The following is a 54,573-nucleotide window of genomic DNA, read 5'->3' on the forward strand; positions in this document are numbered from 1 at the left end:
TCGTACCACGTCGCGATGCGCTTCAGCATCTGGTCGACGGCGCCGGACTCCTCGCCGGAGGCGATCATCTGCACCACCATCGGGGGAAAGACCGGGTGCTTGGTCAGCGGTCCGGCGATCGTCTCGCCGGTGGCGACCGACTGGCGCACGTCGTGCAGCGCGTGCTCGATCACCTTGGAGCCGGTCGTGGACGAGACGATGTCCAGCGCGCCGAGGATCGGGACGCCCGACGAGAGCAGTGTGCCGAGGTTGCGGGAGAAGCGAGTCAGCGCGATCTTGGTGAACAACGAGCCGAAGACCGGCAGCTTGAGCTTGAGCGGGTCGATGAACTCGCGGACGTTGTCGTCCTTGCCGTGCTTGCGCCACCAGAACAGGAAGACCACACCGACCACCGCGAACGTCGGCACCAGATACTTCATCAGTCCGGACAGCGTCACCAGGAACTGCGTGGGCAGCGGCAGCTCGCCGCCGAGGTCCACGAACATCTTCTCGAAGATGGGAACGACGAAGAGCAGCATGCCGATGCACATCAGGATCGCCATGCAGAACACGACGACCGGGTAGGTCATCGCGGCCTTGATCTTGGCGCGCAGCTTGACCTCAGCCTCGAACGTCTCCGCGACCTGGCGCAGCGCGACGTCGAGGAAGCCGCCGACCTCGCCGGCCCGGGTCATGCTCACCAGGAACGGCGGGAAGGCGTGCTTGTCCTCCGCGAACGCCCCGGACAGGCTGTACCCACCCTCGACCTGGCGCTTCACCTCGTGCAGCGACTTGCGGAGCTCGGGGTTCTCCACCTGCTCCGACAGGATCGTCAGGCCGCGCATCAGCGTCAGGCCGGCGTCGACCATGGTGGCGAGCTGGCGCGAGAAGACCGCGAGGTCCTTCATCGTGACGCGCTTGCGCCCGAAGCTGATCTCCCGGCTCAGGCCGACACCGCTGGGCTTGACCTCGAGGGGCACGTAGCCCATCGAGAGCAGCTGCTCGGCGACCGCGGCCTCGGAGTCGGCCGAGACCTTCCCCTCCCGGAAGCGTCCGGAGGCGTCGCGGACCTTGTAGGCGTACTGGGTGCTCATCGATGGATCGCTTCCTGCTCGGGTCCGGTCAGGACCAGCCTGAGGACGGGGAGGTGGCGGGCGCCGCGGTCGTGGTGGCGTAGCCGGTGCCGTGCTGGAGGTTGGCGCCGGACCCGACGAGCGTCATGAAATCCGCCCGGTTGGCAGAGTGCTCCAGCCCGACCTCGCGGGTGATGAGGCCGTTGCGCACGTGCGCGGCGAGGTGTGCGTCCAGGGTCTGCATGCCTTCCCGCCCACCCGACTGCAACGCACCCGGGATCTGGGGCAGCTTGTCGTCGCGGATCATCGCGCGGATGCCGGACGTGCAGACCATGACCTCGGCCGCGGGGACCCGCCCGGTCCCGTCCACGGTCGGCACCAGCGTCTGGCAGACGACGCCCTGGAGTGTCGCCGCGAGCTGGGTGCGGATCTGCTGCTGCTGGTTCGCGGGGAAGACGTCGACGACCCGGCTGATCGTGTCCTGGGCGGACTGGGTGTGCAGGGTCGCCAGCACCAGGTGGCCGGTCTCCGCGGCAGTCAGGGCCACCGAGATCGTGTCGAGGTCCCGGAGCTCGCCGACCAAAATGACGTCGGGGTCCTGGCGGAGCACGTGCTTGAGCGCTCCGCGGAAGTCGTGGGTGTCGGCGCCGACCTCGCGCTGGTTGATCAGGCAGCCGCGGTGGGAGTGCAGGAACTCGATCGGGTCCTCGATCGTCATGATGTGCCCCCGACGGGTGCGATTGACCAGGTCGATCACCGACGCCAGGGTCGTCGACTTGCCGGAGCCGGTCGGGCCGGTGACGAGCACGAGGCCGCGCTTGAGGCGGGCGAAGCTCTCGACCACCGGCGGCAGGCCGAGGTCGGCCAGCGGCTTGATCTCCCACGGGATCAGCCGCATCACGGCGCCGATGCTCTCCCGCTGCCAGAACACGTTGACCCGGTAGCGGGCGTGGCCGGGCAGCGTGTAGGCGAAATCGAGCTCGCGGGTGTCCTCGAGCGTCTGCCGCTGCCGCTCGGTCATGATCGCGTAGAGACCCGTCCGCAGGTCATCCCGATTGAGGACCTCGCGGCCCGGGACGGCCGTCATCTCGCCGCGCACCCGGATCGTCGGCGGAGCGCCTGCCGTCAGGTGCAGGTCCGAGCCACCGAGCTCGCTGACCTTCATCAACAGCTCGTCGAGCGCGAGCTCGGGACGGGGGATCGCGAATGCCTGCCCGACGGGATCAGCCCACGACACGGAGTACCTCCTCGATGGATGTCTTGCCTTGCTGCACCTTCAGCCAGCCGTCCTCGCGGAGGCTCGCCATCCCCTGGGCCCGGGCCCTCTGGTTGATGTCGTCCGTCGACGCCCGCGCCACCGTCAGGCGCTCGATCTCCTCGGTCACCGACATCACCTCGTGCAGCGCGAGCCTGCCGCGGTAGCCGGTGCCGGCACACGACGTGCAGCCGACCGGCCGGTACAGGTGGTCGACGGCCGGGTCCAGGTCGAAGCGAAGGGCGGCGAGCTCCGCAGCCGACGGCTGGTAGGCCTCGCGGCAGCGCTCGCACAGCGAGCGGCAGAGCCGCTGGGCGACGACCGCGTCGAGCGCCGAGCCCACCAGGAACGGCTCGATCCCCATCTCCACGAGCCGCGTGACCGCAGACGGCGCGTCGTTGGTGTGGAGCGTGGAGAGGACCAGGTGTCCGGTGAGCGATGCCTCGACCGCGATGTTGGCGGTCTCGTGGTCGCGGATCTCGCCGATCAGCACGATGTCAGGGTCGGACCGGAGGATGGAGCGCAATGCCGAGGCGAACGTCAGCCCGGCCTTGTTGTTCGTCTGCACCTGGTTGATGCCCGGGAGGCGGTACTCGACCGGGTCCTCGACCGTGATGACGTTGACCTGCGGCTGGCTCAGGATGTTCAGCGTGGCGTAGAGCGTCGTGGACTTGCCCGACCCGGTGGGGCCGGTCACGAGAATCATTCCGTAGGGCTTCGAGTACGACGCGGAGAACCGCGCGAAGTTGTCGGGACTGAAGCCGAGGTCGCCCAGGCCCAGTCGCGTGTTGCTGTTGTCGAGGACCCGGGCGACGATCTTCTCGCCCCAGACGGTGGGCAGCGTCGCGATGCGCAGGTCCATCTTCTTGCCGTGGTGGTTGACGGTGAGCCGGCCGTCCTGAGGGATGCGCCGCTCGGCGATGTCCATCTCCGCCATGATCTTGAGGCGGGACACGACGCCGGAGTGGATGGTGCGCGGCGCCCGGTGGGCGTCCTGGAGCACGCCGTCGATGCGGTAGCGGACGCGGACGTCGCGCTCGGTCGGCTCGATGTGGATGTCGGACGCGCGGTCGGAGATCGCCTGCGAGATCAGCAGGTTCACGAACCGCACGACGGGTGCGTCGCCCGCGACCTCCGTGAACGAGTCGAGGTCCGGCTGCTCCTCCTGGTCGACCGCCAGGTCGGAGGTCAGGTCGGCGAGCTCTCCCTCGGCGCGGTAGACCTGGTTGATCCGAGCGTCGATCTCCTCGCGGTGCGCCAGCACGAACCGCACGCGCCGACCCGACAGCCGGGCCAGGTCGTCCTTGAGATCGAGGTCGGAGACGGCCCGCAGCGGGACGGCAACGAGCAGGTCGTTCCCGGCCCAGGCATAGGGCAGCGCGGACGCGCGCCGCGCGAACTCACCCGGGACCAGGGCGGCGGCGCCGGCGTCGACCGGGTGATCGGTGAGGTCGACGTGGTCGAGCCCGGCCGCGAGGGCCGCCATCCGGAGCAGGGCGCGGCGGTCGACGACCCCGTCGGCGATCAGCACGTCGAGCACGGATCGGTGCTCGGACTCCGCGCGGGCGCGCGCTCGCTCCACGTCGGCGGGCGTGACCTCGTCGAGGGCCAGCAGCGCCTCGACCGTCGCCCCCTGGTTCGTCTGCGTCATGACCACCTCGTTACCCCCGATCGGACCGCCGGCCCGTGACATGGCGGCCCGTGACAGGGAGAGTGTCGGCAGCGGAAGGCCCCGACTTGACGGACCAGCCCGGAGCGTGGCCTTCCGCTCAGGCCCCGAGCACCGAGAGCGCGCTGGACGGGTCCCGTCGGTAACGGACGATGAGCTCCGCTGTCGCTTCGTCGATGCGCCGGTGCAGGGCTGCCCGGTAGCCGGTCAGCTGGGTCTCGGCGTCGCGCAGTCGGCGGACGGCCTCGACCCGGCCAGCGTCGTCCGTGGGCATCACCCAGACCTCCGCGAGGGCGGGGAGGTCGGGGAGCGGCTCGGCGGCGCGGACTCGGTGCAGGGCATGCCGGCCCTGGCCGTTGCCCGTGTCGCCGAGCACCCGGACCAGGTCGGTCAGCGAGAGCGACCCGTCGGCGGTCCCGGTGGCCTCGAGCAGGTCGATCCGCGCGTGCACGAGACGACGCCAGTACGACGTCCGCTCCTCCTCGGTGCGCAGCCGCTCCCGGTAGACGCGGAGCTCGGCGAGCGTGAGGGTCTCGAGGTACGGCGACGGCTCGGGCATCGTCAGCCGGCCGGAACCCTTCGCAACGCTCACCGCTCGGCTCCCTGCGCGGCCAGCTGCGGGTCACCGGCCGCCCGCCATCCGGATCGTCGCAGCGCCACCGAGAAGTCGTGGGGGTTGCTGGCGGCGGCCATGGCGTCCTGCACGTCCACGGCGCCGGAGGTCACGCAGTCGAGGAGGTGCTGGTCGAAGGTGTGCATGCCGGAGTACTCACCTGTCGCCAGGATGTCCGGGATCGTCCCCGTCTTCTCCGGATCGGCGATCGCGTCGGCCAACCGTGCGTCACGCACGGCGATCTCCGTGACGCACATCCGGCCGCGGCCGTCGGCACGGGGCACGAGGCGCTGGCACACCACTCCCTCGAGCGTCGTCGAGAGCGCCATCCGCACGCGCGCCTGCTCGTGCGGCGGGAAGAAGTCGATGAGACGCTGCACGGTCTCGCGGGCGTCCGTGGTGTGCATCGACGCGAACACCGCATGGCCCGTCTCGGCGGCCGAGAGCGCCGAGTGGACCGTGTCCGGGTCGCGCAGCTCGCCGATCAGGATGACGTCCGGGTCCTGGCGCATCGCGGCCCGCAGCGCCGATCCCCAGTCCCGCGTGTCACTGCCGAGCTCGCGCTGGGTGATCGTCGCGGCCTTGCTCGGGTGAAGGATCTCGATGGGATCCTCGAGGGTCAGCACGTGCACGGACCGGTTCTCGTTGACGACGTCGATCATCCCGGCCAGGGTCGTGGTCTTGCCCGACCCCGTCGGCCCGGTCACCAGCACGAGCCCTCGTGGGCGCAGCGCCAGCTTCGCGATCACCTCGGGCAGGCCGAGCTCGGCGAGCGTGGCCGGGGCACCGCTGACCCGCCGCATGACGCAACCGGCCTCCCCCATGGTGCGGAAGGCGTTGACCCGGAACCGGCCGAGACCAGGCACGGAGATCGCGTAGTCCGCCTCGAAGCGCTCCTCGAACGTCGCCAGGATGTCCGTCGACATCGTCGCTCGGACCAGGTCCTCGACCTCGGTGGCACCGTAGGCGCGCTCACCCACCGGGACGAGCGAACCGGAGATGCGCACCTTGGGAGTCGCGCGCGGGCGCAGGTGCAGGTCGGATGCATCGTGTCTCACCGCGGTCTCCAGCAGCACCACCAGCTCGTCCGGGATCGTGCTCATCGGGTCTCCTCGTGGTCCAGCCGCCGTGCGGGCACGATCTGTCGTCGTCACCCGATCACACATCGGCCCACGGCGGGGCCGACTTGAGGAGATCGGGATCGCTCGCCGGGGGGTCAAGTCCTCCTCCGCCAGCGCCGATGCTTCCGCGACAGGGGGACCCAGGGCAGCGGAACGTCCCGGGACCCGAGGCGCGGAACGTCGGGAGTAGGCATGGCCGGGAACGTCGTCGGGCTCGACATCGGGGGGTCGGGGGTCCGGGCCGCGGAGCTGTCCGGGGGGCGGACGCCGGCGCTCGTCAATGCCGGCGTCGTCCCGCTCGCGCCCGGAGCCGTCGAGAGCGGCGCCGTGCGGAACCCGGTGGTCGTCTCGGACGCCATCAGGAAGCTCTGGCACGACCAGCGGATCAAGACCAGGGACGTCCGGTTGGGCGTCGGGAGCGGCTCGCTGCTGGTGCGGCAGCTCGAGCTGGACTGGATGCCCCAGGGCGACCTGAAGAAGGCGTTGCGCTACCAGGTGGCCGACCTGCTGCCCGTGTCGGTCGACGACGCGAACCTCGACCACATCCTCCTCGACGAGTACGAGCGCCACGACCCCGAGCTCGGCCAGTCGCGGCGGCTGATGCGGATCCTGCTGGTCGCGACCGCACGTGGCGCCGTCGACGAGATGGTGCGCTGCGTCCAGGCCGCCGGGCTCCGGCCGCGGGTCGCGGACCTGTCGGCCTTCGGCCTGGTCCGCGCCGCATCCCGCGCCGGCAGCCTCACCGGAGACGGGGCTCAGGGCACCGAGGCCGTGATCGACATCGGTGCCGACACCGTCGCGGTCGCCGTGCACACGAACGGTCAGCCGCACTTCGTGCGCGTCATCGGCGGTGTGGGTGGCGCGATGCTCACCCGCCTGCTCGTCGACCGCACCGGCCGGAGCTGGGAGGAGGCCGAGGCGACCAAGCGCGCCTGCGCGCTCCCCCTGCTCACTCATGCCGTGCCCGCGATGGGTCAGCAGTCCGCAGGACCAAGCGACGCACTGGCCGTCAGCCGCGGCCCCGCGCAGGACGAGGTCTCCGCACACGTGCTGCTGGACGGTGCGCGCATGCTGGTCCGCGAGTTCAAGGCGACCCTGGACTTCCACACCTCGGCCGACCCGGAGCACCCACCCCAGCGCATCCTCCTCACCGGGGGCGGCGCCGCTCTCCAGGGCCTCACCGAGCTGACCCGCCTGACCCTGGAGCTGCCCACCCGGCGCTTCGAGCCCGCCGACCTGCTGCCGAAGCTCGTCCCCCGGCGTGGCGAACGTCATCCGATCGCCGACGACCCCGCGATGGTGGTGCCGATCGGCCTGGCCCTGGGAGCATCGGCATGAGCACGACGACGACCACGCCACCTCGCAACGTCGAGCCTGAGGGTCGTGGGAAGCCGTCGCGCCGGCGGGCCGCGCCCAAGTCGAGTGGTGCGCGCAGCAGCAAGGCCCCTCGGCCGGCCGCGGCCTCCGTCAACCTGCTGTCGCCGTGGGTGTTCGAAGAGCTGCGGGTCCACCAGCTGCGGCGCCGCTTCCTGCTCGGCGGCATCGTGCTGGTCGTGGCGATCGCCCTCCTGTGGTCCATCCTGCGGTTCAACCTGCACCAGGCGAACGAGGACCTGCGCGGCGAGGAAGCCGTCACAGAGGGGCTGAGCCAGCAGCTGAAGGAGCTGGCTCCCGTGAAGACCTACGTCGACAGTGTGACCCGTCGGGTCGTGACCGTGGTGGGGGCGACGTACGACGACGTCGCGTTCTCCCGGGTGCTCGGCGCGCTCGACGCAGCCACCCCGGCGGGCGCAACCCTCGACGAGATCTCCGTAGAGCTCGCGGCGGCCGAGACGGGCACTGCTCCGGATGACGCACCGTCGGTCACGGACCCCGCCCGCGGCCTGGTCGGCAGCACCTGCCCCGGACCCGACCCGTTCGGCACCAGGGTCGTGGTCGGTTGCGTGACCATCTCCGGCACCGCGGCGTCCCGGGACGCCGTCGGCAGCCTGGTGATCGCGCTCGGCGGCGACAAGCTCTTCGTCGAGCCGTTCGTGGACACCACCACCACGGAGGGCAGCGACGCCGTCACCTTCTCGGGCTCCGTCGGCCTCTCCCCCGCTGTCTTCAGCGGCCGCTACGACGCGCTCGGCGACGAACTCACCAAGGGAGCGAAGAAGTGAACCTCCGTTCCGTCTCCGGGACCCTGACGGTCGGCATCCTCGCGATCGCCCTCGTGCTCGTCGCGAGCTGGATGCTGCTGATCAGCCCCCTCCTCGACGAGACGTCCGATGCCAAGGACGCGGTCAGCGCGGCCCAGGACCGCAACCAGGTCATGACGACGCAGGTCGCCGCGATCCAGGCCCAGCAGCGGGACCTGGATCGCTACAAGGACGCGGCCGACCAGCTCGAGGCTCTGTTCCCACCCACGGCGGACCAGCCCGGGTTCTTCGCGGCCGTCACCCAGGCTGCCGCCGAAGCCGGCATCCCGGCGGACAAGGTGACCACGCTGAGTCCCTCAGCGCCCCAGCTGCTCGACGCGAACGGCCAGCCGATCACCGGTGAGACGGGAGCGGAGACGCCCACCGACGCCGACGTCGCCGCGCAGACGGTGTCGGTCACGGCCGAAGGGACCTACGGACAGATCCAGCAGCTTCTCGCCAACCTCGAGGGCATGGAGCGCGCGTTCGCGGTCACCTCGCTGGGCGTCACCGGCAGCAGCAGTACCGACGAGGGCCCGACAGGTACGCTCACGGTGTCGATCACCGGGAGCACCTACGTCGCTTCGCCGCTGGCCATGGCGGATCCGAAGGACAAGAGCTCCACGAGCGCCGCGGGATGAGATGGCCGGACCTGTTGCCCCCCTTCTCGGGTGGGACTTCGGGGCGGTCCTCACAGTCGGCCTGGTGGCGTTGGTGCTCGGCGCCTTCCTCGCCGGGAGGCGGTCGCGACCGATGACGTCTGGACACTCCACGTCGACGCCGCCGCGCGACACCGCGTTGCGACGCTTGCTCGCCCGGCGCTCTCTGACCAAGGCCGGGCCCTTGGACCCTACGGTCGACAGCCTCACCGGCCTCGGGCACCGTGTCGTGCTCGAGGAGCGCGCCCCCGACCTGCTCTCCGCCGCGAAGCGCCGAGGTCAGGTCGCCGCGGTCCTGCTGCTCGACGCCGACGGCTTCAAGGCGCTCAACGACGGCCTCGGACACCACGCGGGCGACCGGATCCTCGCCGAGACCGGGTCGCGCATCCGGGCCTGCCTCCGGCCCGGCGAGATCGGCGTTCGCCTCGGAGGCGACGAGTTCGCGATGATGCTCGGCCCGCTGGAGGACGACAACGCGCTCGACGACCGGGTCCACGAGCTGCTCGGGTACCTCGCCACGCCGGTGCTGGTCGACGACCTGCGGGTCTCGGTCGGCATCTCGGTCGGCTCCGCGATCTCCGGGCCCGACGGCCGCACGCTCGAGGAGCTCCTCCGCGCCGCCGACCAGGCGATGTACGCCGCGAAAGCCGCCGGCACCGGGCAGTGGCGACGCAGCGAAGGTCCCGACGCACACACCGACCAGCAGCGGCTCAGCGAGCAGCTGCGCGGCGCGCTGGACCGTTCCGAGCTCGTCCTCCACTACCAGCCCCAGGTCCAAGGCTGGACCGGCGCGGTGACGGGCTTCGAGGCCCTGATCCGCTGGGACCACCCGGATCTCGGCCTGCTGCTACCCGCCCAGTTCCTGCCACTGGCCGAGCGCACCGGCCTGATCGGCCCGATCACGCTCTTCGCACTCGACCACGCGCTGGAGGACCACGCGCGGCTCGCCCGGATGGTGCCCAACTGCACGGTGTCGGTGAACGTCTCGGCCCGCAGCATGATGGGCGAAGGGCTGCTCCGCGACCTCGAGCGCCTGCTGTCGCGGCGTGGCGTCCCACCCGGCGACCTCGTCCTGGAGATCACCGAGCCGACCCCGCGTCCGACGCCCGAGGTGGTGGCGCTGCTCGACGGCATCCGCAGACTGGGCTGCCGGGTGAGCGTCCACGGCTTCGGCTCGGCGTCCTCGTCGCTGACCGGGCTGTGGCAGTACCCAGCGCTCGGCGAGATCAAGATCGACCCCTCGATCATCCACTCGCTCAGCACCGACCCGGAGACCGAGCGACTCGTGCGCGCGATGATCTCCGGCGCCCACAGCCTCGGCATGCGCGTGGTCGCGGAGGGTGTCGAGACGCTGGCGGTGGCGCAACGGCTGCGGCGCCTCGGCTGCGACGGCCTCCAGGGCCACTGGATCGGGGAGCCGGCGTCGCTCACGGCCCTGCAGCGCTGGCTGGAGGCCTGGCCGTCCTTGAGGGCGCACCGGCTCGGCACCTGACCGCCCTCAAGTCCGCAGGTCAGCGCTCCGACAACCCGGTGAGACCACTGCAGGAGGCCCCACCGTGTCCGTCGCGCTGTCCAGCGTCCCGCCCGCGCTCTGGGCGGGCTTCACCGGAGTGCTGGGCCTGCTGATCGGCTCCTTCCTCAACGTCGTCGCGTATCGCGTCCCCGCCGGCCTCTCCGTCGTGCGACCGGGCTCCGCCTGCCCCGCGTGCCGGCACGCCGTCCGAGGTCGCGACAACGTGCCCGTGCTGTCGTGGGTGCTGCTGCGGGGGCGGTGCCGCGACTGTGCGGCGCCGATCTCCGCCCGCTACCCGCTCGTGGAGGCCGGTACCGGCCTGCTCTTCGTCCTGGTCTCGGCGCGCCTCGCCGCCGCGGGCGAGCTGTCGGTGCTCGCAGCGTGCCTGGTCGTGACCGCTGCTGGCGTGGCCCTCGCGCTCATCGACCTCGAGCACGGCCGTCTGCCGTTCTCGATCACCGGCGTCGCCAGCCTGCTCGCCGCGGCGGCGCTCGCGATCGCCTGGTGGGCCGGGGCGGTGTCGCCAGCCGCGGTGCTCGTCTCCGCGGCCGTGTGGTTCGCCGTGTACGGCGGCATCTGGTTCCTCACCGCCGGACGCGGCATGGGGCTCGGTGACGTCGCGCTGGCGCCGCTCCTCGGCGCCGTGCTGGGCTCCCTCGGCCTGGCAGAGGGCGTGGTCGGCCTCGTCGCCGGCTTCGTCCTCGGCGCGGTCGTGGGCATCGCCCTGATGCTGAGCGGGCGCGCCGCTCGCGGGAGCAGGATCGCGTTCGGCCCGTTCATGCTTCTCGGCGCGGCGGTCGGGCTCTTCGTCGGCGCGCCGCTGGGGTCCGCGTACCTCGGACTCACCGGCCTCGCGTAAGCGGCGATCGACCCGCGACACGCTTCTTTCGGACAAATCTTGTCTAGACAAGTTACCCAAAATGGGTCTAGCGCCCGCGAGTTCCTGTCATTCTCACCACGCATTCACATGACATGCCTCACCTCCTCGGACTGACGCGGGCAACCAATGGACACATCGAACTCACCGAAGCTTCCCCCGGTGCTGGTCGTGGACCACGACACGGCGCACACGCGCCTGCTCCGGCAAGCACTGACGCGAGCACGCATGGTCAACCCCGTCGTCGGCTTCGCCCGTGCGGATCGCGCTCTCAGCTACCTGCACGGCACCGGCCGCTACGCCGACCGTTCCCAGTACCGACTGCCCGCCGTCGTCGTGACCGCGTTCGGCATCGACAACCCCGACGGTCCCCGCATCCTCGACGCCGTGCGCACCAGCATCCCGCTCCGGAAGACCCCGGTCGTCGCGATCGGCACGCTCGCGGACGAGGACGAGGTGCACGAGGCGCACCGCCTGGGTGCCACGGCGTACCTCGCGCGTCCGCTCGCCTGCCGGGCGATCGTCCAGGTCATCACCAGCCTCAACATGCCCTGGTCGGTCTCCGAGACCGGGAGCTGACGCAGGTGACGGCGCTGCAGGTGCCCGAGGTCGCCGGCGACGTCCCGCGCGACCCCGAGGTGGGCGTCGCGATCCCCCGGGTGGCCACGATCCGCGCACGAGCACGGCGCCGCCGGCAGGAGGTCGTGGTCGTCGTGGTCTCGGTCGACAACGCCGACGAGGTGGTCGCGGCCCGCGGGTGGGAGACCTTGTCGGACGTCGTGTCGACCCTCGTCTCGCGCGGCGCGGGCGTGCCTGGCGCCGACGTGCTCGGGACCACCGAGCGGGGACTGACCATCGCCGTGTCCGCGCCCGCCGCCGAGATCGAGGACGCGACGCGCCGGCTCGCTCACCTGCTCGACGACCTCATCGACACGCCCGCCGGCCCGATCTGGGCCTCCCTGCGGGTCGCGGCGCATCACTGCCGGACGGGCGAGCGCTCCGCCGACTGCGTGAGCGCCGCCCGGGCGGCGCTGGCAGCGGGCCGGCCGAGCGGAACGCTCCGCTGGTCGTCACCGACTCCGGGCCCGACCCTGAAGAGCGAGCTGGTCACCGAGCTCGCGCTCGCGCTCACCGGCCGGCCCGAGGAGGTGCGGGTGGCCTACCAGCCGGTGGTCGACCTCTCCAGCTCACGACCGGTCGGCGCCGAGGCCCTGGTCCGCTGGACCCACCCGCAGCTGGGTGAGATCCCCGCGCTGACCATGGTGCATCTCGCCGAGACCCATGGGCTCATCTCGCGTCTCGGCCGCGCGGTGCTCGAGCGGGCCCTCGCGACCGCCTCCGCCGCGTCCCTCCACCCCGACTTCCGCCTGCACGTCAACGTCTCGCCGTACGAGCTGCGCGAGACCGGCTACGTCGAGGGCGTGCTGGGCCTGCTCGACCGCTACCGGCTGTCGCCATCGCTGCTGCTCCTCGAGCTGACCGAGACGGCGCTGATGGCGGACGAGGGCGAGATCCGGCCCGTCCTGGAGCGGCTCTGCGCGGCCGGCGTCGGGATCGGGATCGACGACTTCGGCACCGGCTACTCCTCCATCGCTCGTCTCATGGACCTTCCGGCGCACACGATCAAGCTCGACCGATCGCTGAGTCGCGACATCGCCTCCTCACCGGAGGCGTTCGACCTCGCAGGCTCGGTGCTGCGGATGCTCCGCACCACCGAACGACGGGTGATCGCCGAGGGCATCGAGAGCGCGGTCCAGGTCGCGCACCTGCGGGCGCTCGGCTGCGAGCTCGGCCAGGGCTACGCGTTGGGCCGCCCCGGGGAGTGGCCGTTCGGCGGCGCTCAGTCCGGCGGCGCGGGCTCCGTCTCGGACTCCAGCCAGCCGCGGAACGCCTCGAGGTTGGCGGTCGGCTCGCCGCGCAGGCGGCGCCACTCCCACTCCTTGCGGATCGAGGACGCGAACCCGAGCTCGAGGATCGAGTTGAACGACTCGTCGGCGTAGGTGAGCACCGACCCGAGCAGCCGGTCGAGCTCCTCGGTCGTCACCGCGGCGAGCGGCAGCCGGCCGTCGAGGTAGATGTCGCCCAGACGGTCGACGGCGAACCCGACGCCGTACATCCGCAGGTTGCGCTCGAGGAGCCAGCGGTAGACCCGCTCGTGGTTCTCGTCGGGGGCGCGGCAGACGAAGGCGTGGACGCCGAGCGCGTGCGGGCCGACGTCGAGGCGCACTGCGGTCTGGAGCTTGCGCTCGCCGGGCAGCGAGAACGAGAACACGCCGTCCTCGACCTCGTCGTACTCGATCTCCGCGGCGGTCAGGTGCTGGCGGACGACGTCGCGGGGGTCCGTCACACCGCCTCCCGCAGCTCTGCCTGGGCGCGGGCGTAGACGTCGAGCGTGCGCTCGGCCGTGCGCTCCCACGAGAACGACCGGGCCTGCTCCAGCGCGCCCGCCTCGAGCCGTAGCCGCAGGTCGTCGTCGGTGACGACGCGGCGCAGCGCGGCCGCCCAATCGCGGGGGTCGTGGGTGTCGACGAGGAGCCCGCTGCGGCCGTCGGCCACGACGGTGGTCAGCCCGCCGACGGCCGCGGCGACCACGGGCGTGCCCGTGGCCTGCGCCTCGGCCGCGACGAGGCCGAACGACTCGTTGTAGGACGGGACGGCCACCAGCGTCGCCGCGGCGTACCACCGGGCGAGCTCGGCCTGACCGACCGGCGGCACGAACCGCACCACCCCGTCGGGTCCGTCCAGCCCGAGCTCGGCGGCCAGCTGGGCCAGCGACTCCGGGTGCTCCAGGCCGCTGCCGGAGGGGCCGCCGACGATCGGGACCACCAGCCGCGAGCGGAGGTCGGGGGACGTCGCCAGCAGCTCGGCGACCGCACGGAGCAGGACGTCGGGCGCCTTCAGCGGCTGGATCCGGCCGGCGAAGAGCAGCACCGAGGCGTCCGCCGGCAGCCCGAGCTCGGCCCGGGTCGCGGCCCGGTCGTGGGGCCGGAAGACGTCGAGATCCACGCCCGGGTGCACGACCTCGACCCGCGCCGGGTCGGCGTCGTAGAGGCCGATCAGCTGCTTGGCCTCGAGCTCGGTGTTGGCGATCAGCATGTCGGCGGCCTCGACGACCTGCTCCTCGCCGATGATCCGCGCGATCGGCTCGGGGGTGTCGCCGTCGGCGAGGAACTCGTTCTTGACCTTGGCCATCGTGTGCATCGAGTGCACGAGCGGCACGCCCCAGCGGTCCCGCGCGAGCGCGCCGACCTGGCCGGAGAGCCAGTAGTGGGAGTGCACGACGTCGTAGTGGCCGAGCGGCTGGGAGGCCTCGGCGCGCAGCACCTCGCGGGCGAACGCACAGAGCTGGGCGGGCAGCTGCTCCTTGCTCAGCCCCTCGAACGGCCCGGCGTGGATGTGCCGGACCTGGACGCCGTCGAACGCGGGCACCACGGGGTCCAGCCGGGAGCTGGTCGCCCGGGTGAAGACGTCGACCTCGATGCCCCGCGCCGCCATCCGGCGGGCGAGCTCGACGACGTAGACGTTCATGCCACCCGCGTCGCCCGTGCCGGGCTGGTCGAGCGGGGAGGTGTGGAGACTGATCATCGCCACGCGGCAGATGGAGTCCACAGGCACCTCGGGGATCGCTCGCTGATCTGGTCCAACGTCGCACAACACCTCGACGGCCCGAATGATTCCCGGACCTCGGTCAGCGAGCGTGCGCGCCACCCGCCCGGTGCCCACGCTGGGCCACCGGCACCGGCCGCTGGCGCACCAGCACGACGAGGGCGACCACTGCGCCCGCCGTACCGACGGCGGCGTAGGCGGCCGCGCCGACCGCGTCGACGAGCACGGAGAGCACCGAGCCGGCCAGCAGCGCGAAGCAGACCGCGACCAGGATCCGCAGGGCGGGGACCGAGCGGCTCACCAGCCCGGCGCCGGCGCCCAGTGCGGCGACCGCGAGCAGCGCGAGGCCCGCCCACCGCAGCGCATCACCAGCGACGAAGCAGGCGAGCACCAGGAGGGCGCCGCCGATCAGTCCTGCGAGGGCCGTGGTCAGGCGCACACCATCACTCCTTCCGGGCGAGATCCGGGAACGACGGGTCAGTGTGCCACCGCCCGACGCCGCCGACCAGAATGAGGTCATGACCACTCCCTCCCGGACCGCCGTCGTCACCGGCGCCAGCAGCGGCATCGGTGCGGCCACCGCCCGCGCGCTCGCGGCCGCCGGATTCCACGTCTACTGCGCCGCCCGGCGCCGGGACCGGATCGAGGCGCTGGCCGCCGAGATCGGTGGCACCGCGGTCGAGTGCGACGTCACCTCGGAGGACGCGGTCGCCGCGCTGGCCGACGCGGTCGGCGAGCGGCTCGACGTACTCGTCAACAACGCGGGCGGCGCCTTCGGCGGCGCGCCGGTCGCCCAGGCCGACAGCGACGAGTGGCGCCGCATGTACGAGGTCAACGTGATCGGCCTGATGCAGGTGACCCGGGCGCTGCTGCCCGCCCTGCTCGCGTCGGGAGCCGGCGCGATCCTCAACGTCGGCTCGACGGCGGGGCGGATCGCCTACGAGGGCGGCGGCGGCTACACGGCCGCCAAGCACGGCACGCAGGTCGTCACCGAGACGCTGCGGCTCGAGCTGTTCGACCAGCCGGTGCGGGTCATGGAGATCGCGCCGGGGATGGTGAAGACCGACGAGTTCGCGCTCGTGCGCTTCGACGGCGACCAGGAGAAGGCCGACGCGGTGTACGCCGGCGTCGCCGAGCCGCTCGTCGCCGAGGACATCGCCGACGCGATCGCCTGGATGGTCACCCGGCCGCCGCACGTGAACATCGACGAGCTGGTGATCCGCCCCCGGGCCCAGGCGGCGCAGCACAAGGTGCACCGCGTCTGACAGAGTGCCTGCATGCAGACGATCGGGCTCGTCGGAGGACTGAGCTGGGAGAGCAGCGCGGTCTACTACCAGCAGCTCAACCAGGGCGTCGAGGAACGGCTCGGCGGGCTCTCGTCGGCCCGCACCGTGATGGCGTCGGTCGACTTCGCCGAGGTCACGGCGCTGCAGCAGCAGGAGCGCTGGGACGACGTCGCGGAGATCCTGTCCGCCGCCGCCCGCGGGGTCGAGGCGGGCGGCGCGGACTTCCTGCTGCTGTGCACGACGACGTTCCACCTGGTCGCCGACCGGGTGGCGGAGGCCGTCGGCATCCCCGTGCTGCACCTCGCCGACGTGGTCGCCGACGCCTGCAAGGCGCAGGGCCTCGACACGGTGGGCTTCCTCGGCACGACGTTCGCGATGTCGCGGTCGTTCTTCACCGACCGGCTCGCCGCCCACGGCCTCACCGTGCACGTGCCGGACGCGCGGCACCACGACACCCTCAACGCCGTGATCTACGACGAGCTCGTGCACGGCAAGGTCCTCGACACCTCCCGCCGCACCGTCGTCTCGATGATCGACGACCTCTGGGACGCCGGCGCCGGCGGCGTCATCCTCGGCTGCACCGAGCTCGAGCTCCTCGTCCACCAGGCCGACGCCGACATCCCCGTCTTCCCCTGCACCCAGCTGCACGTCGCCGCCGCCCTCGACCGCGCCCTGGGGTAGGGCCCGGCGGGGATAGCCAGCGTCGTTCGGGTCGTTCCCACCGGCCGGGAGCGACCAGAACGTCTGTGGCTATCGCCCCTCGGCCAATCGGCCCACGCCGGGATAGCCAGCGACGTTCCGGTCGTTTCGACCGACCTGGACCAACCAGAACGTCTGTGGCTATCGCCCATCCGCCCACGCGCGGATAGCCAGCGACGTTCGGGTGGTTCCCAACGACCGGGACCAACCAGAACGTCTGTGGCTATCGCCAATCAGCGCCACGAGGATCGGTGCGCGGCTGCTCGAGGACCAGGTCGGCGAGCCGGCGGAGGTCGGGGCTGAGGTGCTGCTCGGGGACGGTCGCGCGGTCGCCGCAGAGGTCGAAGGCGTAGAGGAACCGGTCGGGCTGGTGGGGTCCGTCGGTGACGGCGTGCAGGTCCACCCGCTCGATCAGGGCGGCGACCTCCGGGCCTCGCGGGTCGTCGCCGTCGAGGTCCACCTCGCCGCCGAGGTGCAGCCCGGCGAAGCCGCCGGTACGCCGGACCGCGACCCGCCGGGATGCCGTGCCGGCGGGCGGCGCGGTGGTGGTGGGCTCCGCGTCCGGCGTGACGCCAACCGCGTCCCAGGCCGAGCCGACCGCGTCGGCGTGCGCACCGGCCGCGGCGATCGTGGCGGCGGCGAAGCCCGCGAAGCCGGTGTCGGGACCGACCCGGCCGCCGGTGAGCGCGTCGTACCAGATCCGCCCGGCGCCCTCCCACGTCGCGCCGCCGATCGCGACGGCCGCGAGCTGGAAGGCGCGGTTGGGGATGCCGGAGTTGAGGTGCACGCCGCCGTTGTCGTCGGTGGTCTCGACGTAGTCGTCGAAGTGGCCGACCTGCGGGTCCTTGCCCAGCACCGGGTCGTCGTACGCCGTGCCTGGCGCGGCCATGTCGCGCAGGGCCCGCGCGTCGACACCCGGCAGGAAGATCCCCGCGCCGATGAGCCACGACGCGTCCGCTACGGTCTGCCCCAGCAACCGCTGCTCGAGGCACGCGGCGAAGACGTCGGAGACCGACTCGTTGAGCGCGCCGGACTGGTCCTGGTAGCGCAGCCCCGCGGAGTGCTCGGTCACGGCGTGGGTGAGCTCGTGCCCGAGCACACCGACGTCGGCGGTGAAGCGCGCGAACACCCGGCCGTCACCGTCACCGAAGACCAGCTGGACCCCGTCCCAGAAGGCGTTGTCGTAGTCGCGGCCGTAGTGGACGGTGAGGCTGACGGGGGCACCCTTGCCGTCGTAGGAGCGGCGGCCGTAGACCTCGTCGAAGAGCGCCAGCGCACCGGTGATGCCGGCTGCGGCCTCGTCGACGGCGACGTCGCCCGACTCGGGGTCGCCGGCCGAGCGGACGGCGCGACCGGGCAGCGTCGTGGTGTTGTCCGCGGTGTGGACCGTCCAGGCCGCGGCCGTGGGCAGCAGGGTGGTGCGATCCGGGTAGGGCACCGTCCGCCCAGCGCGCAGGGCATCGTCGACGACGATGCTCTCCGGGGCGATCCGAGCGAGCAGGTAGGGAGGCACGAACCGGCAGCGGACCATGCCTCCAGAGTGCCCCGCGCCCGGCCCCGCGAACCCCGCCAGGACGGGACTCAGTCCGGCGCGCGGTCGGGTGGGAAGCCGCCGGTGGCGATCGGCCCCCACCGGTCCACGGTGACCCGGATCAGCGACTTGCCCTGACGGCGCATCGCCTGGCGGTACTCCTCCCAGTCCGGGTGCTCGCCGGCGATGCAGCGGAAGTACTCGACCAGGCCGTCCTCGGCCGCCGGGTCCGGCATGTCGAGCACCTCGGCGCGACCGTCGACCTGCACCCAGGCGTCGTCCCAGTCGTCGGAGACCACCAGGACCGAGGCCTCGGGGCGCTGCCGCAGGTTCCTCGCCTTGGCCCGGTCGGGGTAGGTCGAGACGACGATTCGGCCCTCGGCGTCGACGCCGCCGGTCACCGGCGACAGCTGCGGACGGCCGTCGGCCCGGGTGGTCACCAGCACCACGTGGTGCCGGGTGCGGACGAAGTCCAGCAGCTGCTCACGGTCGACGTGGTCGGTGGTGGCGATGCGAGGCATGGCGCCAACGTACGCCGGTGCCCCCACGGGCCGAGGGTGGGGCGACGGCGCGATGCGGGCGGGAGCGCCTCGCGCCATTAGACTCGATCCTCGTGCCTACCACTCGCTCTGATCTCCGCAACGTCGCGATCGTCGCCCACGTCGACCACGGCAAGACCACGCTCGTCGACGCAATGCTGAAGCAGGCGGGAGCGTTCACCGAGCACCAGGCCGAGGGCGTCGCCGACCGGGTCATGGACTCCGGCGACCTCGAGCGCGAGAAGGGCATCACGATCCTCGCGAAGAACACCGCCGTCCACTACGCCGGTCCGGCGGCCGAGGGCAAGCCGATGACGATCAACATCATCGACACCCCGGGCCACGCCGACTTCGGCGGCGAGGTCGAGCGCGGCCTGTCGATGGTCGACGGCATCGTGCTGCTGGTCGACGCCTCCGAGGGCCCGCTGCCGCAGACCCGGTTCGTGCTGCGCAAGGCGCTCAACGCCGACATGCCGGTGATCCTGGTCGTCAACAAGACCGACCGCAGCGACGCCCGCATCTCCGAGGTCGTCGACGAGACCTACGAGCTGTTCATGGACCTGCTCGACGACCACCACAGCCAGGACGCGCTCGACTTCCCGGTCGTGTACGCGTCGGGCCGCGCCGGCGTCGCCGCCCTCGAGGCGCCCGAGAACGGCGAGCTGCCGGACTCCCCCGACCTCGAGCCGCTGTTCAAGACGATCCTCGAGACCATCCCGGCCCCGACGTACGACGAGGGCGCGCCGCTCCAGGCCCACGTCACGAACCTCGACTCCTCGCCGTTCCTCGGCCGCCTGGCGCTGCTGCGCATCAAGCAGGGCAACCTGAAGAAGGGCCAGACGGTCGCCTGGATCCGCCGCGACGGCGAGATCAAGAACGTCCGCATCACCGAGCTCCTCGTCACCGAGGGCCTGGAGCGCAAGCCGGGCGAGTCCGCCGGGCCGGGCGACATCGTCGCGGTCGCCGGAATCCCCGAGATCACCATCGGCGAGACGCTGGCCGACGCCGAGAACCCGATCGCGCTGCCGCTCATCCACGTCGACGAGCCGGCCATCTCGATGACGATCGGCACCAACACCTCGCCGCTGGTCGGCAAGGTCAAGGGCTCCAAGGTCACCGCCCGCCTGGTGAAGGACCGGCTCGACTCCGAGCTGGTCGGCAACGTCTCGCTCCGGGTGCTCCCGACCGACCGTCCCGACGCGTGGGAGGTGCAGGGTCGCGGTGAGCTGGCGCTCGCGATCCTCGTCGAGCAGATGCGCCGCGAGGGCTTCGAGCTGACCGTCGGCAAGCCGCAGGTGGTCACCAAGGAGATCGACGGCAAGGTCCACGAGCCCGTCGAGCGCCTCACGATCGACGCGCCGGAGGAGTACCTCGGCGCGATCACCGAGCTCCTCGCCACCCGCAAGGGCCGCATGGAGCAGATGACCAACCACGGCACCGGCTGGGTGCGGATGGAGTTCCTCGTCCCGGCGCGCGGCCTGATCGGCTTCCGCACCGAGTTCCTCACCGACACCCGCGGCACCGGCATCGCGCACCACATCTCCGAGGGCTACGAGCCGTGGGCCGGCGAGATCCGCTCGCGCAACAGCGGCTCGCTGGTCGCGGACCGCAAGGGCGCGGCCACGGCGTACGCGATGACCTCGCTGCAGGAGCGCGGCGTGATGTTCGTGGAGCCGACCACCGAGGTCTACGAGGGCATGATCGTCGGCGAGAACTCCCGCGCCGACGACATGGACGTCAACATCACCAAGGAGAAGCAGCAGACCAACATCCGGTCCGCCACCTCCGACAACTTCGAGAAGCTCGTGCCGCCCCGCAAGCTCTCGCTCGAGCAGTGCCTGGAGTTCTGCCGCGACGACGAGTGCGTCGAGGTCACCCCGGAGACCGTCCGGATCCGCAAGGTCATCCTCGACGCCAACGAGCGGGCGAAGATCGCGAGCCGAGCGCGCAAGGCGAACAAGTAGCCGCTGCCGGCCGGGGTTTGCCCGCCGCCGGGCGACGTCATGATGAGAGCGTGAAGACCACTCGAGTCCTGTCGTCCACCGTCACTCTCGTCGCGCTCGTCGCGCTGGCCGGGTGCGGTGGCACGCCGACCGTCGACAAGGACAAGCTCGAGGAAGGCATCGCCGACGACCTGGAGCGCGAGGTCGGCGCCCGTCCCGACAAGATCACCTGCCCCGGCGACCTCACCGGCAAGGTGGGCGAGACCATGCGCTGCGAGCTGACCGCCGGCGAGGACACGCTCGGCCTGACCGTCGAGGTCACCGAGGTCGACGGCTCCGACGTGGCCTACACCGTCGAGGTCGACGAGATGGACGAGAGCGCGTCCTGAGGTTTGGTCGCCGGCGCACCGAGCCATCATCTGGGCGTGAAGACGTCTCGGACCCTCGTCGTCGTCGCCGTGACCGCACTCGCGACGCTCGCGGCATGCGGCGACTCCACGCTCGAGGTCGAGCAGACCGACGTCGAAGAGCAGATCAGCTCCGGCGTCGCCGAGAAGGCCGGTACGACGCCCGAGGTGAGCTGTCCTGGGGACCTGACCGGTGAGGTCGGTGAGGAGATGCGGTGCTCCGCCACCGTCGGCTCCGACGCCTATGGCGTCTCCGTCAAGGTGACGGACGTGGACGGCAAGGACGTCGACTTCTCCTGGCTGGTCGACGAGGAGCCGGGGGACGCGCCGTCATGACGATGCCGCCGGAGGGCTACGAGCTGTTCCGCCGTGTGCAGCAGGCCGCGGAGGGGACGCCCTACCTCGTCACCGAGACCGAGAAGGGCTTCGACGTCACCCTCGACGTCGTCGACGCGCAGTGGTTCGGCCTGTTCAACAAGGCGGGGCTGCAGAAGGTCTACATCCACCACGTCTCGTTCCCCCGGTCCGGCACCTACACGATCACCGACGACTCCCGCAGCGTCGAGTGGGTCGCCGGCGTGCCCGAGCTGAAGGCGTCGGCGGAGCGGCAGTACGGCCGCGTGATCGAGTTCGGCGCCCAGAAGGTGTGGGCCTTCGACGAGCGCGGCCACTTCGGCGTCCGGGCCGACTACCGCTTCAACTCCGAGGAGGGCCGCGACCTGGTCACCGGCGTCGCCGAGCAGCTCGGGCTCGCGCAGCGGCGCGGCGCCGCGGAGAAGACCGGCATCACGATGGCGGCGATCACCCTCATCGGGCTGGCCATCGGGGGCGTCGTGGCGCTCGTGCTGTGGCTGACCACCGACTACTTCGGCTGACCCGCGTTCCTTCAGAGCTCGTCCGTCTGCTCCGGGGCCACCTCGACGCTGGCCATGAACGCCTGGAACTCCGGCACCATCTGCTCCCACTGCGCGAAGGTGCAGGTCATCGTGTAGATCACCACGACGCGCTTGTCGGGGTCGTGGACGTCGACCAGGCCCTGCACGACCTGCGCCTGGCGCAGGTCGTAGACCCGGCCCTCGACGGCCACCATCGCGCCGATCGCCTGGGTGACGGCCGGTGCGTGCTCGGACTCGGTGACCCGGCGCTTGACCAGCTCCACCTCGGTCGCACCCTCGAGGCGCAGCTTCGCGACCGACTCGTCGGCGATCTGCTCCAGCGTCGCGCCGTCCTCCCGCCAGCCGCCGGAGATCGTCAAGGTCGGGTCGTAGGACCCGGGGAGCCCGCGGCGGGCCGCCATGAACGCGGCGTTCGAGACGCCGACGGCCTCCGGGCGCACCGGCACCCAGCCGTCGTTCGGCAGCGCGAAGCGCACCGGCACGGGCAGTGTCGCGGTCATGACACGAAGTCTCCGATCCCGTCGATGATGTCGCCACCGGTGTCGATGACCTGGCGGGGGTCGATCGTGATGTGGCCACTCAGCTTGCCGCCGAGTCCGAGCGCCAGGCCACCGGACCCGCCGACCTCGAACTTGCCGTCGCGGAAGCCGAAGTCCACGTCACCGCTCGCGCCGACGCCGGCCCAGCCCTCGGCGCCGCCCTCGGCCCCGACTCCACCGATGTCGCCGGACAGCTTGCCCTCGACCTTGCCGCCCGCGAAGACCTCGCCGCCGGCGTGCACGCCCTGGGGGCCGATCGCGACGTCGCCCTCGGCGGTCGCCTCGGCCGAAGCCTCTCCCTTGGCCTCGACCTCGACGATGCCCCACTCGCCACTGGCGGAGCCCTCGAGCTTGACCAGGGTCACGCCGGCGTGGGCCTGCCCGACGACCCCGTTGGCGTCGATCTTGCCGCTGGCGCCCGCCTCGGCACCCAGCACGGTGATCTTGCCGTCGGCGTGCACCTTCACGCCGCCCCAGTAGTCGTCGACGGCCCCTTCGGCGCCCCAGAGGTGCGCCTCGGCCTCGGCCTTGCCGAAGTTGATCGCGAACGGGCTCGGCCCGAGCCCGTGCTTGTACTTGCCGTCGGCGCCACTGGCCGGGTCGCGGCCGTACTTCTTCTCCCAGTCACCCCAGTCGATGCTCGGGCCCTCGGCCTCGGCGGAGGCGCCGGGACCGGACGACGTCTCGACCTTCGCCCCGGGCAGGCCGCCCAGGTCCTCGACGGCCGCGACACCCGCCTCGTCGAGGGCCTGGCGGGCGTCCTCGAGGATCTGCTCGGCCTCCTTGCGGAGCGCCTTCCCGGGATCGACGAACGGGCCTGGCCGGGCCGGACCGATCGACGGGGCGACCGGACCGCCGTAGGACGGGACGCACGCCCGGCGGTCGAGGTAGCTGTTGTAGGCGTCCACGGACGCGTTGTAGTCGGCCTTCGCCTGGGCGGTGGCGTCCTCGCCGTCCTGCCACTTCGCGATGGCGTCGGCAGCGCGGCTCTGCGCGGTGGTGAGCGCACCGGCGTAGGTCGACAGCGCGGACGCCGTCTTCTCGAGGACGTCGGCGTACGCCTTCCACTTGTCCTGCTCGGCGGACCGGGCGCTGGCGTACGCCGGCTCGCCGAACCCGCCCGACCAGCCGGCGACGCTGATCGCGTCGACGTCGCCCGCGAGTCGGGAGACCCGCCGGGCCTCGTCGGAGAGGTGGGTGGCGTTGGCGCGGACCTGGGTCGGCTCACCCTTGATGAGCGCTTTCGGGTCGGTGGTGGAGCCGAGCTCGGCGCCCTCCGGCAGGCTCACGGCGTCGGTCCTGACGCGAAGGGCGACGTGGGGTCGAGCAGACCGCCCGAGAACGGGCTCTGGAAGGTCCGGCCGACGCTGACGTCGGTGGTCTCGTAGTGGTGGGCGGCGCTCTCGAGGCCCTCGGCGAGCGAGACAGCCCCGTCGTGCAGGGCCTTCGTGGCGGCGTCGCACTGCTCGGCGATCGCCTTGACCCACGCAGCCAGCTCGATGTGGCCGAACGACGTGGGATCCACGTGGGTGATCTTGACGCCGTCGGCGCCGAGACTGCTCGCGACCGCGCGGTACCGAACCGCGGCGGCACGCAGGTTGTCGACCAGTACTTCGTAGCTCATCAGCTGTCCCCCGAGTTCGCTGCCCGGCCCTTACCCGACCGCCGGCGGCACAAACCTCTCGACGTGCTCGACGAAGGCGACGGCCCGGGCGCGGAAGGAGTCCTCGGCGATGACCCGCCGGGCCACGGCGAGCCGCGGCCCCGGATCGGCGTCGCGTGCCGCGTCGTACGCCGCGCGCAGGTCGTCCGCGGTGCGGCAGACGGCCACGGCCGCGCCGAAGTGCTCCTCGATCCCCGCGACCGGGTCGCTGGCCACCAGAGCGCCGGCGGCGACGGCGTCGAAGACGCGGTTGGCGACGAAGCCCTGCTGCGCCATGGCCGTCCAGTGGTCCGCGACGACCAGGCAGTGCCGGCCGTAGAGCTCGGGCAGCCGGTCGTTGGGCACGTGGTGCGAGCGCCACGTGCCGGGCGGCAGGTGGTCCCACCCGTGGCCGTGGACGGCGAGCGGGATCCCCGCCTCGAGCGCGAGCTCGACCATCGGCCGGTGCCGGGAGGCGCCGCCCACGAAGACCGCCTCGGGCAGCCGGGGACCTTCCGACCAGGACCGCTCGTCGACGTCGGTGGCCTGGAGCAGCGGCAGGACCTCTCGGCCGAGCCGGGTCGTGGCCTCGCGCGCCCAGACCTCCGAGGCGGCGAACACGAGGTCGTACGCCGCCACCTCCTCGGGCGTCACCTTCTCGGGGTGGCTGATCACCCAGAGGACGTTGACGGCGCCCGGGACGGGCGCGGTCGGCGTGAGGCCGCGGATCGCGAGCGACACCTCGTCGCTCAGCGCGACCGGCGTGTCGTGCGCGCCCGCGCGGTGGGTGACCACGTGCGGCCCGAGTCGGCGCAGCGCTGCGGCCAGGGACTCCCCGAAGTGGGTGTCGCCCCAGTCGTCGCCCCAGATGCCGGGCGTCGACGGCAGCCGGACGCCCCATCGCGGGCGGGCGTCGGGGACCGGGGCCGCCACCGGCCGAGGGGACGGCGCGTCGTCGGGCGGGTAGTGGCTGACCAGCGCGGTCGGCGCCAGCCGGAAGCCACCGGCCCCGCGCGGGGAGTCGGCACGCACCGCGACCGCGACCTCGCCCACGGCCCTCCAGGTACGGCCGGCCAGCTCCAGCGCGTCCTCCTTCGGGTGCCCGGCGAGCAGGCCGTCCGGCCCCGCTGACTCGATGGTGTCGTCCGGGCCGAGCACCAGCGGGGCGACGCCGGCCACCTCGGGGTCGGCGAGCACGGCGCGCAGCGGCCCGAGCCAGCCGCGGCGCAGCCGGGTCTGGTGGTCGAGGAGGAGCACGACGTCGCCGGTCGCGGCCTCGAGACCGGCAGCCACGCCGGCGGCACGGTCGCCGGCCTCCGGCAGCCGGACGAGTCGCGCCATCCCCACCAGCGCCGACGCGAGCGCGTGGGCGGCCGGTGCGCGCGAGCCCTGGTCGACGACCACGACCTCCAAGCCACGCTCCGCCAGGTCGCCGGTGGGCTCCCCGGTGGAGTCCCAGACCGAGCGCACCGCACGCTGCGCCGCGCGCCAGTCCTGCGCGCCCGGGATCACGACGGTGGTGCGCCCCGGCACCCGGGGCCCGCCGTCCGGTGCCGACCGTCCGGCCGTCGCGACGACCCGGGCCGCCGCCAGCAGGGCCTCCCGAGCCGCGGCACGCGTCGGCGCCGGCCCCCGGTGGTCGTCGGGCACCGGCAGCGCCGCGTCGTCGGAGGCGTGGGCCAGGAAGTCGAGGAGCGGCACGGCCGCGGGGTCGGATGGCCGGTGGACCCGGGGGTCGAACAGCTGACCGATCCGGCGCGCGCGGCCGTCGTCGCCCGCGAGGTGGTCGAGCACCGCGCCGACCCGACCCGCCCGCCAGGCACGGCGTACCGGGACCGGCATGGCGAGGAAGTCGAGGAAGGGGTTCGGGGTGAGCCGCTCGGGCATCCCGACGGCCACGGCGTGGTCGGCCGCCTCGGCCGGGTCGGCGAAGGTCCGCCCCGCCTGGGCGGCGTAGAACTCGACGTCGAGGAGTCCCGACCGCAGCAGCAGGTCCCCGGCGCTCACGCCGGTCATCGTAGGAGATCGCCCGCGGCGTCGAGCGGCCCCTAGGATGCGAGGCCATGCCCTCGACTGCCCGCCAGAGCCGCTGGTCGCTGCTGCGCCGCCGCCGGGTGCCGTCGATCGGCGTCGCCGACCCGGGTGGCGCCGGGCCCGTCCCCCCGAGCGCCGACATCCGCGTGCACCGGCGGGTCCGGCACGCCGAGCGGGCCGGCCTGCTGCGCGGCGAGCGGCTGGCGCTGCCGGAGCAGGACGGTCCGGGCGACCGCGACGTGCTGCTCGTCGTGCGCACCGGGCTGCCGCCGGCGACCGCGCTGGCCACCCTCGCCGACGCCCGCAGCCGCGGTCAGCGGGTCGTGCTCGACCTCGACGACGACCTGGTGAGCGAGCAGGCCGTCGAGCGGCTGGTGCCGCAGGGATGGGACCCGGCGGTCCTCCGCACGATCCGCGAGGTCGTGGCCGCCGCCGACCAGGTGCTGGTGAGCACGCCGTCCCTCGAGGACCTGGTCGCCCCGATCAACTCGCGCACGGCGGTCGTCGACAACGCGCTCGACCCCGACCTGTGGCTGGCACCGGTGGCCGCGCGTACGCCGAAGGTCGACCCCGAGGAGCTGCGCGTCCTCTACATGGGCTCGACGACCCACGGCTCCGACCTCGCCCTGCTCGAGGGCGTGGCGGCCGCGGTGTCGGCGCGGCTCGGCCGGCCCGTCGTGCTCGAGGCGGTCGGCGTCGTGGTCGGCCCGGGGCTCGAGGGCATGCGCCGGGTCAAGATCCGCAACGGCGACTACCCGGACTTCGTGCCCTGGCTGCGCTCGATCGCGTCGCGCTGGCACGCGGCCGTCGCCCCGCTGGCCGACGCCGAGTTCAACCGCCGCAAGAGCGACCTGAAGCTCCTCGAGTACTCCCTCCTCGACCTGCCCACGGTCGCCTCCCGCGTCGGGCCCTACCTCGATCGCGACGAGTGGGCCGTCCTCTGCGACAACGACGCGGAGGCCTGGGTCGAGGCGCTGAGCGGCGTGCTCTCCGACCGCGACGCCGCCGCCGGGCGAGCCGCCACCGCGCGTGCCGCGACGGAGCGCAGCCGGGTGCTCGACGAGACATCGGTGCGGAAGTGGGCCCAGCTGGTGCTCGGTACCTCCACAATGTGACCCGTGCAGCTCGACGTGCAGCTCGACGCCCGCCCCGACCGCGCCGCCGCCCGAGCCCGCGAGCTCGCCGCGACGGGGATCGCCGGCCTCTTCACCTTCGAGGGTCCCCACGACGTGTTCCTGCCGCTGGCGGCCACCGCCGCCGCGGGCGTCGAGACCGACCTGATGACCAACGTCGCGATCGCGATGCCGCGCAGCCCGATGCACCTCGCGCACACGGCGTACGACCTGCAGCTGATGTCGGGCGGCCGCTTCCGGCTCGGGCTGGGCTCGCAGATCAAGCCGCACATCGAGAAGCGGTACGGCGCGACGTGGGACCGCCCCGCGGCCCGGATGCGCGAGACGGTGCTGGCGGTGCGCACGATCCTGACCGCGTGGCAGGAGGGGACCCGGCTCGACTTCCGGGGCGAGTTCACGCAGCACACGCTGATGCCGCCCACCTTCGTGCCCGGGCCGAACCCGTACGGCGTCCCGCCCGTGCTGCTCGGCGCGCTCGGTCCGATCATGACGCGCACCGCCGCGGAGGTCGCCGACGGGCTGCTGGTGATGCCGTTCCACAGCCACCGCCACGTCCGCGACCGCACGCTCCCGGCCGTCGATGAGGGACTGGCGCTCGCCGGCCGGACCCGCGCGGACCTGGCGATCCTGCCGCAGGCGATCGTGGCGATGGGCCGCACCGACGAGGAGCTCGCGGCGGCGTCCGTCGGCGTGCGCGGGCTGCTGGCGTTCTACGGCTCCACGCCGGCGTACCGCCCGGTGCTCGACGTCGAGGGCTGGGGCGAGGTGCAGCCGGAGCTCAACCGCCTGTCGAAGACCGGCGACCTGGCCGCGATGTTCGGACTGGTGACCGACGAGATGCTGGAGACCCTCGCGGTGCGCGGCACGCCGGAGGAGTGCGCGGCCGAGCTCGGCCGGCGCTTCGGCGACCTGGCCGACCGGGTGTGCTGCTACTTCCCCGGGTACGACGTGCCGCTCGACCAGGTCGCGGACCTGGCCTCGGCACTGCGGTCTCAGTAGCTCCAGCGCTGGTTCGGCGGCGCCGCGGTCGCGGTGATCGCGATGCCCGCCATGCCGGCGACGAAGAGCAGGATCGTGGCCTTGCCGACCGGGTCCGGCAGCAGCGTCGAGACCACGACCGCGACGACGTGCAGGATCAGCACCAGCGGCACCCACCGGGGCACGGTCCGGGCGCGGAGCAGCGCCAGCCCGAGCAGCAGCTCACCCAGCACGAACCCGGCGATCCAGGCGACGAGGAAGACCCGCAGCCCGGCGTCCTGCGCCACGTCGTCGATCGCCTGCCCGACGATCGTGTGGGTCCGCACCAGCGCCCGGAAGAAGACCATGAGCATCGCGTAGCCGGCGGTGCCGATGAACCCGAACTCCAGCACGACCGCGCTGACGAGCCCGAGGGTGCGGCCCCGGCCCTGGAGGAGCACGAGCGTCGTCGGAAGGCCGAGGGTCAAGAACACCGAGGCGACCAGGTAGATCGCCGCCGCCGCCATCCACTGGCCGCCCTGGTCCTCGACGATCCGCATGGTGTCCGTGCCGCCGTCGCTGGACGGGATCAGCAGGCTGCCGAGCGCCAGCGCCAGCGCGCCGGTGAGCAGCAGCGCGGCCGAGAACGGCACCCAGTCGGTCTTCACCCGCACACCGTAGGGGTCGGGGACGGTCCGCGCCCGCAGACGCGGCGGCGATCAGACCAGTGCGTCGGCGAGCCGGTGGACCTGGTCGACCGACGAGCCGGTCGGGATCAGCTGCACCTCGTCGCAGCCGAGGTCGGCGATCCGCTTCAGCTGGTCGCGCAGCCCGGCCGGCGTCCCGGCGAAGCCGGCGGTGGCGGCGAGCGCGTCGACGTACTGCTCGGGGATCCAGTTCATGTAGTGGCGCAGGTGCCGCCGGACCTGCGCCCGCGCAGCGTCGGGCTCGCCGAGCGCGTACCAGAACGACGTCGTCACGCGCGGCGCCGGCCGCCCCGCCTCGGCCCAGGCGTCGCGGGTGAGGGCGAAGACGCGGTCCATCTCAGCGAGGTCGAGGTCGAGGGACATGCCGGCCAGCCCGTCGGCCCAGGCCGCGGCGCTGCGGATCGTCTTCGGGCCGAGGGTGCCGACCAGCAGCTCGGGGCCGCCCTCCTGCAGCGGCGCCGGGCCGACCGGGCGCGCCGAATCGGTGACCTGCTCACCGGCCCACACGCGGCGCATCACCGCGACCCGGTCGGCCAGCTGACGGATCGTCTTGGTCGCGGGGTCGGCGCCGGCCGCGCGGTAGTCCTCGTCGCGGCCGCCCACGCCCAGCCCGACGCTCAGCCGGCCGCCCGCGAGCCGGTCGCCGGTCGCGAGCGCCTTCGCGAGCGACACCGGGTCGTGCAGCTGCGGCACGACGACCGTCGTGGTCAGCCGCACCCGGCTCGTCCACGCCGCCGCCGCGCCCAGCAGGGTCAGCGAGTACGGGTTGTCGAAGGCCATCCGCTCGCCCCAGCACAGCGACGACCACGGCCCCTCGTCGACGGCCCGCGCCCAGGACTCGAGCGTGTCGTCGGCGTCCCAGAGGTCCGGCTCCATCACCGGCAGCGTCATGCCCACCTGCATCCCCTGCTGCATGGCGGTCACCCTCCCACGAACCAGCGCGCGAGCAGCGTCCCTTCCTGCTCCAGCAGGGTGTCGAGCCGCAGGGGTACGTCGACGGGCGGTCCGACCACGATCCGCGGGCCGTCCCCGGCGACCACGCGCGGCACCGTCGTCGTGCACAGCTCGTCGACCACGCCACCGGCGAGCAGGTCGCGCAGCAGCGACGGGCCGCCCTCGCAGAGGATCGTCGCCCGGCCGCGGTCGACCAGCGACTGCCGGAAAGCGACCGGGTCGTCGAGCGGCTCGACCGAGACGTCTGCGGCGGACCGCAGCCCCTCCGGCAGGTCGCCGCTGCGGCTCACCACGACCATCGGCCGTCCGGCCGGGCCGTAGCCCTCGGTCCGCGCGGTGCCGGCGCCGACCACGATCACGTCCGCCGTCGCGCGCAGGTGGTCGAAGACGACCTTGTCGACCGCGTTGTTGATCGAGCCGCTCCTGCCGGACTCGCCGGTGGCCGCGCCGTCGACGGTCGACACCATGTTGACCCGCAGCCACGGCGTCCGCGGCGCGGCGTAGAGCACCCCGAGGTCGTCGGTGTCGGGGCCGACGAGGACCCTCACCACGACCACCGCATGACCCAGTACTGCACGCCGTAGGGGTCGTCGTCGTAGTCCACGACCGACTCGTACGCCGGGGGCAGCAGCTCGCGCAGCCGGTCGATCCCGTCGAGTGACGCCAACAGGTCCTTCCCGAGCCCGAAGGAGGGCCAGCTCGCGTCACTCGACGACAGAGCGGCGCCCAGCGCGGCGTCGAAGGCGTGCGACCGCTCGTCGAGGTGCCCGGGCGCCTTCTCGGTGCGCGTGGCCGAGCCGTTGCCGACCACGAGGTAGGACGGCTCGTCGCCCGCGCGATGGGTGGCGTCGAGCAGGTGGGCCGCGACCCGCGGGTTCCCAAGCACCTGGACGTCGCGGGCCAGCCAGGACACGGCGGACAGGCACGCGGCGCGCAGCTCGGCGACCGGGTCCTCCAGGGAGGCGTAGGCCGGCAACAGCGCGAGCACGCCCGGCACCAGCACGACCCGGGTCACTGGAGCCCCCGGATCGCGCGACGGGGCAGGCGGCGGCCCGCGATCGACCAGACCATGTCGACGGTCTGCCGGGTCTCGACCACCTCGTGGACCCGGTAGATCCGCGCCCCGGCGAGCGCGCAGACCGCCGTCGCGGCGAGGGTGCCGCTGAGCCGGGAGCCGACAGGCAGGTCGAGCGTCTCCCCGACGAAGTCCTTGTTGGACAGCGAGACCAGCACCGGATAGCCGGTGGCGACCATCTCGCCGAGCCGCCGGGTGAGCTCGAGGGAGTGGAAGGTGTTCTTGCCGAAGTCGTGCGCGGGGTCGATGACGACCGACTCACGCGGGACCCCGGCCGCCTCTGCGCGCGCGGCGTACGCGAGCGTGTCGTCGATCGCGGCGGCGACCACGTCGTCGTACTCGATCCGGTAGGGCCTGGTCCGTGGTGTCACGCCGCCGGTGTGGGTGCAGATGATCGCGGCGCCGCCCTCGGCCGCGGCGTCGACGAGCTCGGGGTCGGCGCCGCCCCAGGCGTCGTTGAGCACGTCGGCGCCCGCGGCGCACACGGCGGCCCCGACCGACGCGCGCCAGGTGTCGACCGAGATGACCAGGGAGGGGTACGCCGCGCGCACCCGCGCCACGAAGTCGACGACCCGCGCCTTCTCCTCGGCCTCGGAGATCTCGACCCCGGGCGCGGCCTTGATGCCGCCGATGTCCACGATCTCGGCGCCCTGCTCGACGACCAGCGCGACCCGCTCGAACGCCTTGTCCTCGGCCCAGGTCGCGCCCTGGTCGTAGAAGGAGTCCGGGGTCCGGTTGACGATCGCCATCATCAGCGTGGCGTCGTCGGTGAAGGTGTGGCGGCCCAGGCGCAGCGTCATACGGTCACCGCCGGCGGCCGCTCGTCGACCGCGGGGCCGGCGCCGACCCGGGCGAGCGCGGCGGCGAGGATCTGCGTCGCCATCCCGGTGAGGTCGCGCAGCGACTGGTGCCGGTGGGCGCGGACGCCGAGGTCCACCTGCGCGATCGCGTCGAGGCCGCGCGAGCGGACGGTGTCGACGAGCGCGGCCAGCTCCACGGCGTACTCGTGCGGCACCGACAGCGACTCGAAGAGGGAGCGCCGCACGGCCCACTCCCCCGCCAGCGGCTGGTGCAGCCCGGCGAGCTCGGGGAAGAGCAGGGCGATCAGCGGCCGCGCGACGAGCTCGGTGACCCGACCGCCCTCGAACGGCACGGCGCTCCCGTCGGCGACCATCGGCCGCTCGTAGAAGCCCTTCACGAGCTCGACGCCGGGGTCGGTGAGCAGCGGGCCTAGCAGGCCGGGCACGAAGTGGGTGTCCCAGTCCACGAGGTCGGCGTCCATGAAGACGACCAGCTCCCCGGTCGTGACGAAGAGCGACTTCCACATCGCCTCGCCCTTGCCGGGCCGGCTGCCGAGGTCGGGGCGGATCTCCGCCGAGCGGTGCACGGTCGCGCCGGCGTCGGTGGCGACGGCGTAGGTGTCGTCGGTGGAGTCGGAGTCGATGACGACGACCTCGTCGAGGAGGGCGACCGTGTCGACGAGCGCGGAGCGCACCTCGGCCACCACGTCACCCACCGTCGCCGCCTCGTTGCGCGCCGGGACGACCAGGCTCACCCGACGGTCCGACTTGGCGGCGACCAGGTCGGTCAGCGACCAGTCGTCCCAGTGGTGCGTGTGCCGCTCCGCCCAGGTCGAGAGGTCTGGACCTGCGCTGTCACCGGGCACGCGCAGAGCCTAGACGACGTACATTTCACCCGTGATTTCACCAATCGAGCCATATCCGACACCACCCGTCGGTGATTGACTTCACACATGGCAACGGGGGCGGGAGGGCCTCGGGGGCGTGGGCGACCACGCACCCCGGGAGCCGAGGACAAGATTCTGGCAGCGGCGCTCGAGGAGTACGGCGAGCACGGCTGGTCCGGGTTCACGATGGACGCCGTCGCCCGGCGGGCGGGCGTGGGCAAGTCGACGGTCTACCTGCGCTGGCACGACAAGGACGCGCTGCTCACCGAGGCGGTGACCAGGCACGGCATCGAGCTGACCACCGTCGACACCGGCACCCTGCGTGGCGACCTGCTCGCCCTGGCCGGCAACCTCCTGCGCCACTTCCACAGCCCGGCGGGCTGGGCGACGATCCGCGTCACGTTCGACGTCGCGAGCGCGCACGAGCGGCTCGGCGGCTTCTCGCGGGCGGTGAGCCAGGTGCACGGCCGCCAGGTCGAGCTGATCTGCCAGCGCGCCAAGGACCGCGGCGAGATGGACCCCGGCATCTGGCCGGGCGTCGTGACCGAGGCGATCTACGGCGCCGCGATGATCAACTCGCTCTCCGAGCGCCTCGAGGGCCGCGAGGACGACGAGGCGTACCTCGACGAGCGCGCGGCGTGGCTCGTCGACCTGGTGCTGCTCGACATCACGAGGTGAGGTAGCGGCGGACCGCTGCGGCGAGCGCCGCGGCGTACGCCGAACGGCCGCCTGGCGTCGTCATCCGGTGCGCGTCCTGCCGGTCGCGCATGTTGCCGAGCTCGACGAGCACGGTCGGCACCCGCGAGAAGTTGAGCGTGGCCAGGTCGGTGCGCGCCGAGAGGCCGGTGCCGCCGCCGATGTAGGTCGAGACCGGGACTCGCCGGCTCAGTGCGTCGCGGGTGACGCGGGCCAGCCCGAGGTCACCGCGGCCCGGGACGTAGGCGACGTGGAAGCCGCGGGCGCCCGGGGCGAGGTTGCCGTCGGCGTGGATGCTCACGAAGACGTCGGCGTCGGCTCGGTTGCCGGCGCGCCCACGCGCGTCCACGCACGGTCCCCAGCGGTGGTCGCTGTTGACCTGCCGGGTCATCCGGACCGTCGCACCCAGCCGCTCGAGCCGCGCCCGCAGCGCCCGGGCGGTCTGCCAGGTGAACGTGGCCTCCGGGTAGCCGCCGTCGGTCGCCGTGCCGGTCGTGTTGCAGGCCTTGCGGCCGCCTCGGCCGTCCGGCACCAGGGCGTTGACGCGACGGGGGAAGTTGCGGTTGCCCAGCTGGTGGCCGGGGTCGATCGTGACGACGCGGCCCGAGAGCGGGCCCCGCGGCTCGTCGTACGACGCCGGCGTCGCCGGCGCGAGCGACATCACCGTCAGCAGGATCCCGAGAAGATGCATCACTCGTAGCCCAGGATCTCCTGGCGCTTCTCGCCCCAGGCCAGGGCGGAGGCGATCGCGTCCTCGAGCGACAGCTCGGTGCGCCAGTCGAGCAGCTCGCGGGAGCGGTCGACGTTGGCGAAGGCACCGACGGCGTCACCGGGGCGCGGCTCGGCCTCGCGCACCGGCACGTCCTTGCCGAAGACGCGCTCGAAGGCGGCGACCAGCTCGCGCACGGTCACGCCCTCTCCGGTGCCGACGTTGATGATCACGCTGGGCGCGTCGACCGTGGCGAGCACGTCGTCGAAGCGCTCGAGCGCGCGCACGTGCGCCCGCGCGAGGTCCCAGACGTGGATGTAGTCGCGGATGCCGGTCCCGTCGCGGGTCGGCAGGTCGGTGCCGGTGATCGTGAACGCGTCCTTCTGGCCACGAGCCGCCATCACCAGCTGGCCGAGCACGTGGGAGGGCTCGCGCGCGTAGATGCCGGACTCGAGGTCGGGGTCGGACCCGATCGGGTTGAAGTAGCGCAGGATGATCGCGCGCAGGTCGGTGGCGGCCGCCATGTCCTGGAGGACCTCCTCCATCATCCGCTTGGTGCGGGCATAGGGGGAGTTCGGTGCCAGCGCGTCGGTCTCGGTCACCTCGAAGTCGTCCTTGAGCGCGTAGAGCGACGCCGACGAGGAGAAGAGCACGCGCGGCTTGCCCAGCGCGTCGAGCTCGTCGAAGAGCTCCAGGGACTTGGCGACGTTGTCCTTGTAGTACTCGTAGGGCTGCTCGACGGACTCCGGCACCACGATCCGGGCCGCCATGTGGATGGTCGCGTCGAGGTCGGGGTGCTCCGCGACGATCCGGCGCAGCAGTGCCCGGTCACCGATGTCGCCCTCGTAGAAGGCGCGGTCGCGGACGAAGGCCTTCGGCCCGGTCAGCAGCGAGTCCAAGACGACGGGCGTGTGCCCGGCCGCCTCGAGCGCCTTCGCAGTGATCGAACCGATGTAGCCGGCGCCGCCGGTGACCAGGACCTTCATGGCTCTCACCCTACGGGCGACTCCAGTCGGGATCCCTACCGATGAAGGCGACCAGGCGTCGCTGCACGTCGGCGGTGTCGTCGATCTCCACGCGGGGGCCGTACTGCCCGCTCGAGCGCAGCAGCTCCTCGATCGGCTCCATCCCCGCGAGCAGCTCGGTGCAGGTCGCGGGGTCCAGCCGGTCGTCCTGCTCGGTCGCGACGGCCAGGTCCCAGGTGTGCATGAAGACGTCGGAGGTGTAGAAGCTGTCGACGGCCTGCGGGAGCGGCACCTCGCCGATGTGCGGGTCGCTCAGCACCCGGCCGGCGGTGGCCGGGTCGTCGAGCAGGCCCTGGACCGCGTCGGCGTGCGCGTGCCATGCGCCCACGGGGTCATCGTCCACCGACGGCCCCTCGGGGAGCCGGATGCCGGTGCCGGCCTCCAGGAAGCCCGGGAACCAGTCGACGAGGTGGCGTACGACGTCGCGCGCGGTCCAGCCGTCGACCGGCGCCGGCGCGTCCCAGTCCCGGGCGCCGTCGACGCGCTCGCTGAACCCCTCCGCGATCCAGCGGTGCCGCTCGGCGGGGCTCACGCGTCCTCCGCCAGCAGCTCGTCGAGCTTCTCGTAGCCCTCGACCACGCCGGTCTCCATGCCGCTCGCGACGATCTGGTCGCGGATCTCGAAGGACTCCACCACCGAGGTCGCGACGACTCGGGTCCGTCCATCCGGCAGCTCCTCGAAGACCATGGTCTCGAGGCTCACACCGTCGGGCTCGCCCTCGAACGTGAACGTCTGCACGAGCCGCTCGGGCTCGCGCACCTGGTGGAAGCAGCCCCAGAACGCCATCCGGAAGTCCGTGCCGCGACTGGCGGTGTAGCGCCACTCGCCGCCGCTGCGGGCGTCCCAGACATCGACGGTGGTGTCGATGCTGCGCGGGCCGACCCAGCGCACGAAGAGCTCGGGGTCGACCCAGGCGCGGAACACCCGCTCCCGAGGGGCGTCGAACTCGCGGACCAGCCGGATGACCGGCACGTCGGCCGGCGCCTCGATCTGGGTCGCGTTGCGGGTCGTGGTCATGATGCTTCCTCTCCGTCTGATCCCTGTGATCCCTCTGAGTGCTCCATGTCGGCCAGCACCGCGTCGAGGCGGCCGAACCGCTCCTCGGCCCGGCGCCGGTAGCGCTCGATCCAGCCGGTCATCAGGTCCAGCACCTCGGCCTCGAGGTGGACCGGCCGGCGCTGGGCGTCGCGGCTGCGGCTGACCAGCCCGGCCTCCTCGAGCACCTTCAGGTGCTTGGAGACCGCCTGCAGGCTCACGTCGTACGGCGCCGCGAGCTCGCCGACCGTCGCGTCGCCGTCGGCGGCGAGCCGCGCGACCAGGTCGCGTCGCGTGGGGTCCGCCAGCGCCTGGAACGCCCGCGAGAGCTGATCGGTCACCGCACATCCTCCTGGGGGCGTATTCAACCGTTTGATTGATAACGTACGCCCGATGCGGGATACGGTCAAGAGATCGCTCAGGTCCGGCCAGGAGGGGCCGATCGGAGCGACGTCCACCCACAGAAGGCGATCTCGGATGATGTTGAGCGACGACACGGAGCCGGTGGCCACGCCGTTCGAGGAGTGGTGCGCCGCCCGGAACCTCCACCCCGACGACTCACGGGCCTGGCCGCTCTACGAGGCCAGCGTCGCCCCCGCGGCTCAGACGCCGGCCGCGTCGTAGTCGCGGACGATCTCGGCGAACCGGGCATCGGTCTGGCTCACCTGGCCGGCGCGGAGCGCGCGGCCGACGGCGATCGCCAGAGGGATGGACAAGACGCTCCAGCTGACGATCACGAGGATCGAGATCAGCAGAACGGTCATACCGCCAGGTTGTCCGCCACCGATGTGGCTCAAACCTGACGCCGTCAGCGCCGTGCCTCAAGAAAGCCGAAAGATCGCGCGATCTTCCGCAGAACGCCTGCGCGACTCCGGTCGCGCGGAGAACAATCGGCTCGTTGTACTAGCGGCCGTGATCGGCCAGGGCGCGCTCGGGGGAGCGACCGCACGTGGGGGCAGGCATTGACGCAACTCTCTGAACGTCGGACTCCGACGTTCGCCCAGTCGAGCCGGTACCTCCATTACCTGCCCACGACCGCGCTGTGCGTGGACATCGGTGCGATCGCTGCCGCCGTGATGCTCGCCGTGTCGGTTCGCAAGAGGCTCGACGTCTTCGATGGCCCTGCCGACATCACCACCTCGCTGATGATGGTCGGCCCGCTGCTCGTGCTGGGCTGGCTGGTGGCCATCGCACTGTTCGGCGGCTACCGCGAGGACGTCTTCGGCGTCGGCACGGACGAGTACAAGCGGGTCTTCAACGCGAGCCTCGTGACCGCCGGAATGCTCGGCATCGGCTGCTACCTCGCGAAGTTCCAGCTCTCCCGCGGCTTCTTCCTGCTGGCCTTCGTCGTCGGCATCCCCTTGCTGCTGATGGGACGCCTGCTGCTCCGGAGCGCCATCCACCGAGCCCGCCGTCAGGGCCGACTCCAGTACCGGGTGCTGATCGCGGGTTCCCCGGCACACGTGGACGAGGTGGCTGCCGTGCTCCGGCGCGAGCCGTGGCTGGGCTACCACGTCGCCGGGGCCCTCGTCCCCGCCGCTCACCTCGCCGAGGAGACCGCGAGCGGCATCCCGATCGTCGGCACGACCGAGCACTCGACCGCGCTGGTCTCGACCGAGGACGCCGATGTCATCTTCTTCGCCGGCGGCGCGCTGAGCTCGGCCAGCCAGCTGCGCACCATCGTCTGGGAGCTCGAGAAGGCCGAGGTCCAGGTCGTCGTCGCGCCGAGCGTCACCGACGTCTCCGGGGAGCGCATCAAGGTGCGCCCGGTGGGCGGGCTCCCACTGATGCACATCGACCCGCCGCGCGCGACCGACGCCGCCCGCTGGGGCAAGCGGCTCTTCGACATCGTGGCTGCGGCGTTCCTGATCGTCGCGTTCACGCCCCTGATGGCGTACGCCGCGCTGCGGGTCAGGCTCCACGACGGCGGTCCGGTGTTCTTCAACCAGGTGCGCACCGGCCGCGACGGCGAGCACTTCGGGTGCCTGAAGTTCCGCACGATGGTCGTGGACGCCGAGGCCCGGCTCGCCGAGCTGCACGCTCAGATCGGCTTCGAGGCCGGCCTGTTCAAGATGAAGGAAGACCCGCGCATCACGCCTCCCGGCCGATGGCTGCGGCGCTTCTCCCTCGACGAGCTGCCCCAGCTGTTCAACGTGCTCCGCGGCGACATGAGCCTGGTCGGGCCCCGCCCGCCGTTGCCGCGCGAGGTCGCGGGCTACGAGAGCGACATGATGCGTCGACTCCGCGTCCGCCCCGGCATGACCGGTCTGTGGCAGGTGTCCGGTCGCTCCGACCTGTCCTGGTCGGAGGCCGTCCGCCTGGACCTCTACTACGTCGACAACTGGTCGATGCTCCAGGACCTCTCGATCCTCGGCCGCACCTTCGGAGCCGTGTTCGGCTCCCGGGGCGCCTACTGACGGCCGCGGACCGCCACTCAGTCGTCCAGCAGCCCCAGCAGGTAGCGCCCGTACCCGCTCTTCACGAGCGGCTCGGCCCGGGTGGCGAGCTCCTCGTCGCTGAGGAAGCCCATCCGCCAGGCAGCCTCCTCGGGCGCGCCGATCTTCGTGTCCTGCCGGTGCTCGATCGCGCGGACGTAGTTGCCTGCGTCGTTGAGGTCGTCGATCGTGCCGGTGTCGAGCCAGGCGACCCCGCGGGGCAGCACCTCGACCTGGAGGGTGCCCTCGTCGAGATAGGTCCGGTTGAGGTCGGTGATCTCGAGCTCGCCGCGCGCCGACGGCCGCAGCGCCTTCGCCCGGTCGGCCACGGTCTCGTCGTAGAAGTAGAGGCCGGGCACGGCGAAGCTGCTCTTCGGCTTCTCGGGCTTCTCCTCCAGCGACACCGCGCGCATCTGGTCGTCGAACTCGACGACGCCGTACGCCGTCGGATCGGCCACCCGGTAGCCGAAGACTGCGGCGCCCCGGAGGTCCGTGAAGCGCTGGAGCTGCGTGCCGAGGCCCGGGCCGTAGAAGAGGTTGTCACCCAGCACGAGACCGGAGACGCCGCCGCGCACGTGCTCCTCGCCGATGATGAAGGCCTGCGCGAGCCCGTCGGGGCTGGGCTGCACGGCGTACGTGATGGAGATCCCGAACTGGCTGCCGTCGCCCAGCAGGCGCACGAACTGCTCGGCCTCGTGTGGCGTCGTGATGACCAGGACGTCGCGGATGCCGGCGAGCATCAGCGTCGACAGCGGGTAGTAGATCATCGGCTTGTCGTAGACCGGCATGAGCTGCTTGCTCACCGCGAAGGTGATCGGGTGCAGCCGCGAGCCGGTGCCGCCGGCCAGGATGATTCCGCGCATGGACGGGAGTCTAGGAGGCGCACCGGTCCGGGGCTCGTCCGGACCACTGGTCCGCCTGGTCCCGGATCGACGTCAGTGGGTCGTCAGCTCGTCTGCGGCCTGCAGCATCCGCCACAGGGACCGCCGGGGGTGCGCCAGCACCCTGATCCACGTCCTCATGCCTGCCATGCAAGCGTCAGACGCCCGCGGGCGTCGGGGACGTTCGCCCACTTACCCGATCTGCGGTAGGACGACCGCTGCTCATAGGATCAGCCCCATGGATCGCATCCTCGTGACCGGCGGAGCCGGCTTCATCGGCTCCAACTTCGTGCACCACGTCGTCGCCCACACGGACGCCCACGTGACCGTGCTCGACAAGCTGACCTACGCCTCCACCGAGGAGTCGCTGGCCGGGCTGCCCGAGGACCGAGTCACGCTCGTCGTCGGTGACATCGCCGAGCCCGAGGTCGTCGAGCCGCTGGTGGCCGGCGTCGACGCAGTCGTTCACTACGCGGCCGAGTCCCACAACGACAACAGCCTCGAGGACCCCGGACCGTTCATCCGGACCAACGTGGTCGGCACGTTCACGCTGCTCGAGGCGGCCCGCAAGCACGACAAGCGCTTCCACCACGTCTCGACCGACGAGGTCTACGGCGACCTCGAGCTCGACGACCCGAAGCGGTTCACCGAGGACACGCCCTACAACCCGTCCTCGCCGTACTCCGCCTCGAAGGCGGGCTCCGACCACCTCGTGCGCGCCTGGGTGCGGTCGTTCGGCGTGCGCGCGACGATCTCGAACTGCTCGAACAACTACGGGCCGTGGCAGCACATCGAGAAGTTCATCCCCCGCCAGATCACCGAGGTGATCGACGGCCGCAGGCCGCGCCTCTACGGCGACGGCCTCAACGTCCGCGACTGGATCCACACCGAGGACCACTCCTCGGCGGTCCTCGCGATCCTCGAGCGTGGCCAGATCGGCGAGACCTACCTCATCGGCGCCGACGGCGAGAAGAACAACCTCGAGGTCGTGCAGGCGATCCTGCGCCACTTCGGCCGCAGCGAGGACGAGATCGAGTTCGTGCGCGACCGCGCGGGCCACGACCGCCGCTACGCGATCGAGTCCGGCAAGCTCCGCAACCAGCTCGGCTGGCAGCCGCAGTACGCCGACTTCGACGCCGGGCTCCAGGCAACGATCGACTGGTACGCCGCCAACGAGGCCTGGTGGCGCCCGCACAAGGACGCCGTGGAGGCCTCCTACGCCGCCAAGGGGCAGTGAGCGTGGCCGAGCTGAGGCTGGAGACCACGGCCATCCCGGGCCTGGTCGTCCTGCACCTCCCGGTGCACGAGGACTCCCGCGGCTGGTTCAAGGAGAACTGGCAGCGCGAGAAGATGGTCGGACTCGGCCTCCCGGACTTCGGGCCGGTGCAGAACAACATGTCCTTCAACGCCCACCGCGGCGCGACCCGGGGCATCCACACGGAGCCGTGGGACAAGTTCGTCTCGGTCGCCACCGGCCGGGTCTTCGCCGCGTGGGTCGACATGCGCGAGGGGGAGACCTTCGGGGCGACGCACCACGTCGAGGTCGGCCCCGACGTCGCTGTCTTCGTGCCGCGCGGTGTCGGCAACTCCTACCAGGCGCTGGAGGACGGCACCGTCTACTCCTACCTGGTCAACGACCACTGGCGGCCGGGCCAGGCCTACCCGGCGCTCAACCTGGCGGACGAGTCGGCGGCGATCCCGTGGCCGATCCCGCTCGCCGAGGCCGAGATCTCCGAGAAGGACCTCGCCAACCCCGTGCTCGCCGACGTCACGCCGATGGCACCCAAGAAGACGTTGATCATCGGCTGCCGCGGCCAGCTGGGCCGCGCGCTCCAGGCCGACTTCCCGGGCTCGGACCTCGTCGACCTCGACGAGCTGGACGTGACCGACGCCGACGCCGTGGCCGCCTGGCCGTGGCACGAGTACGCGCTCGTCCTCAATGCCGCCGCCTACACCGCTGTCGACGCCGCGGAGACCGCCGACGGACGGCGTACGGCGTGGGCGGCGAACGCCGGCGCCCCGGCGACCCTGGCCCGGCTCTCGCGCGAGCACGGCTTCACCCTCGTCCACTACTCCTCGGAGTACGTCTTCGACGGCACCGCCGCGGAGCACACCGAGGACGAGCCGCTGTCCCCGCTGGGCGTCTACGCCCAGACCAAGGCGGCGGGCGACATCGCGGTCGGCACCGCGCCGCGCCACTACCTGCTGCGCACGTCGTGGGTCATCGGCGACGGCCACAACTTCGTGCGCACGATGAAGTCGCTGGCGGAGAAGGGCGTCGCCCCGTCGGTCGTCGACGACCAGCGCGGCCGCCTGACCTTCACGTCCGAGCTCTCGCGAGCGACGCGGCACCTCGTCGACAGCGGCGCGGCGTACGGCACCTACAACCTCAGCAACGGCGGCCCGGTCATGTCCTGGGCGGAGATCGCCCGGGCGGTGTTCGGGCTGGCCGGGCGAGACGAGGCGGACGTGACGCCGGTGACCACCGACGAGTACTTCGCCGGCAAGACCGACTACTCGCCGCGGCCGCTGCAGAGCGCGATGAACCTGGCGAAGATCGAGGCCACCGGCTTCGTGCCGGAGGACGCGCGGGTCGCCCTGAAGCGCTACCTCAGCGCCGACGCGTGAGGCTCGCGAGCGCCGGGCGCACGTCGGCCAGGTAGACGAGCGCCGCGATCGTGAAGACCAGGTTGAGCAGGTTGATGATGCCCGGCAGCAGGATCTGCACGACCAGCCCGAGACCGAGGATGATCGTCCACGTCGGCTTGGTCAGCTTGCCCGCCGCCGTGTAGTGCTCGCCCGACCAGAGCAGAGAGTTCACGAACGCGAACCCCTTCACCGCGAGCAGCACCAGGTAGACGATGAGCATCACGTTCATCTGGAGGTCCAGCACGGTGTTCATCACGGCTCCAGGGTACGCCGACCGATGCCGCACGCGGACGTCGCCGCGGCGAGCGGAGATCCCCGGACAAGGATGTTCGCGACCCCTACGCTCGGCGGGTGATGCAGCGGTTGGCGGCCCTGACCGGCGCGGGTTTGGTGACGATCTGGAGCGTGCTCGCCCCCGTTGCCGCCGCGACACCGCATGCGCCTGAAGTCGAGCGACCCAGGCTGATCGACGCGCCCCGATCCAGCGTCGACGCAGCGATCCCGGGAGAACGGTACGTGCTCGCGGGACGCCTCCCGCCGTCGGCGGCCGACCGCGTCGTCCAGCTGCAGAGGCTCGGCAACCATGGTCGATGGGTCTTGCGCTGGTGGAAGCGGGCGGACTCGCGCGGGCGCTACCAGTTCGACGTCTGGGCCGACCGGCGCGAAGGGACCTGGCGGGCCGTCGTACCAGCGGTGGAGACGAAGGGGGTTCGCCGCCGGGCCATCCGGACGCGGGTCGTCAGAGTGCCGATCACCGCGCAGCAGATCTCGGTCGCCGCGGTGCCAGCGACGGCGACGTGGGGCTCCTCGCTGTCCGTCACCGCATCGGTGCTGCCCGCCCGCCCAGGCCACCGTGTCGAGCTGCGGACTGTTGCCCGGGACGGATCATGGAGCCAACTGGGCTACGCCGTGCAGGATCGGAACGGGACCGCGACGTTTGCTGTCCCCCTGATGCACTACGGCCAGCTCGACCTGTCCATCACCGTCGACGCGACCACCCGACGGATCGGTTCGGTGCGCGTGACACCGGGCCGCACACCCAGGCTGGTCGCGCATCGCGGGGGGCGGTTCGCCCCCGAGAACACGATGCCGAACTTCAGGGCGGCCATCGCAGCGGGGACGCCGGCGGTGGAGGCAGACATCCAGAGGACCAGCGATGGCCATTGGGTCTTGATGCACGACCCCGACGTGCTCCGTACGACGGACGCAGCAGCGGTCTTCCCCGACCGATCGTCCTATGCCGTCTCCTCCTTCACGCTCGCACAGATCCTCCAGCTCACGGCCGGAGCACCCGGGGTCAAGGTGCCGACCCTCGACGAGTTCTTCGAGCTCGTCAGCGAATCGGGAGTGGAGGCGGTGATCGACCCGAAGGTCACCCTCACGTCGACGTACGCCAGGCAGCTGGCGTCGTTGGCCGCGTCCTATCCCCGGCTCGTCACATCAGGCTCCGACGACCTGCTGATGTGGAACATCAACACCCCGACGACGGCAGTGTCCGTGCCGAGCGAGATCCCCGACGGGCGACTCGTCTACCAGGTCACGACAGGTCCGTGGCCAGACGACTCGGCGCTGTCGCGCTACGAGATCATCAGCGTCGAGCGATCGACCGTGACTGTCGCGGAGCTCGCCCGAGCGCACGCGCTCGGGGTCAAGGTCTACGTGTGGACCGTCAATGACGCCCAGTCCGTCGGTGCTTTCGCCAGCGCGGGACTGGACGGCATCTTCACCGACGACGTGACCATGGCGAGCGAGCTCCTGACAGGTAGCCCGTTCGGCCGATGGGCCACCCGTTAGGAGCCGCAGGCCGCGAGGTCTGGGACGGCTCGGCCGCATCCAGACCTCGCGGCTCGGTCAGTCGCCGACCTTCGCCGCGCCGTCGGCGACGGCCTGGGCGGTCTTCGCGGCGGTCGTCTTCGCGGCCGTAGCAGTGGCCTTCGCGCTGCTCTTCGGAGTGGACGAGGACTTCTTGGCCGTCTTCTTCGCCGTGGTCGTCGTCTTCTTGGCAGCCTTGGTGGCCTGCGTCTTGGTGGTCTTCGCCTTGGCCGTCGTGGTCGAGGCGGCGGCCTTGGCGGCCTGGGTCGACTGCTGGCGGTTGATCCGACCGACCAGCACCTCGCCGCGCTTGGCGAGGTCGGCGTAGACGGCGGTCACCGTCGCCGGGATGCCGGCGGCGTCGGCCTGGAGCTCCACGACCCGCTTCTCGATCGCCTCGCGGCGGGCCTTCGCGTCCTTCGACAACGCGTCGATCTGGGCGAACACGACGCCGACGGCCTGGTCGCGCAGCGCCTTCGGCTCCAGGTCGATCGCGGTGACCCGCTTCTGCAGGTCGGCGACCGCGTCGCGCACGTAGCCGACGACGAGGTCGGTCGCGCCGACGCCGGCGTAGAGCGGACGGGTCGCCTCGACGGGAAGGTCGATGGTCGGGATCTCGAACTTGGCCATGCTGGTCACTCCTTCGATTGGTTCGTCGTCCCATTGAGGGCCAGGAACGACGTGTAGACGTCCAACAGGGACTGCTTCTGCCGCTCGGTCAGCGCCGGGTCGCCGAGGATCGCCAGCTCCACCGAGCCCGCGACGCTCTCGCCTGGGCTGACGATGCCCGCACGCACGTAGAGCTGTTCGGCGGAGATCCGCAGCGCCTTGGCCAGCTGCTGGAGCACCTGGGCCGACGGCCGACGCAGTCCGCGCTCGATCTGGCTCAGGTAGGGGTTCGACACACCGGCGAGATCGGCGAGCTGACGCAACGACAGGTGCGCGGCGACGCGCTGCTGCCGAAGGTAGTCCCCGAGCGACTCGACGGTCTTGCCGACCTTGACCTTCACCACGCCTCCACCCTGCTTGCAATTGCTAGCAATAGCAACGCCTCGCGCGCGTGACACCTCACACAATGCCTGTGAATCTGGAAATTGGCCGAGCGCGGGATCGCTTGCCTGAGCAAGCATCCGAGTGCGGACCCGGATCGCGCCACGACCCATGCGCTCGTGGAGTCCCCGAAGGCGCTCGCGATCTGTGCGACTGAGCGACAATTGGCTGGTGCACCTGCTCGATTGCGCCATCCGCGAATACGCATGGGGATCCACCACCCATATCCCGAAGTTCCTGGGACGCGCTCCCAACGGCAATCCCCAGGCGGAGCTGTGGATCGGCGCGCACGACGGCGACCCGTCGCGGCTGCCCGACGGGCGGTGCCTCAACGACGCGATCCGGGCCGAGGCGGACTCGATGGTGGGCGAGCGCGTCCAGACCGTCTTCGGCCCCCGTCTGCCCTTTCTGATGAAGGCGCTCTCGGCAGCGGAGCCGCTGTCGCTGCAGGTGCACCCGACGACGCAGCGCGCCCGGATCGGGTACGACGCGGAGGAGGCCGCCGGCATCCCTGTCGGATCTCCGACGCGCAGCTACCAGGACCGGCACCACAAGCCGGAGCTCATCTACGCGATCACACGGTTCGAGGGCATGGCCGGCTTCCGCGACATCGAGATCTCGGCGCGGATCCTGCGGATGCTCGACGTGCCATGGGCCGACGACATCGCCTGGCGTCTCGAGGACGGGCCGGCCTTCCAGGCGCTGCGGTCGGTCGTCACGGACATGCTCGCGATGGAGGGCCCCGAGCTCGACAAGCTGCTCGCCGAGCTGAAGCTGGCGGCCGTACGTGCCGAGGAGCGCGGTCACCGCGAGGACATCCGGACCGGTCGCCGCCTCCGAGATCGCACCGATGTCGCCCGCGAGGCGACGCGAGTCTTCGCGCAGACGGCATCGCTCGTGGACCGCTACCCCCACGACCCCGGTGTCCTGGTCACGCTGTTGCTCAACCATGTCGTGCTCGCCCCGGGCGAGGCGATGTTCCTCGATGCGGGCGTGATCCACGCCTACACGTCCGGTTTCGGCGTCGAGATCATGGCGTCCTCGGACAATGTGCTGCGGGCCGGCCTGACGCCGAAGCACGTCGACGTCCCGGAGCTGCTCCAGGTCACGAACTTCACGCCGATGCCGCCCCCGCTCTGGGAGCCGACGATCCGCGGCGAGGTCGCCCACTTCGACCCGCCGGCCACCGAGTTCTCGCTGTGGGTCGGCCCGCCCCCGATCGGCGGTCCGGCGATCGACGGCCCCCGGATCGTCCTGGTGCTGGAGGGCGAGGTGCGCGTGGAGACCGCGACCGAGTCCCAGGATCTGCGCCAGGGTCAAGCGCTCTTCATCGCGCACGCCGACGGCCAGGCCAGCATCTCCGGCTCGGGCCGCGTGGCGATCGGCTCGGTCCCCGACTGAGAGAGGCGCCCCGTCAGCCGGCTTCGCGGAGCGAGTCGACGTTCTCCCTGTACCACTCGACCGTGGACGCGATCCCCTCGCGGAGCCCGATCCGGGCGTCCCAGCCGATCTCGTGCAGCTTGGTGACGTCCAGCAGCTTCTGGGGGGTGCCGTCGGGCTTGCTGGTGTCCCAGCTCGTCTGGCCCTCGAAGCCGACAGCCTCCGCGACCAGCTGCGCGATCTCCCGGATCGTCGCGTCGCGCCCGGTGCCCACGTTGACCTGCTCGGGCCCGTCGTAGTGCTCCATGAGGTAGAGGCACGCGGCCGCCATGTCGTCGACGTGCAAGAACTCGCGCCGCGGCTTGCCGGTCCCCCAGTTGGTCACCGACTCCGCACCCGACGCGCGGGCCTCGTCGTAGCGGCGGATCAGCGCCGGCAGCACGTGGCTGCCGGTCGTCGAGAAGTTGTCGCCGGGCCCGTAGAGGTTGGTCGGCATCGCCGAGATCCACGGCTTTCCGTACTGCCGCCGCACCGCCTGGACCTGGAGGATGCCGGCGATCTTCGCGATCGCGTAGGCGTCGTTCGTCGGCTCCAGGTGACCGGTCAGGAGCGAGTCCTCCCGGATCGGCTGGGCCGCGAACTTCGGGTAGATGCACGATGACCCGAGGAACAGCAGCCGCTCGGTCCCGTGCAGCAGGGCCGCGTCCATGACGTTGGTCTGGATGCGGAGGTTGTCGCTGAGGAAGTCGACCGGATAGGTGCTGTTGGCGAGGATCCCGCCGACCTTGGCCGCCGCGAGCACGACGTAGGTCGGGCGATGGGTCGCGAAGAAGTCGAAGACGTCGTCGCGCTCCTTCAGGTCGAGCTCGCTGGACGGCAGGCCCAGCAGGTTGCTGTGCCCGCGCCCCTCGAGGGCGCGCCAGATCGCGCCGCCGACCAGTCCCCGATGACCCGCGACGTAGAACGGCGCGTCGATGTCGAGGGCGAGGGCGGCGTCGCTCATTCCGCAGAACCCAGGACCGGCCACCCGTCGAGACGGCACTGGTCGATCCACGGACGGCCCGCGTGCTTGAGCGACTCGATGTCGGCGTCGACCATGATCCGGGCGAGCTCGTCGGTCTGCACGACCGGCTTCCAGCCGAGGACGCGCTCGGCCTTGCTGGCGTCGCCGATGAGTGCGTCGACCTCGGTGGGCCGCAGGTAGCGCTCGTCGAACCTGACGTGCTTCTCCCAGTCCAGGCCGGCGTGCTCGAAGGCCGTGACCACGAAGTCGCGGACCGTGAAGTTGCCGCCGGTCGCCAGCACGAAGTCGTCCGGCTCGTCGGCCTGCAGCATCCGCCACATGCCCTCGACGTACTCGGGCGCGTAGCCCCAGTCGCGCACGGCGTCCAGGTTGCCCATGTAGACGTAGTCGTCGAGACCCGCCTGGATCCGCGCGACCGCGCGGGTGACCTTGCGGGTCACGAAGGTCTCGCCTCGGCGCGGGGACTCGTGGTTGAAGAGGATGCCGTTGACCGCGTACATGCCGTAGCCCTCGCGGTAGTTCCTGGTCACCCAGTAGGCGTAGACCTTGGCCGCGCCGTACGGCGAACGCGGGTAGAACGGCGTCTCCTCGTTCTGCGGAGGCGGCGTCGCGCCGAACATCTCCGAGCTGGACGCCTGGTAGTAGCGGCACTCGATGCCCGCCATCCGGACCGCCTCGAGCAGCCGCATCGCGCCGAGACCGGTCGTGTCGCCGGTGTGCTCGGGCTCGTCGAAGCTCACCCGCACGTGCGACTGCGCCGCGAGGTTGTAGACCTCGTCGGGCTGGATCTCGTGCAGCAGCGTGACCAGGCGAGCACCGTCGGACAGGTCGCCGTAGTGGAGGAACAGCCGCGCCTCCGGGTCGTGCGGGTCCTGGTAGAGGTGGTCGATGCGCGACGTGTTGAACGTCGAGGCGCGCCGGATCAGGCCGTGCACCTCATAACCCTTGCCGAGCAGGAGCTCCGCCAGGTACGACCCGTCCTGGCCAGTGATCCCCGTGATCAGTGCTCGCCTCATCAACCGCCCTTACGTTCGAGAACAACTTCTGAAGTCTAACTTTCCCATCTCGGCCCTCGGACCTCGCATCTGAGGAGGCGACCATGGGACGGACCGGCGTCGTACCCGAGCCAACCGATCGGGCGACCGTCGCGCATCAGAGCAATGGACGGATCTCGCCGACCTCGCGGCCGCCGCCCAGGACGGGCGCGCGTCCCGTCCGTCGTACGGCATCACCGTCGACGCCGGGCTCGCGCTCCACCTTCGAACGTTGCAGGGCCGCGGCCATGACCACCGGACGAGCGCGGTCGCCACCGTCGTCGACCTTGAGCGCGAACGCCCGGCCGTCCGGGAGGGCCAGGGCGTAGCACGCCTCGGCGCCCATCTTCCCGATCGCGCCCGGGATCGCTGCCAGCAGCGCCCGCTCGTCACGGCGCGTGCCCGAGACCCACTCCGGGTGCGCTCGGATCGCGTCCGCGACGACGCGCTCCGGACCGGCAGTGGCGGTCGCGAGGCGCCGGAACGCGCGTGCCAGCCCGATCAGCGACGCCGACAGCACGGGTGCGCCGCAGCCGTCGATCCCGGTGGCGTCCACGGGCTCACCGGTCAGGTCCTCGAACGTGTCGTGGATGGCGCGCTGGAGCGGGTGCTCGGGGTCGAGGTAGGTCGCCGTGTCCCACCCCTGGCGCAGGCAGGTGAGCAGCATGGCGGCGTGCTTGCCGGAGCAGTTCATCTGCACGGAAGTCGGACCGCCACCGGCGCGCACGACTGCGTCGCGTTCCTCGGCATCGAACGGGAGGTCGGGAGGGGTCTGCAGGGCCGACTCGGGCAGGCCGGCGAGCGCGAGGATCCGGCGTACGCCGTCGAGGTGGAAGGGCTCCCCCGAGTGTGAGGCGCACGCCAGCGCCAGCAGGTCCAGCGGCAGGTCGAGCCCGAGCCGCACCATCGCGAGCGCCTGGATCGGCTTGTTGCAGGACCGCGGCAGGATCGGGTGGTCCACGCTCCCGACCGCCCAGTCGACCTCGCCGGCGCGATCGAGCGCGACGACCGAGCCGTGGTGGTGCCCCTCGACGAAGCCGGATCGGACGAGCTCAGCCACGACGACGGGGAATGACATGGATGCACACTAACTTCAGCGGGAATGGCAGGATTGCGGCCGTGTCGACGCCCCCTCCGCAGCACTGCCCCACGCCGCGCGAGCTCGACGATCTCGAGCTGCTCACGAGCGGAGCCCTCGCCCCGACGGTCGGGTTCGGCGAGCCCGGCAGCCCGATCACCCTCACGCTCCCAGCCACGGTGGCCACGGCGGCCGAGGCCGCCGGAGAGGTCGAGATCGTCGACCCCGAGGGCCTGCCGCTCGCCCGGGTCACGGTCCCGGGCGGCGTGGTCACGGCGCTGACGCACGCCCAGTACGGTCCCTTCCGCCGGCTCTACCTCTCCCCGGCGCAGGTCCGCGACCAGTACGCCGGGCGCGCAGTCGTGCCGGTCGTCGACGCGCTCACCGAGGACGAGCTCCTCGTGCTCCGGTCGGCCGGGCCGCTGGTGCTGCTGGCGCTGGTGGGGCACGGCACTCCCGAGCTGTCCACGACCGCGCTCATCCGAGCCACACTGGCCGCAGCCGACCTGCTGCCCGACGCCGTCGTAGTGGCCGTGCCGCTGGCCTCGCACGACGACGCCGACGCCGATCACGAGCTCGGCGTCCGCGTGGTCGCCAACTACGCGGGCGACGACCAGACCATCGGCGTACCCGACTCGACCTCGCCGTGTCCCCCGTCGATCCAGGCGATCGTCGACCAGGACCTGCCCGCGCCCGCTGACCAGGGACTCGTGCTGTTCTTCACCGGCCTGTCGGGCAGCGGGAAGTCCACGCTCGCCCGGGCGCTGATGGACAAGGTGCTGGAGCAGGGCACGCGAAGCGTCACCAGCCTCGACGGCGACGTCGTGCGCCGACACCTGTCCGCCGGCCTGACGTTCTCCAAGGAGGACCGGGAGACCAACATCCGCCGGATCGGCTGGGTGGCCGCGGAGATCTCACGGCACGGCGGACTCGCGGTGTGCAGCCCGATCGCGCCCTTCGACGCGACCCGCCAGCAGGTGCGCGCGATGGTGGAGGACGCCGGTGGCGCGTTCTTCCTCGTCCACGTCGCCACCCCGCTCGAGGAGTGCGAGCGACGCGACCGGAAGGGCCTCTACGCCAAGGCCCGGAGCGGGGAGATCCCCGAGTTCACCGGCATCTCCTCGCCGTACGAGGAGCCGGAGGACGCCGACGTCCGCGTCGACACCACCGGCCGCACCATCGAGGACGCCCTCGACGACGTGCTCGGCGCGCTCGCCGAGGCGGGCTACCTCGACCTGGCCATCCCTGGAAGGATCCCGTCATGAACGATCTGATCGGCGATGGCTTCGCCTCCATCCTGGTGGCGGGCTTCCTCGTCGGTGTGGTCGTCGGCCTCACCGGCATGGGCGGTGGGGCGTTGATGACGCCGGCACTCATCTTCCTCGGCGTCGGCGACGCCGCCACCGTGGTCACCGCCGACCTCACGGCCGCGGCCATCTACAAGACCGGCGGCGCCGCGGTGCACGCCCGAGAGGGCTCCCCCAACCTGACCCTGGCGAAGTGGCTGATCCTGGGGTCGGTGCCGATGGCGCTGCTCGGCCCCTGGCTGATCTTCCAGATCGCGGGCGACTCACCGGAGACGCTCGACGACCTGCTGAAGCTCTGTATCGGGTTCGCGCTGCTGCTCGCGGCGGCGACGTACGCCCTGCGCCTCTACATCAACCTGCGTCGCGTCCGCAGCGGTGCTCCCGAGGCCGACCCGACCCCGCACGTCCGGATCATCCCGACGCTGCTCGTGGGTGCTGCCGGTGGCCTGCTGGTCGGCATCACGAGCGTCGGCTCCGGATCGGTGATCATGATCGCGCTGCTGATGCTCTACCCCGGGCTGTCGGCGGTGCGGCTGGTCGGGACCGACCTGGTCCAGGCGGTCCCCCTCGTCCTTGCCGCGGCGATCTCGAACATCGCCCTGCACGGCCTCGACTGGTCGATCCTGGTGCCACTCGTGCTCGGTTCGCTGCCCGGCACGATCCTGGGCAGCAAGATCGCCCCCCGCGTGCCGCAGTCGGTCATCCGTCGCGGCATCGTCATCGTCCTCACCATGTCCGGCGTGGCGCTGCTCGACAAGGCCGGCTGGGCGCCGTTGGGCGAGGACGAGACGCACCCGATGCTGATCGCCGGAGTCGGCGTGGCGATGCTGGTCTTCGTGCCACTGATCTGGGGCCTCATCCGCCGCACCCAGGGGTTGCCGATGTTCGGCGCGCCCACGGTCACCGAGCTCGACAACGTCGAGTACGGCGAGCGTGCGCACGAGCAACGATGAGGCCGGCGCTCAGCCCGTCCCGGTGAGCGCGCTGCCCAGACCGGCGGCGATCGCTGCCACCTGCTCGTCGATCGCGTCGGCCACCTGACGGTGGACCTCGGCCGAGCGGCCGATCGGGTCGGCGATGTCCAGATCGACCCCGGCAGCCAGGCCTCGGCTCCGGGCGGCAGCACCGACCAGCGCGGCGGCGTCGTCACCCGGGCTGAACGTCGGCGCGGAAAGGATCGCAGCGAGCTCGGGCAGCGTGAACGCCCGCCGCAGCGCGCCGGGGTGCTCCGCGAGCGCCCTGGTGCGCACGTCGCGGGTCGCGGTGAGCACCAGGTCGGCGTCCCGGAGGATCGCGCCCGTGAGCTGGCGGGCGACGAAGCCCTCGCCGCTCCCGCCCAGTCGGGCCAGCTCCGAGGCGGCAGCGACGTCCATGCCTGATCCGACGACGGCCCCGACGCCGGCGCTCGAGACCACGGTCCGCCCGGGCGCGACTTGGTCCAGGCGCTGCTGGAGGAGCCGCTCGGCGAGTGGCGAGCGGCACACGTTGCCGACGCAGACGGTGAGGATGTGGAAGGGGACGGCGGCCATGGGTGACTCCGGCGAGGGGCGGGGACGTCGGGTCGCGTCCGGCGGCAGCCTAGTCCCCGGCCTGGTTGTCGAGTGGGCGGGTTGGGTTAGGCGCTCCGACGCCCGCTAGCATGAGGGCTGCTTGTCCCGACGAGAGGCACCATTCAACTCATGACCGCCACCCACGCCGACTACCGGCTGAGTCAGCTCGACCAGCTGGAGGCGGAGTCGATCCACATCTTCCGCGAGGTCGCCGCCGAGTTCGAGAAGCCCGTCCTCATGTTCTCGGGGGGCAAGGACTCGATCGTGATGATGCGCCTCGCCGAGAAGGCCTTCTACCCGGCCAAGATCCCCTTCCCCGTGCTCCAGGTCGACACCGGCTACGACTTCCCGGAGGTGCTCGCCTGTCGGGACAACTGGGTCAGCCGGCTCGGAGCCCGCCTCATCGTGGCCAGTGTCGAGGAGGCCATCGCCGACGGCGTCGTCATCGACGACGGCAAGACCAGCCGCAACCGCCTCCAGATCGGCACCCTGCTGAACGCCCTCGAGGAGGGCGGCTTCACCGCCGCCTTCGGCGGTGGCCGGCGCGACGAGGAGAAGGCGCGCGCCAAGGAGCGGGTCTACTCCCACCGCGACGAGTTCGGCCAGTGGGACCCGAAGATGCAGCGCCCCGAACTGTGGAGCCTCTACAACGGCCGGATCCACGAGGGCGAGCACATGCGGATCTTCCCGATCTCCAACTGGACCGAGCTGGACATCTGGCACTACATCGGTCGAGAGGGCATCGAGATCCCCTCGATCTACTTCTCCCACCAGCGCCGGGTCTTCGAGCGCGACGGCATGCTGCTGACGGAGTCCGACTACAACCCGCTCCGCTCCGGCGAGACCGTCGAGGAGCGCACCGTCCGGTTCCGCACCGTCGGGGACCTGACGCTGACCGGATGCGTCGAGTCGGAGGCGGACACCATCGACAAGATCATCGACGAGGTCGCCATCGCCCGCGTCACAGAGCGCGGCGCGACCCGCGGCGACGACCGGTTCTCCGAGGCAGCCATGGAGGACCGGAAGAAGGAAGGCTACTTCTGATGAGCGACCAGACCACCGACCTCACGAAGGCCGAGGTCGCGGAGCAGACGCGCAACATGGACCTGCTCCGCTTCGCCACGGCCGGCTCGGTCGACGACGGCAAGTCGACGCTCATCGGGCGGCTCCTGCTGGACTCGAAGTCGATCTTCGAGGACCAGCTGGAGGCCGTCGAGGCGACCTCGCAGTCCAAGGGCTACGACTACACCGACCTCGCGCTGCTCACCGACGGCCTCCGTTCCGAGCGCGAGCAGGGCATCACGATCGACGTCGCCTACCGCTACTTCGCGACCCCGAGCCGCAAGTTCATCATCGCGGACACGCCCGGCCACGTGCAGTACACCCGCAACATGGTCACCGGCGCCTCCACCGCCGACCTCGGCCTGGTGCTCGTCGACGCCCGTCAGGGCCTCACCGAGCAGTCCCGCCGGCACGCGGTGATCCTCTCGCTGCTCCGCGTCCCGCACCTCGTGCTCGCGGTCAACAAGATGGACCTCGTCGACTTCGACGAGGCGATCTACGAGCGGATCCACGCCGAGTTCACCCAGTTCGCCACCAAGCTCAACATCCCGGACCTGGTGGTCATCCCGATCTCCGCGCTCCAGGGCGACAACGTGGTGACGCGCTCCGAGAACATGCCGTGGTACTCCGGCCCCACGCTCATGCACCACCTCGAGCACGTGCACGTGGCCTCCGACCGCGACCTCGTCGACGTCCGGTTCCCGGTGCAGTACGTCGTGCGCCCCAAGTCCGACGAGCACCACGACTACCGCGGCTACGGCGGCATGGTCGCCGGCGGCGTGCTCAAGCCGGGTGACGAGGTCGTCGTGCTGCCCTCGGGCATGACCTCGAAGATCGCCGGCATCGACCTCTTCGACCGCGAGATCACCGAGGCGTTCCCGCCGATGTCGGTGACCGTCCGTCTCGAGGACGACGTCGACGTGTCGCGCGGCGACATGATCGCCCGGGTCAACAACGCCCCGAAGCCGTCGCAGGACATCGACGCGATGGTCTGCTGGATGACCAACGAGCCGCTGCGCCCGCGCCAGAAGCTCGCGATCAAGCACACCACCCGCTCCGCGCGGGCGCTGGTCAAGGACATCCAGTACCGCCTCGACGTCAACACCCTGCACCGCGACCAGGACACCAAGGAGCTCGGCCTCAACGAGATCGGCCGCGTCCAGCTGCGCACCACCGTGCCGCTTCTGTGTGACCCGTACTCCAAGAACCGGACCACCGGTTCGTTCATCCTCATCGACGAGGCCACCGGCGTCACCGTCGGTGCGGGAATGA

General features: G+C 71.7%; 59 protein-coding genes and 1 pseudogene (1 of these 60 cut by a window edge). 26 read left to right on the top strand and 34 right to left on the bottom strand.

Annotation, left to right across the window (positions count from 1 at the left end; genetic code table 11):
- The 5 genes from HZF07_RS12245 to HZF07_RS12265 form a co-directional block, all read right to left on the bottom strand.
- Positions 1-1,073, bottom strand: a 1,073-nt coding sequence (locus tag HZF07_RS12245; protein ID WP_232523040.1) for a type II secretion system F family protein, incomplete at its 3' end; no start/stop codon positions are given.
- Between the two features lie 28 nt (positions 1,074-1,101).
- Positions 1,102-2,289, bottom strand: a complete 1,188-nt coding sequence (locus HZF07_RS12250) for a type IV pilus twitching motility protein PilT (protein WP_309504712.1) — start codon at positions 2,287-2,289, stop codon at positions 1,102-1,104.
- Entirely contained in the window at positions 2,276-3,958 is a 1,683-nt protein-coding gene (locus tag HZF07_RS12255) for a GspE/PulE family protein (protein WP_157341955.1), read from the bottom strand. Before HZF07_RS12255 ends, HZF07_RS12250 begins: the two co-directional genes overlap by 14 nt.
- 118 nt (positions 3,959-4,076) lie before the next feature.
- Entirely contained in the window at positions 4,077-4,568 is a 492-nt protein-coding gene (locus tag HZF07_RS12260) for an RsiG family protein (protein WP_198346391.1), read from the bottom strand.
- Complete coding sequence (locus HZF07_RS12265) at positions 4,565-5,692, bottom strand: type IV pilus twitching motility protein PilT (protein ID WP_157341957.1); 1,128 nt, start codon at positions 5,690-5,692, stop codon at positions 4,565-4,567. The genes HZF07_RS12260 and HZF07_RS12265 overlap by 4 nt, the downstream gene beginning before the upstream one ends.
- 210 nt (positions 5,693-5,902) lie before the next feature.
- Here HZF07_RS12265 and pilM point away from each other — a divergent pair, with 210 nt between their 5' ends.
- The 7 genes and pseudogenes from pilM to HZF07_RS24450 all read left to right on the top strand — a co-directional run.
- Positions 5,903-7,048, top strand: a complete 1,146-nt coding sequence (gene pilM / locus HZF07_RS12270) for a type IV pilus assembly protein PilM (RefSeq protein WP_157341959.1) — start codon at positions 5,903-5,905, stop codon at positions 7,046-7,048.
- Positions 7,045-7,872: a hypothetical protein gene (locus tag HZF07_RS12275; RefSeq protein WP_157341961.1), complete on the top strand. Its 828-nt coding sequence runs from the start codon at positions 7,045-7,047 to the stop codon at positions 7,870-7,872. The genes pilM and HZF07_RS12275 overlap by 4 nt, the downstream gene beginning before the upstream one ends.
- Positions 7,869-8,531 (top strand): hypothetical protein, encoded by a 663-nt coding sequence (locus HZF07_RS12280; RefSeq protein ID WP_157341963.1) that lies wholly within the window; start codon positions 7,869-7,871, stop codon positions 8,529-8,531. The genes HZF07_RS12275 and HZF07_RS12280 overlap by 4 nt, the downstream gene beginning before the upstream one ends.
- Positions 8,532-8,733: 202 nt before the next feature.
- Positions 8,734-10,041 (top strand): putative bifunctional diguanylate cyclase/phosphodiesterase, encoded by a 1,308-nt coding sequence (locus HZF07_RS12285; protein ID WP_181645117.1) that lies wholly within the window; start codon positions 8,734-8,736, stop codon positions 10,039-10,041.
- A gap of 64 nt (positions 10,042-10,105) precedes the next feature.
- Positions 10,106-10,921: a prepilin peptidase gene (locus HZF07_RS12290; protein ID WP_309504713.1), complete on the top strand. Its 816-nt coding sequence runs from the start codon at positions 10,106-10,108 to the stop codon at positions 10,919-10,921.
- Between the two features lie 147 nt (positions 10,922-11,068).
- Complete coding sequence (locus HZF07_RS12295) at positions 11,069-11,518, top strand: response regulator (RefSeq protein ID WP_232523041.1); 450 nt, start codon at positions 11,069-11,071, stop codon at positions 11,516-11,518.
- A gap of 575 nt (positions 11,519-12,093) precedes the next feature.
- Positions 12,094-12,744: pseudogene (locus tag HZF07_RS24450) on the top strand (EAL domain-containing protein); the annotation flags it as partial.
- 35 nt (positions 12,745-12,779) lie between these two features.
- On the opposite strand, the gene HZF07_RS12300 reads toward HZF07_RS24450, so the two are convergent.
- The 3 genes from HZF07_RS12300 to HZF07_RS12310 all read right to left on the bottom strand — a co-directional run bounded on the left by HZF07_RS12300 (position 12,780) and on the right by HZF07_RS12310 (position 14,984).
- Positions 12,780-13,286 (bottom strand): type III secretion system chaperone family protein, encoded by a 507-nt coding sequence (locus HZF07_RS12300; protein ID WP_181645118.1) that lies wholly within the window; start codon positions 13,284-13,286, stop codon positions 12,780-12,782.
- Positions 13,283-14,524 (bottom strand): D-inositol-3-phosphate glycosyltransferase, encoded by a 1,242-nt coding sequence (gene mshA, locus HZF07_RS12305; protein WP_157345164.1) that lies wholly within the window; start codon positions 14,522-14,524, stop codon positions 13,283-13,285. Before mshA ends, HZF07_RS12300 begins: the two co-directional genes overlap by 4 nt.
- A gap of 103 nt (positions 14,525-14,627) precedes the next feature.
- Positions 14,628-14,984, bottom strand: a complete 357-nt coding sequence (locus tag HZF07_RS12310; protein WP_157341970.1) for a hypothetical protein — start codon at positions 14,982-14,984, stop codon at positions 14,628-14,630.
- Between the two features lie 79 nt (positions 14,985-15,063).
- Between HZF07_RS12310 and HZF07_RS12315 the strand changes: the two genes are divergently transcribed.
- Together HZF07_RS12315 and HZF07_RS12320 are read left to right on the top strand one after the other, a co-directional pair.
- Positions 15,064-15,810 carry an SDR family NAD(P)-dependent oxidoreductase gene (locus HZF07_RS12315; protein WP_157341972.1) on the top strand — a complete coding sequence of 249 codons (747 nt, stop codon included), beginning with the start codon at positions 15,064-15,066 and terminating at the stop codon, positions 15,808-15,810.
- Positions 15,811-15,822: 12 nt separating this feature from the next.
- Positions 15,823-16,512: an aspartate/glutamate racemase family protein gene (locus tag HZF07_RS12320; RefSeq protein ID WP_157341974.1), complete on the top strand. Its 690-nt coding sequence runs from the start codon at positions 15,823-15,825 to the stop codon at positions 16,510-16,512.
- Between the two features lie 241 nt (positions 16,513-16,753).
- Here HZF07_RS12320 and HZF07_RS12325 read toward each other — a convergent pair whose 3' ends face one another.
- On the bottom strand, positions 16,754-18,061 hold the full coding sequence (locus tag HZF07_RS12325) for a protealysin inhibitor emfourin (RefSeq protein ID WP_157341977.1): 1,308 nt from the start codon (positions 18,059-18,061) through the stop codon (positions 16,754-16,756).
- Positions 18,062-18,111: 50 nt separating this feature from the next.
- Complete coding sequence (locus HZF07_RS12330) at positions 18,112-18,582, bottom strand: PPOX class F420-dependent oxidoreductase (RefSeq protein ID WP_157341979.1); 471 nt, start codon at positions 18,580-18,582, stop codon at positions 18,112-18,114.
- A gap of 92 nt (positions 18,583-18,674) precedes the next feature.
- On the opposite strand from HZF07_RS12330, the gene typA reads away from it, so the two are divergent.
- The 4 genes from typA to HZF07_RS12350 are packed head-to-tail and all read left to right on the top strand — an operon-like array spanning position 18,675 to position 21,825.
- Complete coding sequence (gene typA, locus HZF07_RS12335) at positions 18,675-20,564, top strand: translational GTPase TypA (protein ID WP_181645119.1); 1,890 nt, start codon at positions 18,675-18,677, stop codon at positions 20,562-20,564.
- Between the two features lie 50 nt (positions 20,565-20,614).
- Positions 20,615-20,932: a DUF4333 domain-containing protein gene (locus HZF07_RS12340; protein ID WP_198346392.1), complete on the top strand. Its 318-nt coding sequence runs from the start codon at positions 20,615-20,617 to the stop codon at positions 20,930-20,932.
- A gap of 36 nt (positions 20,933-20,968) precedes the next feature.
- Positions 20,969-21,286 carry a DUF4333 domain-containing protein gene (locus tag HZF07_RS12345; protein ID WP_157341981.1) on the top strand — a complete coding sequence of 106 codons (318 nt, stop codon included), beginning with the start codon at positions 20,969-20,971 and terminating at the stop codon, positions 21,284-21,286.
- Positions 21,283-21,825, top strand: coding sequence for a hypothetical protein (locus tag HZF07_RS12350; protein WP_157341983.1), 543 nt, complete (start codon positions 21,283-21,285; stop codon positions 21,823-21,825). The genes HZF07_RS12345 and HZF07_RS12350 overlap by 4 nt, the downstream gene beginning before the upstream one ends.
- Positions 21,826-21,836: 11 nt before the next feature.
- On the opposite strand, the gene HZF07_RS12355 is transcribed toward HZF07_RS12350, so the two are convergent.
- From HZF07_RS12355 to HZF07_RS12370, 4 genes are read right to left on the bottom strand one after another with little or no spacing between them, the layout of a single operon-like run.
- On the bottom strand, positions 21,837-22,346 hold the full coding sequence (locus HZF07_RS12355) for a hypothetical protein (protein ID WP_157341985.1): 510 nt from the start codon (positions 22,344-22,346) through the stop codon (positions 21,837-21,839).
- Positions 22,343-23,674: a putative T7SS-secreted protein gene (locus HZF07_RS12360; RefSeq protein WP_157341986.1), complete on the bottom strand. Its 1,332-nt coding sequence runs from the start codon at positions 23,672-23,674 to the stop codon at positions 22,343-22,345. The genes HZF07_RS12355 and HZF07_RS12360 overlap by 4 nt, the downstream gene beginning before the upstream one ends.
- Positions 23,671-24,009, bottom strand: a complete 339-nt coding sequence (locus tag HZF07_RS12365) for a hypothetical protein (protein WP_157341988.1) — start codon at positions 24,007-24,009, stop codon at positions 23,671-23,673. The genes HZF07_RS12360 and HZF07_RS12365 overlap by 4 nt, the downstream gene beginning before the upstream one ends.
- Positions 24,010-24,039: 30 nt before the next feature.
- A complete protein-coding gene (locus tag HZF07_RS12370; protein WP_157341990.1) occupies positions 24,040-26,034 on the bottom strand; it encodes a glycosyltransferase family protein in 1,995 nt (664 codons plus the stop codon).
- 56 nt (positions 26,035-26,090) lie between these two features.
- Between HZF07_RS12370 and HZF07_RS12375 the strand changes: the two genes are divergently transcribed.
- Together HZF07_RS12375 and HZF07_RS12380 are read left to right on the top strand one after the other, a co-directional pair.
- On the top strand, positions 26,091-27,176 hold the full coding sequence (locus HZF07_RS12375; RefSeq protein ID WP_157341991.1) for a glycosyltransferase family protein: 1,086 nt from the start codon (positions 26,091-26,093) through the stop codon (positions 27,174-27,176).
- A gap of 3 nt (positions 27,177-27,179) precedes the next feature.
- On the top strand, positions 27,180-28,193 hold the full coding sequence (locus tag HZF07_RS12380; protein WP_181645120.1) for a TIGR03617 family F420-dependent LLM class oxidoreductase: 1,014 nt from the start codon (positions 27,180-27,182) through the stop codon (positions 28,191-28,193).
- Here HZF07_RS12380 and HZF07_RS12385 read toward each other — a convergent pair.
- Genes HZF07_RS12385 through HZF07_RS12410 form a run of 6 tightly spaced genes read right to left on the bottom strand, consistent with a single transcriptional unit; the run spans position 28,187 to position 32,553 of the window.
- The gene (locus HZF07_RS12385) at positions 28,187-28,819 is read right to left on the bottom strand and encodes a hypothetical protein (protein WP_157341993.1); all 633 of its coding nucleotides are present in this window, start codon (positions 28,817-28,819) and stop codon (positions 28,187-28,189) included. The genes HZF07_RS12380 and HZF07_RS12385 overlap by 7 nt on opposite strands.
- Positions 28,820-28,870: 51 nt before the next feature.
- The gene (locus HZF07_RS12390) at positions 28,871-29,773 is read right to left on the bottom strand and encodes an LLM class flavin-dependent oxidoreductase (RefSeq protein ID WP_198346393.1); all 903 of its coding nucleotides are present in this window, start codon (positions 29,771-29,773) and stop codon (positions 28,871-28,873) included.
- A gap of 5 nt (positions 29,774-29,778) precedes the next feature.
- Positions 29,779-30,360: a dihydrofolate reductase family protein gene (locus tag HZF07_RS12395; RefSeq protein ID WP_181645121.1), complete on the bottom strand. Its 582-nt coding sequence runs from the start codon at positions 30,358-30,360 to the stop codon at positions 29,779-29,781.
- A complete protein-coding gene (locus HZF07_RS12400; protein ID WP_181645122.1) occupies positions 30,357-30,827 on the bottom strand; it encodes a class III extradiol ring-cleavage dioxygenase family protein in 471 nt (156 codons plus the stop codon). The genes HZF07_RS12395 and HZF07_RS12400 overlap by 4 nt, the downstream gene beginning before the upstream one ends.
- A complete protein-coding gene (gene folP, locus HZF07_RS12405) occupies positions 30,824-31,687 on the bottom strand; it encodes a dihydropteroate synthase (RefSeq protein WP_157341995.1) in 864 nt (287 codons plus the stop codon). Before folP ends, HZF07_RS12400 begins: the two co-directional genes overlap by 4 nt.
- Complete coding sequence (locus HZF07_RS12410) at positions 31,684-32,553, bottom strand: glucosyl-3-phosphoglycerate synthase (RefSeq protein WP_181645123.1); 870 nt, start codon at positions 32,551-32,553, stop codon at positions 31,684-31,686. The genes folP and HZF07_RS12410 overlap by 4 nt, the downstream gene beginning before the upstream one ends.
- An 87-nt stretch (positions 32,554-32,640) precedes the next feature.
- On the opposite strand from HZF07_RS12410, the gene HZF07_RS12415 reads away from it, so the two are divergent.
- Positions 32,641-33,252 carry a TetR/AcrR family transcriptional regulator gene (locus HZF07_RS12415; protein WP_157341997.1) on the top strand — a complete coding sequence of 204 codons (612 nt, stop codon included), beginning with the start codon at positions 32,641-32,643 and terminating at the stop codon, positions 33,250-33,252.
- Here the strand turns inward: HZF07_RS12415 and HZF07_RS12420 are convergent.
- Genes HZF07_RS12420 through HZF07_RS12440 form a run of 5 tightly spaced genes read right to left on the bottom strand, consistent with a single transcriptional unit; the run spans position 33,242 to position 36,380 of the window.
- Positions 33,242-33,961, bottom strand: coding sequence for an N-acetylmuramoyl-L-alanine amidase (locus HZF07_RS12420; RefSeq protein WP_157341999.1), 720 nt, complete (start codon positions 33,959-33,961; stop codon positions 33,242-33,244). The two genes, HZF07_RS12415 and HZF07_RS12420, sit on opposite strands and share 11 nt — an antisense overlap.
- Positions 33,961-34,965 (bottom strand): UDP-glucose 4-epimerase GalE, encoded by a 1,005-nt coding sequence (gene galE, locus HZF07_RS12425; protein WP_157342001.1) that lies wholly within the window; start codon positions 34,963-34,965, stop codon positions 33,961-33,963. The genes HZF07_RS12420 and galE overlap by 1 nt, the downstream gene beginning before the upstream one ends.
- Before the next feature lie 10 nt (positions 34,966-34,975).
- Positions 34,976-35,536 (bottom strand): TIGR03086 family metal-binding protein, encoded by a 561-nt coding sequence (locus tag HZF07_RS12430; RefSeq protein WP_181645124.1) that lies wholly within the window; start codon positions 35,534-35,536, stop codon positions 34,976-34,978.
- A complete protein-coding gene (locus tag HZF07_RS12435; protein WP_181645125.1) occupies positions 35,533-36,021 on the bottom strand; it encodes an SRPBCC family protein in 489 nt (162 codons plus the stop codon). Before HZF07_RS12435 ends, HZF07_RS12430 begins: the two co-directional genes overlap by 4 nt.
- Complete coding sequence (locus HZF07_RS12440) at positions 36,018-36,380, bottom strand: ArsR/SmtB family transcription factor (protein WP_181645126.1); 363 nt, start codon at positions 36,378-36,380, stop codon at positions 36,018-36,020. The genes HZF07_RS12435 and HZF07_RS12440 overlap by 4 nt, the downstream gene beginning before the upstream one ends.
- A 136-nt stretch (positions 36,381-36,516) precedes the next feature.
- On the opposite strand from HZF07_RS12440, the gene HZF07_RS12445 reads away from it, so the two are divergent.
- Positions 36,517-36,663 carry a hypothetical protein gene (locus HZF07_RS12445; RefSeq protein ID WP_157342005.1) on the top strand — a complete coding sequence of 49 codons (147 nt, stop codon included), beginning with the start codon at positions 36,517-36,519 and terminating at the stop codon, positions 36,661-36,663.
- Here HZF07_RS12445 and HZF07_RS12450 read toward each other — a convergent pair.
- Positions 36,642-36,803, bottom strand: coding sequence for a hypothetical protein (locus HZF07_RS12450; protein ID WP_157342007.1), 162 nt, complete (start codon positions 36,801-36,803; stop codon positions 36,642-36,644). The two genes, HZF07_RS12445 and HZF07_RS12450, sit on opposite strands and share 22 nt — an antisense overlap.
- 282 nt (positions 36,804-37,085) lie before the next feature.
- On the opposite strand from HZF07_RS12450, the gene HZF07_RS12455 reads away from it, so the two are divergent.
- Positions 37,086-38,456: a sugar transferase gene (locus HZF07_RS12455; protein ID WP_157342009.1), complete on the top strand. Its 1,371-nt coding sequence runs from the start codon at positions 37,086-37,088 to the stop codon at positions 38,454-38,456.
- 17 nt (positions 38,457-38,473) lie between these two features.
- Here the strand turns inward: HZF07_RS12455 and rfbA are convergent, their stop codons facing one another.
- Positions 38,474-39,337 (bottom strand): glucose-1-phosphate thymidylyltransferase RfbA, encoded by an 864-nt coding sequence (gene rfbA, locus HZF07_RS12460; RefSeq protein ID WP_157342011.1) that lies wholly within the window; start codon positions 39,335-39,337, stop codon positions 38,474-38,476.
- Positions 39,338-39,593: 256 nt separating this feature from the next.
- On the opposite strand from rfbA, the gene rfbB reads away from it, so the two are divergent.
- Both rfbB and HZF07_RS12470 read left to right on the top strand, forming a co-directional pair.
- Positions 39,594-40,592 carry a dTDP-glucose 4,6-dehydratase gene (gene rfbB, locus HZF07_RS12465; protein WP_157342013.1) on the top strand — a complete coding sequence of 333 codons (999 nt, stop codon included), beginning with the start codon at positions 39,594-39,596 and terminating at the stop codon, positions 40,590-40,592.
- Positions 40,593-40,594: 2 nt separating this feature from the next.
- A complete protein-coding gene (locus tag HZF07_RS12470) occupies positions 40,595-41,983 on the top strand; it encodes a sugar nucleotide-binding protein (protein ID WP_181645127.1) in 1,389 nt (462 codons plus the stop codon).
- On the opposite strand, the gene HZF07_RS12475 is transcribed toward HZF07_RS12470, so the two are convergent.
- Entirely contained in the window at positions 41,967-42,257 is a 291-nt protein-coding gene (locus HZF07_RS12475; RefSeq protein ID WP_232523332.1) for a DUF2516 family protein, read from the bottom strand. The genes HZF07_RS12470 and HZF07_RS12475 overlap by 17 nt on opposite strands.
- A gap of 101 nt (positions 42,258-42,358) precedes the next feature.
- On the opposite strand from HZF07_RS12475, the gene HZF07_RS12480 reads away from it, so the two are divergent.
- Positions 42,359-43,798, top strand: coding sequence for a glycerophosphodiester phosphodiesterase (locus HZF07_RS12480; RefSeq protein ID WP_232523334.1), 1,440 nt, complete (start codon positions 42,359-42,361; stop codon positions 43,796-43,798).
- Positions 43,799-43,855: 57 nt separating this feature from the next.
- Here the strand turns inward: HZF07_RS12480 and HZF07_RS12485 are convergent, their stop codons facing one another.
- Complete coding sequence (locus HZF07_RS12485; protein ID WP_157342019.1) at positions 43,856-44,446, bottom strand: MDR/zinc-dependent alcohol dehydrogenase-like family protein; 591 nt, start codon at positions 44,444-44,446, stop codon at positions 43,856-43,858.
- A 5-nt stretch (positions 44,447-44,451) separates the two neighbouring features.
- The gene (locus tag HZF07_RS12490) at positions 44,452-44,829 is read right to left on the bottom strand and encodes a helix-turn-helix domain-containing protein (protein ID WP_309504714.1); all 378 of its coding nucleotides are present in this window, start codon (positions 44,827-44,829) and stop codon (positions 44,452-44,454) included.
- A gap of 208 nt (positions 44,830-45,037) precedes the next feature.
- On the opposite strand from HZF07_RS12490, the gene manA reads away from it, so the two are divergent.
- Entirely contained in the window at positions 45,038-46,267 is a 1,230-nt protein-coding gene (manA, locus tag HZF07_RS12495; protein ID WP_181645128.1) for a mannose-6-phosphate isomerase, class I, read from the top strand.
- A 13-nt stretch (positions 46,268-46,280) separates the two neighbouring features.
- Here manA and HZF07_RS12500 read toward each other — a convergent pair whose 3' ends face one another.
- The 3 genes from HZF07_RS12500 to HZF07_RS12510 form a co-directional block, all read right to left on the bottom strand.
- On the bottom strand, positions 46,281-47,249 hold the full coding sequence (locus HZF07_RS12500; RefSeq protein WP_157342025.1) for a GDP-L-fucose synthase family protein: 969 nt from the start codon (positions 47,247-47,249) through the stop codon (positions 46,281-46,283).
- Positions 47,246-48,286, bottom strand: coding sequence for a GDP-mannose 4,6-dehydratase (gene gmd / locus HZF07_RS12505; protein ID WP_157342027.1), 1,041 nt, complete (start codon positions 48,284-48,286; stop codon positions 47,246-47,248). Before gmd ends, HZF07_RS12500 begins: the two co-directional genes overlap by 4 nt.
- Positions 48,287-48,422: 136 nt before the next feature.
- On the bottom strand, positions 48,423-49,382 hold the full coding sequence (locus HZF07_RS12510; RefSeq protein ID WP_157342028.1) for an asparaginase: 960 nt from the start codon (positions 49,380-49,382) through the stop codon (positions 48,423-48,425).
- Positions 49,383-49,423: 41 nt separating this feature from the next.
- Here HZF07_RS12510 and cysC point away from each other — a divergent pair, with 41 nt between their 5' ends.
- Positions 49,424-50,647: an adenylyl-sulfate kinase gene (gene cysC, locus HZF07_RS12515; RefSeq protein WP_309504715.1), complete on the top strand. Its 1,224-nt coding sequence runs from the start codon at positions 49,424-49,426 to the stop codon at positions 50,645-50,647.
- Entirely contained in the window at positions 50,644-51,642 is a 999-nt protein-coding gene (locus tag HZF07_RS12520) for a sulfite exporter TauE/SafE family protein (protein ID WP_157342032.1), read from the top strand. The genes cysC and HZF07_RS12520 overlap by 4 nt, the downstream gene beginning before the upstream one ends.
- Positions 51,643-51,651: 9 nt before the next feature.
- Here the strand turns inward: HZF07_RS12520 and HZF07_RS12525 are convergent, their stop codons facing one another.
- Positions 51,652-52,218: an arsenate reductase/protein-tyrosine-phosphatase family protein gene (locus HZF07_RS12525; RefSeq protein ID WP_157342034.1), complete on the bottom strand. Its 567-nt coding sequence runs from the start codon at positions 52,216-52,218 to the stop codon at positions 51,652-51,654.
- A gap of 150 nt (positions 52,219-52,368) precedes the next feature.
- Here HZF07_RS12525 and cysD point away from each other — a divergent pair, with 150 nt between their 5' ends.
- Together cysD and cysN are read left to right on the top strand one after the other, a co-directional pair.
- Positions 52,369-53,283, top strand: a complete 915-nt coding sequence (gene cysD, locus HZF07_RS12530; RefSeq protein ID WP_157342035.1) for a sulfate adenylyltransferase subunit CysD — start codon at positions 52,369-52,371, stop codon at positions 53,281-53,283.
- Positions 53,283-54,573, top strand: partial view of a sulfate adenylyltransferase subunit CysN gene (gene cysN / locus HZF07_RS12535; RefSeq protein ID WP_157342037.1) — the 5' portion only. Its footprint extends 17 nt past the window's final position; the window shows 1,291 of its 1,308 coding nt (coding positions 1-1,291); the start codon lies at positions 53,283-53,285; the stop codon falls past the right edge of the window. Before cysD ends, cysN begins: the two co-directional genes overlap by 1 nt.

Source organism: Nocardioides agri (genome assembly GCF_013778305.1).
GTDB lineage: Bacteria > Actinomycetota > Actinomycetes > Propionibacteriales > Nocardioidaceae > Nocardioides > Nocardioides agri.

Excerpts from the sequence above, each read along its gene's own strand:
- HZF07_RS12255 (WP_157341955.1), bottom strand. The coding sequence starts at position 3,958 with ATGACGCAGACGAACCAGGGGGCGACGGTCGAGGCGCTGCTGGCCCTC.
- HZF07_RS12265 (WP_157341957.1), bottom strand. The coding sequence starts at position 5,692 with ATGAGCACGATCCCGGACGAGCTGGTGGTGCTGCTGGAGACCGCGGTG.
- pilM (WP_157341959.1), top strand. The coding sequence starts at position 5,903 with ATGGCCGGGAACGTCGTCGGGCTCGACATCGGGGGGTCGGGGGTCCGG.
- HZF07_RS12275 (WP_157341961.1), top strand. The coding sequence starts at position 7,045 with ATGAGCACGACGACGACCACGCCACCTCGCAACGTCGAGCCTGAGGGT.
- HZF07_RS12295 (WP_232523041.1), top strand. The coding sequence starts at position 11,069 with ATGGACACATCGAACTCACCGAAGCTTCCCCCGGTGCTGGTCGTGGAC.
- mshA (WP_157345164.1), bottom strand. The coding sequence starts at position 14,524 with ATGATCAGTCTCCACACCTCCCCGCTCGACCAGCCCGGCACGGGCGAC.
- HZF07_RS12315 (WP_157341972.1), top strand. The coding sequence starts at position 15,064 with ATGACCACTCCCTCCCGGACCGCCGTCGTCACCGGCGCCAGCAGCGGC.
- HZF07_RS12320 (WP_157341974.1), top strand. The coding sequence starts at position 15,823 with ATGCAGACGATCGGGCTCGTCGGAGGACTGAGCTGGGAGAGCAGCGCG.
- HZF07_RS12325 (WP_157341977.1), bottom strand. The coding sequence starts at position 18,061 with ATGGTCCGCTGCCGGTTCGTGCCTCCCTACCTGCTCGCTCGGATCGCC.
- HZF07_RS12330 (WP_157341979.1), bottom strand. The coding sequence starts at position 18,582 with ATGCCTCGCATCGCCACCACCGACCACGTCGACCGTGAGCAGCTGCTG.
- HZF07_RS12350 (WP_157341983.1), top strand. The coding sequence starts at position 21,283 with ATGACGATGCCGCCGGAGGGCTACGAGCTGTTCCGCCGTGTGCAGCAG.
- HZF07_RS12355 (WP_157341985.1), bottom strand. The coding sequence starts at position 22,346 with ATGACCGCGACACTGCCCGTGCCGGTGCGCTTCGCGCTGCCGAACGAC.
- HZF07_RS12365 (WP_157341988.1), bottom strand. The coding sequence starts at position 24,009 with ATGAGCTACGAAGTACTGGTCGACAACCTGCGTGCCGCCGCGGTTCGG.
- HZF07_RS12375 (WP_157341991.1), top strand. The coding sequence starts at position 26,091 with ATGCCCTCGACTGCCCGCCAGAGCCGCTGGTCGCTGCTGCGCCGCCGC.
- HZF07_RS12390 (WP_198346393.1), bottom strand. The coding sequence starts at position 29,773 with ATGCAGCAGGGGATGCAGGTGGGCATGACGCTGCCGGTGATGGAGCCG.
- folP (WP_157341995.1), bottom strand. The coding sequence starts at position 31,687 with ATGACGCTGCGCCTGGGCCGCCACACCTTCACCGACGACGCCACGCTG.
- HZF07_RS12415 (WP_157341997.1), top strand. The coding sequence starts at position 32,641 with ATGGCAACGGGGGCGGGAGGGCCTCGGGGGCGTGGGCGACCACGCACC.
- HZF07_RS12420 (WP_157341999.1), bottom strand. The coding sequence starts at position 33,961 with ATGCATCTTCTCGGGATCCTGCTGACGGTGATGTCGCTCGCGCCGGCG.
- galE (WP_157342001.1), bottom strand. The coding sequence starts at position 34,965 with ATGAAGGTCCTGGTCACCGGCGGCGCCGGCTACATCGGTTCGATCACT.
- HZF07_RS12435 (WP_181645125.1), bottom strand. The coding sequence starts at position 36,021 with ATGACCACGACCCGCAACGCGACCCAGATCGAGGCGCCGGCCGACGTG.
- HZF07_RS12445 (WP_157342005.1), top strand. The coding sequence starts at position 36,517 with ATGATGTTGAGCGACGACACGGAGCCGGTGGCCACGCCGTTCGAGGAG.
- HZF07_RS12450 (WP_157342007.1), bottom strand. The coding sequence starts at position 36,803 with ATGACCGTTCTGCTGATCTCGATCCTCGTGATCGTCAGCTGGAGCGTC.
- rfbA (WP_157342011.1), bottom strand. The coding sequence starts at position 39,337 with ATGCGCGGAATCATCCTGGCCGGCGGCACCGGCTCGCGGCTGCACCCG.
- rfbB (WP_157342013.1), top strand. The coding sequence starts at position 39,594 with ATGGATCGCATCCTCGTGACCGGCGGAGCCGGCTTCATCGGCTCCAAC.
- HZF07_RS12475 (WP_232523332.1), bottom strand. The coding sequence starts at position 42,257 with ATGAACACCGTGCTGGACCTCCAGATGAACGTGATGCTCATCGTCTAC.
- HZF07_RS12480 (WP_232523334.1), top strand. The coding sequence starts at position 42,359 with ATGCAGCGGTTGGCGGCCCTGACCGGCGCGGGTTTGGTGACGATCTGG.
- HZF07_RS12485 (WP_157342019.1), bottom strand. The coding sequence starts at position 44,446 with ATGGCCAAGTTCGAGATCCCGACCATCGACCTTCCCGTCGAGGCGACC.
- HZF07_RS12500 (WP_157342025.1), bottom strand. The coding sequence starts at position 47,249 with ATGAGCGACGCCGCCCTCGCCCTCGACATCGACGCGCCGTTCTACGTC.
- gmd (WP_157342027.1), bottom strand. The coding sequence starts at position 48,286 with ATGAGGCGAGCACTGATCACGGGGATCACTGGCCAGGACGGGTCGTAC.
- HZF07_RS12510 (WP_157342028.1), bottom strand. The coding sequence starts at position 49,382 with ATGTCATTCCCCGTCGTCGTGGCTGAGCTCGTCCGATCCGGCTTCGTC.
- HZF07_RS12520 (WP_157342032.1), top strand. The coding sequence starts at position 50,644 with ATGAACGATCTGATCGGCGATGGCTTCGCCTCCATCCTGGTGGCGGGC.
- HZF07_RS12525 (WP_157342034.1), bottom strand. The coding sequence starts at position 52,218 with ATGGCCGCCGTCCCCTTCCACATCCTCACCGTCTGCGTCGGCAACGTG.
- cysD (WP_157342035.1), top strand. The coding sequence starts at position 52,369 with ATGACCGCCACCCACGCCGACTACCGGCTGAGTCAGCTCGACCAGCTG.